The sequence below is a fragment of the Massilia sp. Root335 genome (assembly GCF_001425685.1).
In the GTDB taxonomy this organism is placed as follows: domain Bacteria; phylum Pseudomonadota; class Gammaproteobacteria; order Burkholderiales; family Burkholderiaceae_D; genus Telluria; species Telluria luteola.
This window is the reverse complement of record NZ_LMCY01000062.1, coordinates 93598-136366: the sequence shown is the minus strand read 5'-3', so window position 1 is coordinate 136366 and position 42769 is coordinate 93598. Positions and strand designations below refer to the sequence as shown.

Here is a 42769-nt window from a genome sequence, read left to right as displayed (position 1 = left end):
TTCTCCTAGTGGCGGCAGTGTCCTGCCAAATGACCGTTTACACAATATTATTTACACCCTCGATTCGGTGGGCTCGCCAATGCAGCACGTACGAAATCACCTAAGTTATTCAGTTCAGTTACTGTAGTGCGAAGCAGAACCTCGAACTGAAAGGCAACTGAATCTTTCAACAACGAACGGTTCTGTGAGAACCATTGCTCAGCGTCAGCTAGTCCAGTAAGCCTGTCGAAATTTAGGTAACCTTCGCGCAACTGTAATGCTACTTGGTCGATGACCATGTGTCTAAGCTGGTCCACGTGCTGTCTGAGTGAATCGTCAACGTTCATGTCATCTCCCAATGTGGATTTGCCGCTTTTTCCTTGGCGATCAGGTCGGCTGCGAGGTCGCAGGTACGGTATCGGACATCACACGCTCCAGGTGGTCGATCGCGTCGCGGACGACCCGATCCTTCCAGCCCTTGCCCCTGTACTCGGTGGCCCTCGCTCCCTCGCGCGGCTTGCCATAGCCAGTGCTGAATATCCGTCGCTCAAAGTCGACGGTCACGAAGCCGCCGCCAATTTCTCGTGGGCGCATGATGCAAACGCAGTGCCAGTCGGCCAGCCATTCGTGCTTCCAGCCCTCGCTCTGCTCGTGGTATTTCAATTCGTCAGCCATGCAGTTTTCCGGTCCAGTTCAATGGCGTCGGGTAAGCAGGAAGCCGTGGGCTACCATGGTGACGGCGGCTACCGCCGCGGGTCCCAGTACGAATGTCCAGATCCCTGCTTCCACCCAGGGCGGCAATAATAGATGTACCCCTGCCATGATGAGCAATGGTACGCCCAGGCCAACCACCGCGTGCGTGCGTTCGAAGAATCCGCCGAATCCTTCCAAGATGGCGAAGCAGTAGCCGAACGCCGCTTCCGTAAATTTCTCTAACATGACGCTTTCCTTACGCCGGCCTGGCACCGTGCCTAGCCCCTCAACGCTGCTGCCCGCTCGTGGCGGGCTTAAGTTGCTGCTGTGCTTTTCCTCGCTGACTTTCGCGCGCGAAAGTACGGTTTTTCCTTTAGTGCACGCGATGCAGCGTAAGCATCGGATTCGTCGCCGTGTTGCGGTCCACTAGCACGTATTTCATCGACGTTCCTTTCATCAGACCGTCTTTGTATGTGACCTCGACAGAGTCGCCTGCGGTCTTGTAATCGACGTGCTCGATGACGCCCATCGCCTCAGTCTCGCCAGGTCGGAAGGTGATCGTCATGGGCACGGGACCGTTGGCCGTCCAAGCGCCCTCAAGCGATCCAGGTGAGTCACTGCAACCTGCCAGCAACATTCCGATGGCGATCGATGCGACGAGATATTTCTTCATTGGTTGTCCTTTACCATATGCGCCAGAGGATCATGGCCAGCAACGTCACGATGATCCATGCGACCAGCTTCAGCCCTGCAATGCCGTACCGAAGATGAACCTCAATCTCCTGGATCGCGGCGATCGCAACAGCCGGATCACGTTTTTCAACTTCGAGCTGATGCGTCAGCTCATCAGGGTCGTTAAGCCGCACGATATTTCCGCTGCTTACTGGCGGGAGGCGCCGTGGAGACCTTTGAAATCCTCGGGGGTCAAAGGTTTCAGAATCAAGTGGTCGCGTACGCCGGCGGCCGCGCTCGTGTTCTTTTGCGGCGTCGCCTTGAAGTCTTGTGCTGTCAACGGTTTCAAAGTCTCGACAGCGCGAGGCTGCCGCAACTCGATAAACGTATTTGCGCGCCCTGCAGCCATGCACTCAGCACTTTTGAATCGTTGCTCCATGCTGAGGGCCTGGCAGCGCGCAAGCGCTGCATCGAGAGCAGCTCCGTCGAGCACAAGCTTCCGTATCGCCTCTGGATATTGCTGGAGATCGCTGGCCACGTTTGCTGCCCAGCACTCCAGTTGAGGGCCGGCGGAAGCAGCGGGCGCGGAAATCGGGCGCGTCTTGCATCGAGCGAGCGTTTCCTTGTACTGACTGTTTTGTACATATTTCGCCACTATTTCGGCATGAGGCATGTGGCGCGCTATGCCCGCTACGGCTGTTGTCGATAAAAAGAACGTCAATAAGATTGGGCTGTGCTTCACGTGTGTTTTCCTAGCGCTTGAGTAATCGAAAAAGGCTACCGCCCAAGGGCTCGAGAACGACACGCGGCGGACGGCCTTTGGGCCACTCGAGCAGCCCATGCTTGCCGAGCCAAATCTTGATGTATCCGTCAGGCCCATCCCTGAACTCTGGACAGTCCTTCCAAAAGCCAGGACTCAAGTTGAAATGGCAGAGTTGTCCGTCCATCTCGACGACAACTTGCTTCCACGACATGCTAAAGAAGCGTGTGCGATTGGCGGGACCTACTCGGATTCCCAGCTGCTTTTTACCTGTTCCTGCCCACACTGTAGCGTCCATGGTTTTCCTTGATCTTAATACGCTGCCGGGTCCAAATAACGGTGGGCCGCGCCATCGCTTGCTTGCGGCGCTAGGCATTTGATTGATCCGTGTCCTTGGTATCCGCGCTCAGCCGCTCGATGTCGAGAATATGGTGAAGCGCTCGATGGGCGCCAATTCGATGCAGCTTCAATTCCGTTACCTCGAGGTCGCCAGGCGAAATGAAGGACAGCCAGCTCCCATAATAAGTGACCAGCTGCCCCTCAACGAGAAGCACATTGTCGCGCTCGTCGAGTTTGAAATAGCGATAGCCATTCTCAGTTCTGATGACGACGATGTTGACACCGTGACTTTCATAGACACCAATGAATACCGCAATGTCCCATCTGCCCGTGCCGTATCGCTGCTCGAAATCGGCGCCGTCGTCTGCCCCTCTCCACTTCAAAATCAGATCGGCTTCGTCCTGCGTTCGAAGTCGTTCGGCTGTGAGCGTGACCACCTGCTCGCAGGTGCTATTCTGATACACGTGGGCCGTGCAAGGATGCTTCGGCCATGGTGGGCCGAGTTCGTCGAAGTAGACGCGACTACCAAACTGGTTCTGGTAGAAGAACACGGGGCTGCCGCAAACTGGACAATCCGCATTCGGCTGTACAAAGCGCGACGTTACGCCTTCGTGCGCGCGCGCCCGGCGAAGTTGCGCTTCGTCTTGTTGGGTGTGGAACGGGATATCCCATTCGCTGCGATCGACCATGTGACCTTCGACCCAGTGCACGTTACCGTGTACGCTCGAACGCCAAAAGCCCGCTCGCCAATATGTCGTCATTGTTGATCTGCCACCTATTGTGTGAAGGCTGAGGACAGCCTCATCCTTTCATAACACTTAGCCCCTGCGACATCGTCCATAGCAACTACGGCTCGGTCCAGCCTTCCTCTTCAAATCTTCCGTTGGGTTTCTCGAGCCCATCCGTCCGAGGTCAAGTGCTACTCAGTCCACTCATTACTAATTGCCATACTTTTCCTTGAACTTACGGCTCGTATCCAGAGGACGGTTCATTGTCGTCCGTGATTTTTTGAAATTCAGCAAGCGCATCGTCGTAAGATCCGAAGAAGTCGATCTCTTTGCCGTCCGGGTCGAGGATAGCGTAGCCAATGAGCACTTTTATCCCAGCCGCGTCCGTCTCCCAGACTTCGACCATAGTGAATCCGTTTTTTTCGAAGAGGGTTTTGCCGTAAGTTCGCATATCTTTTCCTCGGTGCGCCTACGCTGCGGGCGCCGTCGCAGTGAAGCCGTTACTTCCGCAGTCGATGGAGTAGCCCACCGACTTAATAAAGTCGTACGACATGCCCGTTTCCTGCGCGATGCCAGCCCAGGAATATACCTTCACTGGCTCCATTTGGTTCCTGAGCATTTCGTTGATCTTGCGTTCGAGTTCGGCTACGTCGCGGTTGTGGTCGGCGGCTTTTTGCATCTTGCGCGCGTCGCGACCACGGTACGTGTCTCGGGCAATACGGATGGGGTAAGAAACCATTTGTTTTCCTTAATCAAACGTGGCACACGCCGACATTCAACCCGTGGTTGCAAGCCTCTCGCAACATGAATTTCATATTTGCAATTTTATAATCGTGCTGTACGCAAGTCCATCGAAATTGGATAAAGATTGTCATAAAAACTGTAATGATAGCCATCGAGTTATGCTGCTCGTGTTTCGGATCCGTGCATTTAAAGAACCCCTGCGAACATCTCTTCGAGCCTTCTCGGCGACACCTGCAAATACGGACGGACATGATCTAGCTCGGCATGCCCGAGCAGCCGCTGGACTGTTTCCACGTCGGCGCCTTGCTGGATCAGCCTTGAGGCCATCGTGCGTCGGCCGCTATGCGACGAACCGCCCCGTATGCCCGCGTCCCGATACAGTTTTGTGACGTGAGACTGCAGGCTATCGCACGCCAGGTACTCGACGGGCTCGCCGGCCCAGCTCACGCGCCGCTTGGTGTTCAAGTGGAATTTCTAGCCCTTGTGCGTCAGGACCAGCTTGCTAGACGGTTCCAGGCCTCGATAGCGGCCGGGATCGTCGGTAGTGCGCAGCCGCCGCACTATCCGGCAGTCGAGGTATCGATCAAGCGCCTCAATGGCCTTAGCATGACTCAGGTAGATACAGCGCTGCCGGCATCCTTTCGTGATCGCTGCGCGCAGGCTGATTTCTTCGCGGAGGGCACCTGACGGGAACAGCACGTCCTGCACCTCGATCTGTGCGATTTCGGTCACGCGCATGCCAGCCGTCAGGCCCAGCAGCAGGACCAAGGAATCTCGCTCGGGATGTCTGCTGCTGGCCGACGTGACGCGGAGAAGGTGACGGATCTGCCCCGGCTGGAGTGACGTGGCTTGAGCCATATGAACCTCTGAATAGGATGGGTTGAGAACGGATTCAGAGGAAAATGCGCGACGGCGTCTTTTTTGAGTGTAACACGCTGCCCGGCTCGGTCCTCGGAAAAGTCCTAGCGCCCGATTTTTTCCGTTTTCTCTGTTCGCCCCTTCAGGCTCGCGGCCTTAAAACTGTCGTCCCCGCGCAGGCGGGGACCCAATTACTGCGTGCGCGACCAATTACCCCGGCAGCGACGTATTCGGCAGCGTGGCCGTGAACACGCTGCCCTTGCCCGGCACCGACCGGATCGCCAGCTTGCCGCCGTGGCGCAGCAGCACGTGCTTGACGATCGCCAGGCCGAGGCCCGTGCCCTGCGTCTCGCGCGAGCGGCTCTTGTCGACGCGGTAGAAGCGCTCGGTGAGGCGCGAGATGTGCTGCTCGTCGATGCCGATGCCGTTGTCGATCACTTCGAAGCGCAGGTCGTTCGGACCGCGCAGCCAGCGCAATTCGATCTTCCCGCCCTGCGGCGTGTAGCGCACCGCGTTGCTGGCCAGGTTGCCGAACGCGCTGCGCAGCTCTTCCGTGCTGCCCATCACGTCCGGGCCGTCGACGGCGAAGCCGATCTCGTGGCGGCCACCCGACAGCGCCCGCGCATCGACCGCCACCTGCTCGACCAGCGCCCTGACGTCGACCCGCTCGCGCTTCAACGGATAGTCGTCGGACTCCAGGCGCGACAGGGTCAGCATGTCTTCGATCAGGCGCTGCATGCGCTGGGCCTGTTCCGTCATCAGCGTCAAGTGCGCCGTGCGCGTCTTCTCGTCCAGGCCCGGGTCCGCGAGCGCGATCTCGAGGAAGCCGACGACCACCGTCAGCGGCGTGCGCAGCTCATGCGACGCGTTGGCGATGAAATCGCGGCGCATGGCTTCGATGCGCTCGGTCTCGGTGGCGTCGTGGGTGACGAGGATCTGGCGCCGGTTCTCGAACGGGATGATCTGCACGATCAGCTTGCGGCTGCGGATCGACAGCGTGAGCGGCTGTTCGTAGCGGCCGAGGATCAGGTAGTCGATGAATTCCGGGTGGCGGATCAGGTTCGTCACGCGCCGGCCCTTGTCGCGTTCCAGCGTGAGGCCGAGGTGGCGCTCGGCCGCCGGGTTGCACCATTCGAGGAACAGGACGTCGTCCATGATCGCCACGCCTTCCGGCAGCAGGTGCATGGCCTGGCGGAAGCGCGCGAGCCATTCCGTCAGCTCGTCGCGATTGCGTTCGTCGTCGCGGCGCAGGCGATACAAGCGCGCGAAGACGTCGGTCCAGGCGCCCCACCCGTCCGGCAGCTTCGTGCTTTGCGGGTCGTTCAGCCACTCCCCCAGCTTGTGCAGGTAGTTCAGCTGGGAGACCAGCAGGCCGAGGCTCATGAGCAGCGCGAGCGCCAGCCCGGAGACGGCCCCCAGCAGCCACCAGGCGATGCCGGCGACCGCCAGCATCAGGCCCAGGCGCAGCAGCGCCGGGACCCAGAACACGACTCGAGGATTCAAACGGACGACCTTTCCTTATTTTTCTTTTTCGGACAGCATGTAGCCGACGCTGCGCACGGTCTTGATCAGCTTTTCCGCTTCCTTCAGTGCCTTGCGCAGCCGCAGCACGTGGACGTCGACCGTGCGTTCCTCGACGGCGGCGGCATCGCCCCACACCTTGTCGAGCAGCTGGCTGCGCGAGAACACGCGCTCGCGGTGCGCCATCAGGAATTTCAGCAGCCGGTATTCGGCATTGCCCATGTCGAGCTGGCGGCCGTCCAGCGTGACGGTGCAGCTGGCCGGATCGAGCGTCACCGGGCCGGCGGTCAGCGGCGCCTCGGCCAGGTGCGGGCTCTTGCGGCGCAGCAGGGCTTTCGAGCGGGCCACCAGCTCGCGCGGGGAGAACGGCTTGGTGACGTAGTCGTCGGCGCCCGTGTTCAGGCCCGCGATCTTGTCCTCTTCCATGCTTTTCGCCGTCAGCATGATGACGGGGATGTCCTGGAAGTCGCGGTCGCCGCGCAGGCGCGACAACAGGCGCAGGCCGCTCTGGTCCGGCAGCATCCAGTCCAGCAGCAGCAGGTCGGGCCTGCCGTGCACGATCGAATCCCAGGCCGACGCCACGTTGGCGGCCGTGCGGATCTCCCAGCCCGTTTCGCGCAGGGAGTAACTCACCAGTTCGACGATCGCCGGTTCATCCTCGACGATCAGGACGCTCGTGTTGGCCGCCATCGATCACCCTTCGCCGTTGCCGGCGGCCGGCGCGCCGACGGGTTTGCTGTGGCGGATGTCGCGGCCCTCGACCACGTAGATCACGTATTCGGCGATGTTCTTGGCGTGGTCGCCGATGCGCTCGATGGCCTTGGCCACCCACAGCACGTCCAGCGCCGACGAGATCGTGCGCGGGTCTTCCATCATGAACGTGATGGTGCTGCGCAGGATGGTGCGGAACTCGTGGTCGATCACGTCGTCCTGGGCGATGATCTGCACGGCGGCGCGGCCGTCCAGGCGCGCGAACGCGTCGAGGGCGTCGTGCAGCATGTCGGCCGTGGCGCGCGAGATCGTGCGCACCGTCTCGTAGTGGTTGAAGCTGACCATGCCGCGCTCGTGCAGGCTCTTGGCCGTGCGCGCGATCTTGGTCGCCTCGTCGCCGATGCGCTCGAGGTCGGTGATCACCTTGATCGTCGCCATCACCGTGCGCAGGTCGTTGGCGGCCGGCTGGCGGCGCACGATCAGGTGGCTGGAGGCATCGTCCAGCTGCACTTCGAGCTGGTTGACGGCGTGGTCGTCCGCGATGACCTTGTCGGCCTGTTCCGTATTACCGACGCGAAAAGCATTCAGCGCCTCGTCGAACTGCGTTTCCACCATGCCGCCCATCAGCAGCACCTTGGAACGGATCGCCTCCAGCTCCTGGTCGTACTGCTTGGAAGAGTGCTCGCCTACCATATATATCTTTCCTATCGTCTATCGTTATCTTACTCTAGTAACGAACAGTGTTAGCGTATCGGGGGCTTTGCAACCGTAGCGAGCGGCGGCAGGGGTGGCCGAGAAGCGCAGCCGTACATCCGGTACGGCGAGCATCGCAGGCCGGCCCTGCAACGCGCAGTAGGTTGCCAAGCCCCCTATCCAAAGCGGCCGGTAATGTAGTCTTGCGTTTCCTTGCGTACGGGGTTCAGGAACAGCTGGTCGGTCTCGCCGAATTCCACCAGTTCGCCCAGGTACATATAGGCCGTGTAGTCCGAGCAGCGTGCGGCCTGCTGCATGTTGTGCGTGACGATGGCGATCGTGTAGTCGCCCTTGAGCTCGCTGATCAGCTCTTCGATCTTCGACGTCGAGATCGGGTCCAGGGCCGACGTCGGCTCGTCGAGCAGCAGCACGTCCGGCTTGACGGCGACGCCGCGCGCGATGCACAGGCGCTGCTGCTGGCCGCCGGACAGCGACAGGCCGCTCTTGTTCAGCTTGTCCTTCGCTTCCGTCCACAGCGCGGCCTTCTTGAGCGCCCATTCCACGCGCTCGTCCATCTCGCCCTTGGACAGGTTTTCGTACAGGCGCACGCCGAATGCGATGTTGTCGTAGATCGACATCGGGAACGGCGTCGGCTTCTGGAACACCATGCCGATCTTCGCGCGCAGCATGTTCACGTCGACGCCCGGCTCCAGGATATTGCGGCCGCGGTAAAGGATCGATCCCTCGGCCCGCTGGCCCGGGTACAGGTCGTACATGCGGTTCAGCGTGCGCAGCAGGGTCGACTTGCCGCAGCCCGACGGGCCGATGAACGCGGTGACCTGTTTGTCGTGCACGTCCAGGCTGACGTTCTTCAGGCTCTTCGTCTTGCCGTAATAAAAGTCCAGGCCGGAGATTTCGATCGTCTTGGTCTTGGGCTTGGACATGGTCGTCGTCGGAGTCGACAGGGTCTGGGTCATCATCGAAGTCATCATTGCGGGTTCTTTTGGCGGAACGCGGTCCGCGACAGGATATTCAGGAGCAGCACGCTGAAGGTCACCAGCAGCGCGGCGCCCCAGGCCAGGCTGCGCCAGTCTTCGTACGAGCTCATCGCGAACAGGTAGATCGCCACCGGCAGGTTGGCCATCGGCTGCTTCATGTCGAGGCTGAAGAACTGGTTGTTCAGCGCGGTGAACAGCAGCGGCGCCGTCTCGCCGGCGATGCGGGCCACGGCCAGCAGCACGCCCGTCACGACACCGGCCTTCACGGCGCGCAGGCGCACCGTCATCGACACCTTCCAGCGCGGCGCGCCCAGCGCGAACGCGGCTTCCAGCAGGCTGTTAGGCACGAGGTGCAGCATGTTGTCCGTCGTGCGCACGACGACGGGGATCGCGATCAGCGACAGCGCGATGGTGCCGGCATAGCCCGAGAAATGCTGGAAACGCGCCACGCACAGGGCGTACACGAACAGGCCGATCACGATCGACGGCGCCGACAGCATGATGTCCGTGACGAAGCGCGTGACGGCGGCGAATTTGTTGTTCTGGCCGTACTCGGCCAGGTAGATGCCGGCGAGGATGCCGATCGGGGTCGAGATCGCCGTGGACAGGCCCACCATCATCAGGCTGCCGACGATGGCGTTGCGCACACCGCCCGGGCTGCCGGGGGCCGGCGTGTCCATCGTGAACAGCGTGTGCGACAGTGCCCCGAAGCCATTGATCAGCAACGTGGACAGGATCCACAGCAAAAAGCCGAGGCCGATGGCCATCGCCAGCACGGACAGCGCGATGCCGATGCGGTGCCCCAGCAGGCGGCGGCGATAAACAGAATTCACGACGCCATCCATTACTTCACTCCTTCTTGGCGGGCCATACCCACGAGCATCAGTTTTGCGGCCGACAGCACGATGAACGTGATGGCGAACAGGATCAGGCCCAGCGCGAACAGCGAGGACACGTGCAGCGGCGAGCTGGCTTCGGCGAATTCATTGGCCAGCGTCGAGGAAATCGAGTTGCCCGGTGCGAACAGCGACAGTGCGATATCGTTCGCGTTGCCGATGACGAACGTGACGGCCATCGTCTCGCCGAGCGCGCGCCCCAGGCCCAGCATCACGCCGCCGACGACGCCGGCGCGGGTGTACGGCAGCACGATCTTGCGCACGACTTCCCATTTGGTGCAGCCGAGGCCGTATGCGGATTCCTTCAGCACGGCGGGGACGATCTCGAACACGTCGCGCATGACGGAGGCGATGAACGGGATGATCATGACGGCCAGGATCAGGCCGGCGGTCAGCAGGCCCAGGCCCATCGTCGGTCCCTGGAAAAACGGGCCGATGAACGGCAGCACGCCGAGCGTATGCTTGAGCAGCGGCTGGACGTAGTCGCCGAACAGGGGCGCGAACACGAACAGGCCCCACATGCCGTAGATGATCGACGGCACGCCGGCCAGCAGCTCGACGGCCATGCCCATCGGACGGCGCAGCCAGACCGGGCAGATCTCCGTCAGGAACAGGGCGATGCCGAAGCTGATCGGGAACGCGACGAGCAGCGCGATGACGGACGTGACCAGGGTGCCCGTGATGGCGATCAGCGCGCCGAACTTGTCGTTGACGGGATCCCACTCGTTCGTCACGAGGAAGGAGGCGCCGAAGGCGTGGAACGCGGGCGCCGCGCCGATCGCCAGGGAAACGATGATGCCCACCAGGACGACCAGTACGCTCAAGGCGAACAGCAAGGTCACCTTGTGGAAGATGAAGTCCTGGATGCGCTGCACGCGCATGGTATTGCGCAGTGCAACGTTGCGGGCGTCCTCCTGCAACGCGGCCTGGCCGGCCTCGTCGGCGGCGAGCGCGGGGTGTGCGTTCATGTTCTTGTCCAATTTATTACCCAAAAGCAATGCGCCGCTCCCACCCTTCCCGACCACTCGCCGGGAGGGTGGGAGCGACGCTACCCACGTTACGGGTTTTGCTCAATTACCAGATCGCCTTGCCCGAACCGTCTTTCAGGTTGGCCTTCCAGGCGGCTTCCACCAGCTTGGTGACGGAATCCGGCATCGGCACATAGTCCAGCTCGGTGGCGGCGGCGGCGCCGTTCTTGAAGGCATAGTTGAAGAAGCCCAGCACTTCCTTGCCCTTGGCGGCGTCGGCCTGCTGCTTGTGCACGAGGGCGTAGGTCACGCCGGTGATCGGCCATGCGGCCTTGCCCGGCTGGTCGGTCAGGACGACGCCGAAGCCCGGTGCCTTGACCCAGTCGGCGTTGGCGGCTGCGGCCTTGAAAGCGTCGTCGTCCGGCTGCAGGAAGTTGCCGTCGTGGTTCTTCAGCTGGGTGTGGGCCAGCTTGTTTTTCTTCGAGTACGCCCATTCGACGTAGCCGATCGAGCCCTTGATGCGCTGGACGTTGGCGGCGACGCCGTCATTGCCCTTGCCGCCCACGCCGACGACCCATTTCACGGCCGTGCCGGCGCCGATCCTGGACTTGAAGTCGGCGTTGGTCTGGGACAGGTAGTTGGTGAACAGGAACGAGGTGCCCGAACCGTCGGCGCGGTGCACGACGGTGATGTCTTCGTCCGGCAGCTTGACGCCCGGGTTCAGGGCGGCGATGGCCTTGTCGTTCCACTTGGCGATCTTGCCCAGGTAAATGTCGGCGAGGACCGGACCGGTCAGCTTCAGCTGGCCCGGGGCGACGCCTTGCAGGTTGACGATGGCGACGACGCCGCCCATGATCGTCGGGAACTGCATCAGGCCCGCTTCGTTCAGTTCTTCGACGGACAGAGGCATGTCCGACGCGCCGAAGTCGACGGTCCTGGCCTTGATCTGCTTGATGCCGGCGCCGGAGCCGATCGATTGATAGTTCAGGCCGTTGCCGCTGGTCTTCTTGTACATCTCCGCCCACTTCGAATAGATCGGGTAGGCGAAGGTCGAACCAGCACCGGTGATGTCGGCGGCCAGGGTCGCGGTGCTCGCGAACGCGGCGGTGGTGCCGATGATGATGGTTGCCAGCAGTTGCTTCATGCGCATATCAAGGTCCTTTTGTTGAGGTAGTGACACGGTTGATGCTACGCAGTGTAGAGAGCAAATATGACGGCTTTATGACATGGCCATTCTGACCATATGACATCCAGCGTGCATGATGTGACAGCCCGAAAATTCGTGTCACACGGTTGCCGGCGGCCTGTCATATTCGTGCCCGGACGGCAGAAAAAAAGCGCCTTGTAAATGCGTTGCCTTCTGCTACCTTGAAAGTGTTTACTGGTATGGAGGATTTGTCCTACAAACTCAAAACGGCAAGACAGTGCAGGTTCGGAGGGGGCGCTTAACGGCGTTTGGTGGTTATGTTATTCATTTCTGGAATGCTGACCGGCATCGTGGTCCTCGTGTTGTACGAGGTGATCTCGGAAGGCATCGGCAGTTCGCAAAAGTTGCACGATCGCTATCACGAATAGCATTGGAGACCGACGAGGCCTCATCAAAGAAAAAGCGGCGGGGATCGAGGCGCCCGCCGCTTTTCTTTCGCACGCCCGGCGTGTCAGCGCAGGAAGCGCGACAGCTGGCTCATCGAATTCAGGTCCAGGTGCATGAACTGGAGTCCGGCCTTGAATTCGCCATTGCTGAAAATACAATACATGACCTTAACGCGGGCATGCAGCGCGAACGGATGGCCGTCGACCAGCAGGTCGAAGCCGGCCTGCCCCGTCTGCCCCGTCTGGAGCGGGTGCGGGACCGTCATGCAGACGCCGTTGGTGCCGACGTCCGATGTGCGTCCCTGGACGGGCGCCTGGCCTTCCATCGCCAGTACCGCCCTCACCTTCAAGATCTTGCGTGCGGAAGTCCTCTGATCTGTAACCACGATAGCCTGTGATGCTTTTGAAAACGAGGTGGGATTATATGTGCAAACGGCAATCCGCGTATTGCCGTAGTCCAATTCCACCGCAGACACAGGTCAGTCCAGTTCACGCAACTTGCTGAAGGCTTCGTCGATGCGCTCGACGGCCACGATGTTCATCCCCTCGATCTTTTGCTTGGGCACATTGGCTTTCGGGATCACCGCGACCGAGAACCCGAGCTTCGCCGCCTCGCGCAGGCGTTCCTGGCCGCGCGGCGCGGGCCGGATCTCGCCGGCCAGGCCGACTTCACCGAACACGACGAGGCCGCGCGGCAGCGGCTTGTTGCGCATCGACGAGTTAATGGCAAGCAGCACGGCGAGGTCGGCCGCAGGCTCCGTGATCTTGACGCCGCCGACGGCATTGATGAACACGTCCTGGTCGAACGCGGCGATACCCGCATGGCGGTGCAGCACGGCCAGCAGCATCGCGAGGCGGTTCTGCTCCAGGCCGACGGACAGCCGGCGCGCGTTCGGCAAGTGGCTGGCGTCCACGAGGGCCTGCACCTCGACGAGCAGCGGCCGCGTGCCCTCCTGCGTCACCATCACGCAGGAGCCGGGCACCTGGTTGTCGTGTTGCGAAAGGAACAGCGCGGACGGATTCGACACGCCCTTGAGGCCTTTTTCCGTCATCGCGAACACGCCCAGCTCGTTGACGGCGCCGAAACGGTTCTTGATGGCGCGCACGAGGCGGAAGCTGGACTGCGTATCGCCCTCGAAATACAGCACCGTGTCGACGATGTGTTCCAGCACGCGCGGGCCCGCCAGCGCGCCCTCCTTCGTCACGTGGCCGACGAGGATGATGGTGACACCCGTCTGCTTGGCCACGCGCGTGAGCTGGGCCGCGCATTCGCGCACCTGCGAGACCGAACCGGGGGCGGACGTCAGCGCGTCCGAATACAAGGTCTGGATCGAGTCGATCACCGCGACGTCCGGCTTGAGGTCGGCGATCGTGCCGAGGATTTTTTCCAGCTGGATCTCGGCCTGCAGCTTGAGGTCCTTCGCTTCGACCTGCAGGCGGCGCGCGCGCAGGGCGATCTGGGCGCCGGATTCCTCGCCCGAGACGTACAGCGTGCTGCGCGCCTCCGCCAGGTTGGCCAGCGCCTGCAGCAGCAGGGTCGACTTGCCGATGCCGGGGTCGCCGCCGATCAGCACGACGCCGCCCGCGACGAGGCCGCCGCCCAGCACGCGGTCGAATTCGTCGATGCCGGTGCCGAAGCGCGGCACGTCGGTCGCGTCGATGTCCTTGAGCGACAGCACGGGCGCCGTCTGCGCCAGGCTCTTGTGGATGTGCGTCTGCGACATGCGGTTCAGGCCCTGGGACTCGACCTGTTCGGTCATCGTGTTCCAGGCCTTGCAGTCGGCGCACTGGCCGGTCCAGCGGCTGGCGACGCTGCCGCAGTCGCCGCAGACGAAACTGGTACGGGATTTAGCCATGATTCCTTGTTTTATAAGATGGGATCGCACCCGAGCGGCGCCTCGGCCACGCGCACGCGCGGCGCCAGGGCGCACATCAATTCATAGCCGATCGTGCCGGCGGCCTGGGCCACCTCGTCGATGGGCAGGCCGTCGCCCCAGAGCGTGACCTTGCTGCCCACGTGCGCGTTCGGGATGGGCGACAGGTCGACGGCCATCATGTCCATCGACACCCGGCCGACGAGCGTCGTGCGGATGCCGTCCACGAGCACGGGCGTGCCGTGCTCGGCGTGGCGCGGGTAGCCGTCCGCGTAGCCGCAGGCGACGACGCCCACCGGCAGCGCCCGGTCGGCCTGGAAACGGCTGCCGTAGCCCACGCTGTCGCCCGGTTCCAGGTGCTGGAGGCCGATGATCTCCGACTTCAGGGTCATCGTCGGGAGCAGGCCGTAATCCCGGGCCGACCGCCCGCCCGGCGTGCCGCCGTACAGCATGATGCCGGGCCGCACCCAGTCGCTCTGGAGTTCCTGGACGAGTTCCGCCGTATGCAGCACGCCGCCGGAATTCGACAGGCTGCGCTCGCCGGCGAGGCCGTCCGCGCCGAGGCGGAAGCGGCGCACCTGTTCGGCGATCGACAGGCGCGGATGCTCCAGTTCGTCCGCGTTCGCGAAATGCGTCATCAGCGTGATGTTGCGGATGCCGGGGACGACGCGCAGGCGCTGGTACGCCGCCGCGAACTCGTCCGGACGGAAGCCGAGGCGATTCATCCCCGTGTTCATCTTGAGGTGCACGTCGATCGGGCGATACAGCCGGGTGTATTCGAGCATCCGGACCTGCTCGATGCAATGCACCGTGCTGTCGATGGCGTGCTCGGCCAGCAGCGGGATGTCGGACGTGTCGAAGATTCCCTCTAATAAAAGAATCGGCTTCGTCCAGCCCAGCTCGCGCAGGCGCAGGGCGTTTTCGGTTTCGATCAGCGCCAGGCCGTCGGCCGCCGCGAAGCCGCGCCTGCCCCGTTCCAGGCCGTGCCCATAGGCGTTCGCCTTCACCACGGCCCAGATTTTCGCCTGCGGCGCGCAGGCGCGCGCACGGGCCAGATTATGCTGCATGGAGTCGAGGTGGATGGTGGCGTGCAGGGGGCGTGGCATGGCTTGCAGATGGGGGCGGTTGGCGGCGAACGAAAGGCATATTTTACCTGCGGCAGTGAAATGCCGTATTGTCGATTCCTTGGGCGAACGGTTCTTTCATGGTATAAAGCAACCCATCCAGTTTTTTGGCCTTTTCGAATGAATCGTGGTTTTTATACCATCATGGCGGCGCAGTTCTTCTCGTCGCTGGCAGACAACGCGCTGATATTTGTCGCGATCGGTCTGCTAACGGCGATGAAAGCCCCGGCGTCCCTGACTCCACTGCTGAAGCTGTCGTTCGTCCTGTTCTACGTCCTGCTGGCCGCTTTCGTCGGCGCGTTCGCCGATTCGATGCCCAAGGGACGGGTGATGTTCATCGCCAATTTAATCAAAGTTTTCGGCTGCTGCCTGATCTTCTTCGGCGTGCATCCCCTCATCGCCTGCGCGGTCGTCGGCTTCGGCGCCGCCGTCTATTCGCCCGCCAAATACGGCATCCTGACCGAACTCCTGCCGCCGGAACGGCTCGTCGCCGCGAACGGCTGGATCGAGGGCCTGACCGTCATGTCGATCATCCTCGGCACCGTCATGGGCGGCGCCCTCGTCAGCGCCCACGGCGGCGCCTGGTTGATGACGCTGGACGTGCCCTATATCGAAACCGGCATCAACACCCCGACCCGGGCCCAGCTCGCCGTGCTGATCTTCGTGTACGCGCTGGCGGCCGGCTTCAACCTGCGCATTCCGGACACCGGCGCGCGCTACGAACACCAGGAACGCAACCCGGCCAAGCTGATCGCCGACTTCGCCGACTGCTCCTCCACACTGTGGAAGGACAAGCTGGGGCAGATCTCGCTGGCCGTGACGACGCTGTTCTGGGGCGCCGGCGCGACCCTGCAATTCATCGTGCTGAAATGGGCCGAGCGCTCGCTGCACATGCCGCTCGACAAGGCGACGAGCCTGATCGGCGTCGTCGCGATCGGCGTCGCCGTCGGCGCGGCGCTGGCGGCCAAGCTGATCCCGCTGAAGAAATCGCTGACCGTCATCCCGCTGGGCATCCTCATGGGCCTCGTCGTGATGGGCATGACGCTCGTGCATTCCCTGGCCATCGCCGTGCCCCTGCTGCTGCTCGTCGGCCTGTTGTCGGGCTTTTTCGTCGTGCCGATGAACGCCCTGCTGCAGCACCGCGGCCACGTCCTGATGAGCGCCGGCCACTCGATCGCCGTGCAGAACTTCAACGAGAACCTCTCCATCCTCACCATGCTGGCGCTGTACGCCGTCATGATCACGCTGAACCTCGACCTGAACGTCATCATCGTCATGTTCGGCTTGTCGCTGGCCAGCATCATGTGGCTGATCGGCCGCCGCCATGCCGCCAACCAGCGCGAGCACGATTCGCTCGCGCTGATCGGCGAGCACAAACATTAAATCGTAAACCGGGGTCAGAGCCCGAATTTGGGCAACATCCTCGGAGCAATCACGGCAGTGACGCCTGGCCGTTCTCTTAAATAATTTCTTAAAACCGGGCTCTGACCCCGGTCTGATGCCGCTCAGGGACGCAGCCGGCTTCTGGCCCGTTCGCGCCAGTCGTCGGGGACGATGAATCCGCGTTCGAATTCGACGATCGCGTCCGCGCAGTTGCCCGATTGCTCGCGCACGAGCGCCACCAGCACGGGCGTGTCCGACACCATGAAATGATCTGCCAGTTCCGCGGCCAGCTGGGCCTTGTCCAGCATCCACGTGGCCGATTGCGCGCGGAACGGCGGCAGCCATTGCAGGCGCGGCAGGATCAGGAAGCGGTCGCCAGGCAAGGCGTCGAGTTCGGCCAGGGCGCACCAGAAGCCGCGGCAGTGGCCCGCCGTGATCCCCTGCATCGCCTGGTAGGTGCCGCGCGGGTAGAACAGCCAGCCCTTCACGAGCGCGCGCGCCGCGACGACGGGCCGCGGCAGCACGTTCTGCGCGGCCGGGTGGCTGCCCAGCAGCAGCTGGCGGTCGAACACCTTGCGCATCTTGCGGCCCAGGCTGTCGGCCAGGTTCGGGCCGACGAAGGTGTCGAAGCCCACCGCCGATTCGTCCTGCAGCAGGTAGAACTTGGTGGCGAACTCGATGTGTTCGACGCCTTCGCCCGCGTCCAGTAGAAAATCGAACTCGCCCACCGTATCGTTGCGGCTCGCACGCACCTGCAGGCCGTGCGCGACGAGGCGCCCCTGGTGCGCGAAATAAAAAGCCATCAGCTTTTCCGCATACAGGCCGAGGCGCGTGGTCATCTTCGCGCCGAGCGCGGCGTCGAGCGGTGCCGGATCGGCGTCGAGTTCGCGCAGCCAGCGTTCGGTGTCCGGCGTCATCAAGCCCAGCGTGGCGACGCGGCCTTCCCAGTGCGGGTCGTGGATGTCGAGCAGGTCGGGGGCGTCCAGCAGCCAGGCCAGCGCCCGCACCCGTGCGCGCCGCAGATGGCCCCAGCGGCGCTCGAAGCAGGCCTGGTAGGTGTCAGTCCGATCGTGCACGGGCGTGCCTTGCCCTGCACAGGTCGGCCCAGGCAAGGGCCTTGTCGGCGCCGCGCCGCAGCAGTTCGCCCGGATGCAGCGTGGCCACCAGGTCGACGGCACGCCCGCCCGCGTCCAGCGCGTGCACGTCGCCGCGCGCGCCCGCCAGCGGTTCCGGCAGCGGCCTGCCCAGCAGCGTGTTGGCGGCGATCTGGCCGAGCGTGAGCACGGTGCCGGCGCCCGTCAACGCCACCTCGCGTTCGAGGTAGGGACGGCACGCGGCCGCCTCCTGCGGGGTGGGCGCGCGTTCGCCGCCGTTCGGCGTCGTGGGACGGCACTTGATCAGATTCGTCACATAGACGTCGCGCTCGCGCCCCATGCCGACGGCGGCCAGCATGTTGTCGAGCAGCTTGCCCGGATCGCCGGCCAGCGGCACGCGCGCCTTGTCGTCGGCAGCCGTCGTGGCGCCGGCCGCGACGAGCCAGCGCGCCTGTTTCGCGCCCGTGCCCGGCACCGGCGCGCGGCCTTCGCGGCAGGCGCTGCAGCGGCGGCAGGCGGCGATGGCGATGGCCAGCTGGTCCCAGTCCATGACCGCGATTTCTTCCGGCGTCGCAGCGCTCGGCAAGGCCGCATCGTCCCAGGCCGAGTCGACGTCGACCGGCGCGAGCGCGGACACCGATTGCGCCACGGGCTGCAACGGCGACGGGCCGGGCGGGCGCGGCTGCGCCGGCCCGACTGGCCGTGCCGGCGGCGCGACGGGTGCGGGCGGCGCGGCGGGCGGCGCGGCGACGGGCGCCAGCGCGGACGCCGACTGCGCCACCGGCTGCAGCGGCGACGGTCCCCGCGCGGCGGCCGGCGGGGGCGCCGCGGCCTCCTCGACGGCAGCCGCCGTGCGCAGCTGCCACAACGGCGCGAGGCCCATCTCGTTCAGGAAGATGGCGTCGCGTTCACTGACACCGTTCATAACATATACCTCATCACGATCGCATCCTCGCGCCGGCCTTCGTGCGCGGGGTAATAGCCTTTGCGCCGGCCGATCTCGGCATAGCCGTAACGCCGGTACACCTGCAGCGCGCGCGCGTTCGACGGCCGCACCTCGAGCAGGATCGACTCCATGCGCTCGGCGCGCGCGCGGGCCGCGATGCGGTCCAGCAGGTAGCGCCCGACGCCGCGGCCGTGCAGCGGCGCCGCGACGGCCACGTCGAGCAGGTGCGCCTCGTCGACCGCATACATCAACAAAAAGTAACCGGCCAGCGCGCCTTCGGGCCCGCGCAGCACCCACGCGTCATAGCCGCTCGCCAGCGAATCCATGAAATTCGCGTGGCTCCACGGATGCGGAAAGACGCTGCATTCGAGGGCATGCACCGCGTCGACGTCGCCCACGACCATCGGACGCAGTTCCAGGCGCGCGGCGTCGTTCATCGCTTGTCCTGCTCCGCCCCGGCCTTGGCCGCGTTGATGGCCTGGCGTTCGGCGCTCGTGTACGCGACCTTGTTGCGCAGGTACAGCGGCTGCGCTTCGTCGGCCGGCACGGCGCGGCCCGCGGCCAGCGCGGCCACGCCCAGCAGCGCGAATTCGCGCGCGTGCGGCAGGATGTCCGCGTGGGCGCCGGCGGCGAAAGCCTGTCCCGCGAACGCGTCCGGATACGCGGCGAAGCCGTTGCCGCAGGCGGCGAGGCCAGGCGCGGCTTCGGGCGCGACGGCGCCCGGGGCGGACAGCGCGGGCGCGCGCACGACCTGCCATTCGCCCATCCAGCGGTACTGCGCCCAATAGACTTCGCCCATGCGCGCATCCAGCACGGCAAGCACCTCCGTCGCGCCCGTGCGGGCGCGGCAGGCCTCGGCCATCGCTTCCAGGGTCACGAGCGGCAGCACGGGTTTCTTCGCGCCGAACGCGAGGCCCTGCACCACGCCGCACGCCGTGCGCACGCCCGTGAACGAACCGGGACCCGCGCCGAACGCGATGGCGTCGCAGTCGGACAAGGCCACGCCCGCTTCGCGCAACAGGTCCTGCACCATCGGCAGGACGGATTGCGAGTGCGTGCGCACGCCGGACGATTCACGGGTCAGTACGGGAGCGTCCGCGCCGGCCGCGCTGTTCAACAAGGCGCAGGACGCCAGCTCGGACGAGGTTTCGATTGCGAGGATGATAGGCATGGCGTATTGTAACCCGGCGGCCCGGCCGGCCAAAAGCGCGGAACCGTTGTAAAATCCCGCCCATGTCCAGCCTCACCCTCGAGCCCGATACCCGCGACCAGGTCGCCGCCGCCGTCCATGGCGACGGCTGGATCGTCGCCTGCCTGTGCGCCGCGTGGTGCGGCACCTGCTCGTCCTACCGCACCGCGTTCGACGGCCTGGCCGCGCGTCATCCGGACAAGACCTTCGTGTGGATCGACGTGGAAGACAGGGCCGACGTCGTCGGCGACCTCGACGTCGACAACTTCCCGACCCTGCTCCTGCAGCGCGGCGACGCCGTCGCGTTCTTCGGCACGATGCTGCCGGATGCGGGCGTGGCCGACCGCCTGATCCAGGCGCAGGCCGGGCTCAGCGCCGATGAACTGGCGCGCCAGGCCAGGTCCACGCCGGAACGGCAGGCGTGGCAGCGCGAGTGCAATCTGCGCGCCCTGCTGGCGGGCGCCGCCGAATAGGAAACACGTAGGGTGGGCGCCCCGCGCCCACGCATGACGCCGACATGCCACAATCGCGTTACGCCAACCGCAGCGGCAAGCTCCGCAAGCGCTGCCCCGTCAACTTGAACACGGCATTCGCCACCGCCGGCGCGACGGGCGGCACGGCCGGTTCGCCCATGCCTTCCGGCGGCGCCGCGCTCGGCATGATGATCGTCTCGACCGCGGGCGCCTGCGCCATCCGCAGCACGGGATAATCGCCGAAATTCGATTGCTGCGGCTGTCCGCCCGCGAACGTGATCTCGCCCGCCAGCGCGGCCGACAGGCCGAACACGACGCTCGACTCCACCTGCTGCGCCACGATGTTCGGATTCACCGCAAGGCCGCAATCGACGGCGCACACGACGCGGTGCACGCGGATCTCCCGTCCCTCCACCGACACTTCCGCCACCTGCGCGACGACCGTGCCGAACGACTGGTGCACGGCGAGGCCGTGCGCGCGCCCCGCGGGCGGCGTGCCGGCGCGCGCGAGCGCGGCGTCCATGACCGCGAGATGGCGCGGGTGATCGCGCAGCAGCGCGCGCCGCCATGCGGCCGGGTCCTGGTCCGCCGCATGCGCCAGTTCGTCGGCGAAGCTCTCCTTGAAGAACGCGTTGTGCGAATGGCCGACCGAGCGCCAGTACCCGACCGGCACCGCACTGTCGACCGCGACGTGGCGGCAGCGCCGGTTGGCGATCGCATACTGCATGTCGTACTCGCCCTCGGCCGTCGTCTTGTCCGGACCGACGCCGGGCAGGCCGAGGTTGCGCGGAAAGTACTGATGGCCGATGGCGCCGCTGGCCAGCTTGCTGTCCCATGCGAGCACCTTGCCGTCCGTGCCCACGCGGGCCGTGTAGCGGGCCAGCGCGGCCGGCCGGTACACGTCGTGGCCGACGTCGTCCTCGCGCGTCCACACCAGTTGCACGGGGCGGCCGCGGGTCTGCATCGCCACGGCGACGGCCTGCGCGACCATATCCGTCTCCAGGCGCCGGCCGAAGCCGCCGCCCAGCATCGTCACCTCGATGGCCACGTCGTCACGGGCGACGCCGGCGACCTTCGCCGCGATGTCCACGGCGATGCTCGGCACCTGCGTGGGCGACCACAATTTCACCTTGCCGTTCAGGACCTGCGCCGTGCAGTTCTGCGGTTCCATCGTCGCATGCGCGAGGAACGGTGCGCGGTATTCGGCATGCACGGTGCGCGCGCCCGTCAGGTCCGGCCCGTCCTGGCTGCCGGATTCGAAATAGGCATGACCCGATTCGTCGTCGAGCGCCCGCGCGAACCCGGCGAACACCGACTCGCCGGACAGCGCCGCGTGCGGACTCGCGGTCCATTGCACGGGCAGCGCCTGTGCCGCCTGCTTCGCCTGCCACCACCCCTTGGCCACGACCGCGACCCCGGCGCCGGCGCCGGAAAACGGCGCCAGCACGGACGACACGTCGACGACGGTCACCACGCCCGGCAGCGCCGCGACCTTGCCGGCGTCGAAGCCGGCGACGCCCGCCCCCAGCACCGGCGCCATGCGCAGCGCCGCGTACAGCAGGCCTTCCGGGCGCACGTCGATGCCGAAGACGGCCTGGCCGTTCACTTTCGACGGCGTGTCGCGCCGCGGCAGCGGCTTGCCGATCAGGCGATATTGCGCGGGCGTCTTGAGCCGCACGTCGTCCGGCCCGATGTCGGCGCCCAGCGCGGCCGCCCGTTTCGCCAGCAGGCCGTAGGGCGCATGCCGTCCGTCCGGATGCACCACCATGCCGTCGCGCGTGGCCAGCGTGCTGGCCTGCGCGCCCCACTGCTCGGCGGCGGCGCGCACCAGCATCGCGCGAGCGACGGCGCCCGCCGTGCGCATCGTCGGCCATGCATCCCTCACGCTCGTCGAGCCGCCCGTGAACATGATGCCCAGCTCGCGCGCCACCTTGCCCGCGATCCAGCGCGCGCCCTGCGGCAGGGCGCCGGCATCGTCCGGGTGGAACGGCAGGGTGTCGCGCAGCACCGTGAGGTTGGCGAAGATCTTGTCGATGGGCGCCTGCACCACGCGCACGGAGGCCAGAGGCGCGTCCAGCTCCTCGGCCAGCAGCACGGGCAGCGCCGTATGGACGCCCTGCCCCATCTCGCTGCGCGGCACGACGACGTCGACCGTGCCGTCGGGCGCAATGGCGACCCAGCCGTTCAGGACGACGGTGCCGGCATCGTGCACGGCGGCGGCGGCCGTCGCGCGCAGGCGCTGGCGCGGCGGCGCGACGCCCCAGCCCACGACGAGCGCCGTGCCCGCGGCCAGGCCGCCGAGCAGGAAGCGCCGGCGCGCCTTGCGTACGCCGCGTACGCGCCCACCGTCTTCCTTATCCGAACCTGGTGCGCCCGTGTCCCGCATCGTCTGTCCTCCATGTATCCAGCAATTCATCCGCCGCCATCGGCCGGCCGTACAGATAGCCCTGCGCGCGCCGGCAGCCCTGGCGCAACAGGAACGCGGCCTGTTCGACGGTCTCCACGCCTTCCGCGATCACGGCCAGGTCCATGCTTTTCCCCAGCTGGACGATGGCGATGGCGATCGCCTCGTCGTCCCCGCAGCCATCCTTGCCCGCGGCGATGTCCTGGATGAAGCTGCGGTCGATCTTCAACGTCTGCACCGGCAGCTGCTTGAGGTAGGCGAGCGACGAATAGCCGGTGCCGAAATCGTCGATCGCCAGCTCCACGCCGAGCGCATGCAGGTCGTTGATGTACTCGAGGGCGTCGCCCGTATTCATGATCACGGATTCCGTCACCTCGAGCTGCAGCCGCTGCGGCGCGAGGCCGGTGTCGGCCAGCGCGCGCGCGACCTGCGGCGCCACGCTGCCGCGGTCGAACTGGCGTCCCGACAGGTTCACCGCGATCTTGGGCACGTACAGTCCGGCCGTTTCCCACGCCACCACCTGGCGGCAGGCCTCTTCCAGCACCCAGGCGCCCAGCTGGCCGATGAAGCCGATGTCCTCCGCGAGCGGAATGAAGCGCACGGGCGGCACGTGGCCGAGTTCGGCGCTGTGCCAGCGCACCAGCGCTTCGGCACCGATCAGGCGGCCCGTGTCGATCTCGACCTGCGGCTGGTAATGCAGGCAGATCTCGCCGCGCTCGATCGCGCGCCGCAGCAGGCCCTCCATGCGCAGGCGCTCGGCGCCGTCGCCGTCCATCGACGGCGCGTACAACTGGTAGCCGTTGCGCCCGCGCGCCTTGGCCTGGTACATCGCCACGTCGGCATTCCTGATCAACACGTTCATGTCGACGGCGTCGTGCGGGAACAGGCTGATGCCCACGCTGCCCGTGACGAACAGCTCGTAGCCCGACACGAGCACGGGCCGTTCGAACAGCTGCATCAGCTTTTCCGCGACCTGGCGCGCGCCGTGCGCGCCGTCGATGTCCTCGAGCAGCACGATGAATTCGTCGCCGCCCAGGCGCGCCAGCGTGTCGCCGTCGCGCAGGCAGCCGGCCAGCAGGCCCGCGACCTGCTTCAGGAGTTCGTCGCCGACGTGGTGGCCGAGCGTGTCGTTGACGGTCTTGAAGCGATCGAGGTCGATGAACATCACGGCGAGCTGGCGGTTGGCGCGCGCCGTGCGCACCATCGCGTGCTGCAGGCGGTCGTGGAACAGCAGGCGGTTCGGCAGGCCCGTGAGAGGGTCGTGGTGCGCCAGGTGGTCCAGCTTGTCCTGCGATTCCTTGGCCTTGGTGATGTCGGAAAACACGCAGACGTAGTGCGTGACGGCGTCGTGGTCGCCGCGCACGGCCGACACGGTCAGCCACTCCAGGTAGGCTTCGCCGTTCTTGCGCAGGTTGCGGATTTCGCCGCGCCAGAACCCCGTCTCCGCCAGGTCGGCCCACAGCGCTTCGTGGAACCCGGCGTCCGCGCCGGTCATGCGCGTGAGGTTCGAATACGTGCCGACGGCTTCGCTCTCCGTAAAGCCGGTGATCTGGGTGAAGGCGGGATTCGTGGCGGCGATCCGGCCGTGCACGTCGATCACCATCACGCCGTCGGCGATGTGTTCCAGCACGGTGGCCGACAGGCGCAGCTTTTCCTCGGCCTGGCGCCGCTCCGTGATGTCGGCATAGACCCAGATGCTGCCTTCGTCCGGCCGCTCCGGATCGAGCGCGCGGCCGCTCACGGCGCACCAGAACAGGCTGCCGTCGCGGCGCCGGAACTGGCGGTCGGCGCTGAAGTCGCCGCCGCGCGCGAGGACCGGATTGGCCGCGCCGAGGCCCTGCTCGTAGTCCTCGACGGTGGGGAACAGCACCGCGATCGGATCGCCCACCAGTTCGCCCTCGGCATAGCCGAACAATTCGTCGAAACGGCTGTTGGTCGACACGACCCGCCGCTCGCGCACGTACAGGATGCCGAACATGACGTTGTCCAGCACCGCGCCCTGCTCGGCCAGCAGCGCCTCGATGCGCATCTCGTTGTATTTGCGCTCGCTGATGTCGGAGATGATTCCGTCGATCCAGAACGCGGCGTTGCCGTCGAATCCGACCGGCTGGCCGCTTTCCAGCACCCAGCGTTCGATGCCGGCGGCGTCGATGATGCGGTACTCGATCTCGTACGACCGCACGGCCACCACGGCCTCCTTGACCAGGTGCCGCTGCATCTTGCGGTCTTCCGGGCAGATCACGTCGGCCCAGCGGTCGGTGTGGGCGCCGATGAACTGGCTCGCCGGGTGGCCGGAAATGTCTTCGATGGCGTCGCTGACGAAGTCGATCAGACCGCCCGGACGGGCACGGAACACGGCGCCCGGCACCTGCGTGACGATGGTGCGGAAGCGCTCCTCGCGCCGGCCGATGTCCTGGAACAGGTCGCCGATCGCGATGCGCATGCGCTCCAGCTGGGCGCCGAGCCGGCCCAGCTCGTCGTTCGTGGACAACTCCAGCGGCGCATCGAATTTGCCGCGCGACAGGCGGTCGGAAAAACTCATCAGCGTGCCCAGCGGGGCCAGCAGGCGCCGGCGCAGCAGGATCAGGATCAACAGCAGCGACACGACCAGCTGGACGGCCAGCACGAGCGCATAGCGCACCTGCTTGGCGCGCAGGGATTCCTGGCTGCGGCTGTCATCCATCTCGACGGCCACGTGGCCGATCGCCTGGCCGTGCACGACGACATCGCGCTCGGCACGCAATACGTTGCCGCCGGGCGCGGCGGCGGCGCGGCGGTCGATGAAATCGCCCTCGGCCTGGGCGCTCACGTGCACGCGCACGACGGCCGGGTCGCGCATCAGCGAATCGACGAGCGAGCGGGCCGCGTCCACATTCATGTTCCACAGCGATTCCTGCATGCCGAGCGCGAGGATATCGGCATTGCGCTGCAGGGTGTCGTCCAGCTCGCGGCGGGCGGCCTGCCGCTCCTGCACGCCGATCAGCAGGTAGCCGCCCACGACGGCCGGCACCGCGAGGCCGCCGAACACCATCACGAGCAGTGCGGCGTACAGCGAACGACCGTACAGCCGGGCGAGGCGCGACGGCAGCGCGGACAGGGCGACTCGGGGAAGGAAGGCCATGGCGGTGGGAGCGTTGCCGCCCGGTTTGTGGCCGGCACGGCAACTATTGTGGCAAATCAATAAGGTAATCTTTTTTTTGATTATGCACGGAACAATTGCCGCACGTCACGATTTTTTGGCGTCCGCCGCGGGTGATAGCGGTAACCGTTACCAACCCGCCACGCCGGGATTTCGGGGGGCGGCCAGCGGCTTCGATGCAGGCTTGCTATCATCGGATTCTTTCTTCATGAAGGAGTCGACGATGACCATTTCCCTGTACACGGCCTCGGTGCCCGTATTCCGCCAGATCCTGGGCAGCCTGGCGGCCATCCTGACGAAGGCCGAGGCGCACGTGGACGCGAAAAAACTGGACCCGGACGCCCTGCTGCAGGCGCGCCTGTTCCCGGACATGTTCCCGCTCCTGCGCCAGGTGCAGCTGACGACGGATTTCGCCAAGGGTGCGGCGGCGCGCCTGGCGGGCGTCGAGGTGCCGCGCTACGACGACGTCGAGCACGATTTCGCGGGCCTGCAGGCGCGCCTGGAAAAGACGCTGGCATTCCTCGACACGGTGGCGCGCGAGGCGGTGGACGCGGGCGGCGACCGCGACGTGACGATCGGCACGGGCGCCAATCAGCGCCAGTTCAAGGGCGAGGTCTATTTATTGCACTACGCGCTGCCCAACTTCTATTTCCACGCCGCGACGGCGTACGACATCCTGCGCCATAGCGGGCTGGACATCGGCAAGCGGGATTTCGTCGGGTCGTTCTAATATCGGGCGCGTAGGGCGGGCACCCCGTGCCCGCGCATGACCCATCCGTTGTGTCGGCATTGCGCGTGACGTGCGCGGTACGGCGGCATTGCGCGTGGGCACAGGGTGCCCACCCTACCAGAGAAGGGTCAGGTGTTGCGGCGCGGATAGCCCTGGGCGAGGATGCGCTGCCACACGGCTTCCTTCTGCTCCGCCGTCATCGAAACCCAGTGGGCCACCTCGACGACGGTGCGGCCGCAGCCGCGGCAGACGTCGTCGAACGTGGTCGAGCAGACGGCGACGCAGGGCGTGTCCGGACGCGGCGGGAGCGGTGCCCCCGGGACATCAACGGACGGGGCCGACATCGAGCTTGTCCCAGCCTTCATTGCCGAGCTTTTCCATGGTGTCGATATTCTTCTCGAAGATCTCGGACGCGTCCGGAATCGCTTCCACCGCGCGGTCGATGCTGTCTTCGCGCAGCAGTTGCAGGACCGGGTACGGCGAGCGGTTCGTAAAGTTCTCGATGTCGTTCGGGTCCGTGTCCGCGAACTGGTAGTCCGGATGGAAGCTGGCGATCTGCAGCTCGCCGTCCAGGCTCAGGTCTTCGACGGCGGCATCGGCCACGTCGAGGAATTCGTTGAAATCGAGGAAATCCTGGAGGACGTACGGGTGGATCAGCAGGGTCGTGTCGACCTGCTCCGGGTCCGCGTCGGCCAGCTGCTGCAACTCGTCCATCAGCGCATCCAGCAGGGACTCGGGCGTGCGCGCATGCGACACGACGTAGCGGACCTGGTCCTTGACTTGCACCGCCTTGGCGAACGGGCACAGGTTCAGGCCGATGACGGCGCGGTCGACCCAGCGCCGGGTGGCGGCGACGATCGCGTCGTCATCCACGTTCTCGTTGGCAATGCTCATGTGAAGCTTTCAAAAAATACAAACCGCATGATGCGGAGACGGCAATTGTACGCGGACTTTGCGTCCTCTCATAGAACGCCCGGCACGTCGGGCTACCTTGGCAGGCAGGGCCGGCGCAGGTGGTATTACCCGCCGGTTGGTTTAGTCCAGGTACAAATTTGACAATATGCGCCCGCCGGACGCGCGGGTCCGGCCGGCGCCATTTCACCATACCCCAGGGGGTATAGGCAAAATCACTTGATATCCGTCAGTCAAACTCTACTCAGCCGGAACCATACTCCCGCAAAATCCGTCTCAGCGAAGGCCGGAATTAGCAAAAAGAATAGACAAGGTTTTTTGTAACCGCGCCGACATATTTCTTGACTGACTCGGTAACTGGTCCGTACACTTCGCCTTCATTCGTCAGTCCTGCCGTTCCTGGACGCAACACTGGAAAGCTATGAACGAAACGACTCGCTCCACTTACGCCCTGACCGTCGCGCTCCTGCTGGGACCCGCGCTCGGTCACGCCGCCGACAGCGCCCCGAGCCCGATCGCCCAGAGCAGCAGCGGCAGCGCCGCCGCGATGGCCAAGGCCGTCACGCCGCAAGCGCCGACCCTGTCCAAGTCCGACGACTACAAGGACCCCGACCTGTGGGCCCGCATCCGCAGCGGCTATGCGATTCCCGACATCGACAACGCCCTCGTCGCCAAGCACATCCAGTGGTACGCCAGCCGTCCCGACTACCTGACCCGCACCTCCAGCCGCGCCTCGCTATACCTGTACCACGTCGTGCAGGAACTGGAAAAGCGCGGCATGCCGACGGAACTGGCCCTGCTGCCCGTGATCGAATCCGCGTTCAATCCGCAAGCGCTGTCGAACGCCGACGCGGCCGGCATCTGGCAATTCGTGCCGGGCACGGGCCGCGACTTCAATCTGAAGCAGAACATGTTCAAGGACGAGCGCCGCGGCGTGCTCGCATCCACGGACGCCGCCCTCACCTATCTGCAGCGCCTGTACACGATGTTCGGCGACTGGCAACTGGCCCTGGCCGCATATAACTGGGGCGAAGGCAATGTGCAGAAGGCGATCCAGAAGAACCGCGCGCTGGGCAAGCCGACCGACTTCGAGAGCCTGTCCGAACTGATGCCGGCGGAAACGCGCAACTACGTGCCGAAGCTGCAGGCCGTCAAGAACATCATCGCCAATCCGGCCCAGTACGGCGTCGTGCTGCCGACGATCGACAACACGCCGTATTTCGTGGCCGTCGACAAGACGTCCGACATCGACCTGGCCGTGGCCGCCCAACTGGCCGAGATGTCGGTCGACGAATTCAAGGCCCTGAATCCACAGTTCAAGAAGCCCGTGATCACGGGCGAATCGACCAAGATCCTGCTGCCCAAGGAAAACGCCGAGAAGTTCAACCTGAACCTGGCGCAATGGGGCCGCGCGCTGTCGACCTGGACCACGCACAAGATCACGTCGGCCCGCGAAAGCATCGCCTCGCTGGCGGCCAAGCTGGGCACGACGCCGGAAGTGATCCGCCAGGCCAACAACATCCCGCCGCAGATGCGTCTCAAGGCCGGCTCGACCATCCTCGTGCCCAAGACGAGCGCCACGGCCGGCAACGACATCGCCGAGAGCATCGTCGAGAACGCCTCGATGGTGCTGGAAGCCGACCGCGGCGAATCGCGCCGCAGCGGCCACAGGCTGAGCGGCGCGCAACGCATCCGGGCCAGCGCCGCGCACGCGGTGGCCGAGATCAAGAGCCGCGTGTCGCGCGGTTCCAGGCCGGCCGTCAACGCCAACGGCCGCAAGCGCCGCTGATGCGCCGCGGCCGGCGCGCCGGCCAGTCGTATCATTTCGACCACGCGACGGGTCCACGACCCGTCTTCCCGCGCACATCTCGACGCGTGCCGTGCACGCTCTTCAAAAGTACGGTATAGTGTCGTTTGTGCGCTGCAATAACCGCGTTTGCGATAGTCGCCGCGGCAGTTCACCGAAGTCGTCAAGTAGTAAAACCGCAGCATCGCAAGCCCAGGCATCCACGACGGATGTCCTTTCATAAAGCCCTCCCGCCCTGCGTGCCGAAACAGGCACCATCCCGGCGCAAAGCTTTTGTGCCGAAATTTCTTTCGTTTCAGAGTCATTTCGTATTGTTGGCTCGCGTTGCTATTTCGCGTTCCGCTCGAATAGCGTGGACGCTCACTGATCCATACCGAAAGTAAAGTACACATGAGTTTTGAAGCACTAGGCTTACACGCGTCCATCGTCAAAGCAGTTGCACAGGCCGGCTACGAAAAGCCGACCCCGGTGCAGGAGCAGGCAGTGCCGGCAGCTATCGCGGGCCGCGATCTGCTGGTCTCGTCGCAAACCGGTTCGGGCAAGACGGCGGCATTCATGCTGCCCGCCCTGAACAAGTTCGCCAACATCGAACCCGCTCCCGCAGCCCGCACGCCGGCGCAGGAAGCGCAATCGACGCGCGCCCGTGGCGAACGCGTCCGTTTTAAGGCGGCCCAGCCGAAAATGCTGGTCCTGACCCCGACCCGCGAACTGGCCCTGCAGGTGACCAACGCGACCGAGCAGTACACCGCACACATGCGCCGCATCCGCGCCGTGTCGATCCTGGGCGGCATGCCGTATCCGAAGCAGATGCAACTGCTGGCCAAGAATCCGGAAATCCTCGTCGCGACCCCGGGCCGCCTGATCGACCACATGGAGTCGGGCAAGATCGATTTCTCGCAGCTCGAGATCCTCGTCCTGGACGAAGCCGACCGCATGCTGGACATGGGCTTCATCGAAGACATCGAGAAGATCGTCGCCGCGACGCCGGATTCGCGCCAGACCATGCTGTTTTCGGCCACGCTGGATGGCGTCGTCGGCAACATGGCGCGCCGCATCACGAAGAACCCGCAAGTGATCCAGATCATGAGCGCGACCAATCGCCACGAGAACATCGTGCAGAAGGTCCACTTTGTCGACGACCTGTCGCACAAGAACCGCCTGCTCGACCACCTGCTGCGCGACGAAACCATGGACCAGGCCGTCGTGTTCACCGCCACCAAGCGCGACGCCGACATGATCGCCGACCGCCTGAACATCGCCGGCTTCGCCGCCGCCGCGCTGCACGGCGACATGCACCAGGGTGCCCGCAACCGCACGCTGGACAGCATGCGCCGCGGCCAGGTGCGCGTGCTCGTCGCGACCGACGTCGCCGCGCGCGGCATCGACGTGCCGTCGATCACCCACGTGGTGAACTACGACCTGCCGAAGTTCCCGGAAGACTACGTGCACCGCATCGGCCGCACGGGCCGCGCCGGCCGCAACGGCACCGCAGTCTCGCTCGTGAACCACGCGGAAAGCATGAACGTGCGCCGCATCGAACGCTTCACCAAGCAGACCATCCCGGTCGACGTGGTCGAAGGTTTCGAGCCGAAGCGTTCGGCGGCACCGCGTTCGGGCGCACGTCCGGGCTGGAAGCCGGGCGACGGCCGCAACGCCGGCAAGCCGGGCCAGCGCAGCTTCCACAAGCCGGGCGGCGAGCAGCCGGGCGGCCAGCGTGAAGGCGGCTACCGCGGCGACGCACCGCGCGCCGGTTATCGTGCCGACGCGCCGCGTCGTGAAGGCGGCTACGAAGGCCAGCGCCGCGAAGGCGCGCCGCGCCAGGGCGGTTTCGCTGCCGACGGCCAGCGTCGCGAAGGCGGCGGCGGTTTCCGCAGCGAAGGCGCCCCGCGCCGCGAACGCAGCGGCTTCGGCGCGCACCCGCGCTCGGCCGACTCGGCCCGCCGCACGTTCGGCGATCGCTGATCGCTGATCGCACGACACTGTAAGTAGTCCCTCGTCGTCCCCGCGCAGGCGGGGATCCAATGTTGCCAGCGTTTCGTTAACGCGCGCAGTACTTGGGTCCCCGCCTTCGCGGGGACGACGTTTTTGTGCGCAGCGTTATAACGCACAGCTGCGGAATCCGGCAACGATGTCGTCCGACTCCAGCACGCCTTCCCCGTCTACACCGCCTATACCGTCGTCCCCGCGCAGGCGGGGATCCAATGTTGCCAGCGTTCCGTTAACGCGCGCAGTACTTGGGTCCCCGCCTTCGCGGGGACGACGTTTTTGTGTCCGCACTTTTGCGGGCAGCCTTATAACGCGCAACTGCGGAATCCGGCAAAGATGTCGTCCCGCTCCGGCGTGTAGAAATTCCGGAAATGCGGCGAGCGCAGCCGCGCCGGCGTGGCGAACGATGCGCCGCGCAGGGTCTGGCGCGTGCCGAACCACGGCGCCGAGTAATCGCGGTAACGGTCGGCCTCGAAGCCGGCGAACGGCAGGAAGACGGATGCCGTCCATTCCCACAACTGTCCCCACGCGAAGCCCGGCTGGCGAGCCGCCGCCGCGTATTCCCACTCGTCTTCCGTCGGCAGGCGACGGCCGGCCCAGGCGCACCAGGCCTGCGCTTCGTACAGGTTCACGTGGCGCACGGGTTCCGCGAGGTCCAGCGCCACCGGACGGCCGAAGCGCACCGTATGCCAGTCCTCGCCCTCGCGCGCCCAGTAGCGCGGCGCGGAACGCTCCTGCGTCATGAGCCAGGCGCGGCCGGCGTCGGTCCAGTACTGCGACCGCTCGTAGCCGCCGTCGTGCACGAAATCGAGGAACGCGGCCGTGCTGACGAGCGAGGCGTCGATGGCGAACGGCGCCACCTTGACCAGCGCGGCGTTTTTCTCGTTGTCGAACACGAAGCCGGACGACTGGTCGCCGCCACGCATGAAACTGCCGCCGGCGAACGCGATCTCGCCCGCGCCGCCCGCCACGACCGACTGCACCCGCGGCGCCAGCGGCCCGTTTGGCGCGGGTGCGCCGCGCGACTGCAGCGTCTGCAAGGAATACATGAACGCCTCCCCATGCATGTCTTCGTGCGCCAGCGCGAGGCGGTACGGGTACAGGGCAAGATCGTCGTCGGCCTCGTGCGCGAGGCGGTCGAGGATGCGGTCGAGGACTTCGTGGCAATACGTTTTGACGGCGCCCGGCGGCGGCAGGTCGAGGGTCCAGCGCGCGGCGTGCGGGACCGTGCCGGAATCGAACCAGTCGTCCCCGCGCGCCAGCAGCGAGTGCCCGTCGGCCGCGCCCGGCCGGCTGTCCAGCGCGCCGCGCAGCACGAACCATTCGGCGAACCAGGCCGTATGGCCCAGTTCCCACAGCGGCGGATTCACGATCGGCAGGCGCGGCACACGTGCGGCGTCATCGTAGCCGGCGACGGCGAGGGCTTCGAACAGCGCGAGCGTATAATGCCGCGCATCCTGCAGCGCGACGGCCAGCTCCCTGGGTCCCGCGTGGCGGAACGATGCTTGATTGACGGTCATGCATCATTGTACGACCAATCCCGCTTCCCGCTTCCGACCCCAATTCGACTCCGATTCCGCCCCGATGGCCCGTGCCCGCATCCACATCGTCAGCCCCGCGTCCGCGCGCGACAACAACGGCAACTGGCAGACCGCCAGCCGCTGGCGGCGCCACCTGGCGCGCGACTATCGCGTCACGATCGGCCCGGGGTGGCAACCGCCGGACGACGTCCCGGACCTGCTGATCGCCCTGCACGCGCGCCGCTCCGCCGCCGCGCTGGCGGCATTCACGGACGCCCATCCGGACCGCCCGGCGCTGCTCGTCATGACGGGGACGGACCTCTACCGCGACATCCACGTCGATGCCGCCGCGCGCGCGTCGCTCGACCGCGCGCGCGCCGTCGTCGTGCTGCAGCCGCGCGGCCTGGACGAGCTGCCGCAAGCCTTGCGTCCCAAGGCCCACGTGATCTACCAGTCGGCCCCGCGCCTGGCTCCCGCCCGGCCGCACATGCCGTTCGACGTCGCGATGATCGGCCACCTGCGCGCCGAAAAAGACCCGCGGACGTTCATGGACGCTGCGCGCCTGGTCCGCACGCCCGGCGTGCGCCTGCTGCACATCGGCGCCGCGCTCGATCCGGAACTGGGCCGGCGCGCGCGGGAGACGGAACAGGCCACGCCGGCCTACCGCTGGCTCGGCGCCCTGCCCCACATGGCGACGCGGCGCCGGCTGCGCCGCTGCCACGCGATGGTGATCGCCTCGCGCATGGAGGGCGGCGCGAACGTGATCATCGAAGCGGTGACGAGCGGCGTGCCCGTGCTGGCATCAAGCATCTCCGGCAACGTCGGCATGCTGGGCGAGGATTACGCGGGCCTGTTCGCGCCCGGCGACGCGCCCGCGCTGGCGGCGCTCATCGAACGCAGCGTGGCCGATGCGCGCTTCGTCGAGCGCCTGCGTCGCCAGTGCGCGGCGCGCGCGGCGCTGTTCGCCCCCGCGGCGGAGCGAGCGCGCCTGCTCGACTTGGTGGATAATCTGCTCTCCGACGAACGCAAGCACCCATCAGCACAACCATGAGCACAGGTATGAACACTTCCGCCGACCAACCCATCAAACTGACCTCGTTCTCCCATGGCGGCGGCTGCGGCTGCAAGATCGCGCCGGGCGTGCTGTCCGAGATCCTCAAGAAGTCGAGCGGCTTCCCGGTACCGAAAGAGCTCATGGTCGGCATCGAGACCGCCGACGACGCGGCCGTCTACAAGCTGAACGACGAACAGGCGCTGATCGCGACGACCGACTTCTTCATGCCCATCGTCGACGATCCGTTCGACTTCGGCCGCATCGCCGCCACCAACGCGATCTCGGACGTGTACGCGATGGGCGGCACGCCGATCATGGCCCTGGCCCTCGTCGGCATGCCGATCAATAAACTGCCGCTGGAGACCATCGGCAAGATCATCCAGGGCGGCGAATCGATCTGCGCGGAAGCGGGCATCCCCATCGCGGGCGGCCACACCATCGATTCCGTCGAGCCGATCTACGGCCTCGTCGTGCTGGGCCTCGTGCACCCGTCGAAGGTCAAGCGCAATGCCGATGCGCGCGCGGGCGACGTGCTCGTCCTCGGCAAGCCGCTGGGCGTCGGCGTGCTGTCGGCGGCACTCAAGAAGGACCAGCTGGACGCGGACGGCTATGCCGCCATGGTCGCGAACACGACGAAGCTGAACAAGCCGGGCAAGGCCTTGTCGGAACTGGCGGGCGTGCACGCGCTGACGGACGTGACGGGCTTCGGCCTCCTGGGCCACCTGCTCGAACTGGCGCGCGGCGCGAAACTGACGGCGAAGCTCGACATGGCGAACATTCCGCTGCTGCCGGGCGTCGAGGCGCTGGCCCACGCGGGTTATTTCACCGGCGCGTCCGGCCGCAACTGGGATGCGTACGGCCACGACGTGCTGCTCGGCGGCGCGATCACCGACACGCAGCGCGTGCTGCTGACCGACCCGCAGACGTCGGGCGGCCTGCTCGTCGCGTGCGATCCGGGCAGCGTCGACGAGGTGCTGGCCTTGTTCCGCCGCGAAGGCTTCGGCGCCGCCGCCGTCATCGGGTCGATGGAAGCGGGCGCGCCGCGGGTGGTCGTCGGCTAAACCGTGAACAAGCCGCCGTCGCGGTCGGGATGCGTGGCGTCCGGATCGACGTCGAGCACGATCCCGTCCGCGCCGAGTATGCGCGCGGGCAGCAGCTGGATGATGTCGTAGCGCTTCTGTTCCGCGTACTGGCGCGAGCCGGCGAACGCGGTCGACTGCGACAGCCAGGACAGGCTCGCCGCCCCGCCCTCGACCAGCGTGCCGCAGCACAGGCCCGAGCCGTACACGCCCACCCGGTACGACGGCTGGCCTTCCGCCGCCACGTACAGCGCGGCATGCACGCCCGTGAAATAGTTACCGATTGCGCCATCGAGGTCGGCCTGCGTGGGATCGTAGTCGACCGCGAAATAGATCGCGGAGCCGAACGGCTGGCCAATGACGTCGCGCGCCATCCGGAACGCCGCCGCGCCGTCGGCGAGACCCTGGGCGCGGGAAAAGTAGCCGGCGCGGGTGCCGCTCGTTTCCCACACGGCGCCGATGGCAAGTCCGGCCTGCGACAGCGCCCGCGCCTCCCCGAGCGACAGGTTCTTGGCCGCGTTCCAGCTGTAATAGCGCAGCGCGAAGTCGTAGCCCTGCGCCTTGAGCGCCGCCGCGTGGCGCGTCAGTTCCATCGTCGTGTCCAGACCTTTCAGTGCCGGCATAGGGCCTCCGTGGCGACAAGAAGGGCGTACTGTGCCACTCGACTGTCCTAGAGCAATTGATTGTTCGCAAAAACCGCTTGTCGCAAAACGGGCGCAACCGTGGTAGCCAAACGACAACACAGGAAACGCTTGACACGCCAAACAAAATTCACTTAGAGTGGAGAAATGTTCTCCCCTCTGCCTCTGTCGACTTCCCTATCGCTTGCCGGCGCGCTAACGCTGGCAGCCCTGCTACTACGCGCGTAAATCGCCGTTGTCCCGCCCGGCCAAGCTTGCCGGATTCGTAGCCCAAGGAAAGTTGTACCGATGTTTGCCACTATCCCATTCACGCTGTCTGCCCTTTTCGCCGGAGCCTTCCTGTCGTCTGCCGGCGCGCGTGTGCTGTTTCCTTCGCTGCTGAAACTACCGATCGGTTGCCGGGCCCAGCGTCCCGTGGCCCGTCCGGCAGCCTCCCGCCACAACGATAGAAACGACACATTCACCAGCATTTGAAATCAGGAGCCACCGCCATGTTGACCAATCCCGCCGCCAAATACCGCCCCTTCCCCGCCGTCCCGTTGGACAACCGCCAATGGCCGAACCGCATCATCGACAAGCCGCCGGTCTGGATGAGCACCGACCTGCGCGACGGCAACCAGGCGCTGATCGAGCCGATGAGCCCGGAAAAGAAACTGCGCTTCTTCGAAAAGCTCGTGCAGATCGGCGTGAAGGAAATCGAGGTGGGTTTCCCGTCCGCGTCGCAGACCGACTTCGACTTCGTGCGCATGCTGGTCGAGGAAAAGCGCATTCCGGACGACGTCACCATCATCGTCCTGACGCAGGCCCGCGATGAGCTGATCCGCCGCACCGTCGAATCGTGCGTCGGCGCGAAGCAGGCCATCGTCCACGTCTACAATTCCGTCGCGCCCGTGTTCCGCCGCGTCGTGTTCGGCATGAACCAGGACGAGATCCTGCAGATCGCCGTGAACGGCACGAAGCTGGTCAAGGAACTGGTCGCGCAGCATCCGGACACGAAATGGGGCCTCGAGTATTCGCCGGAATCGTTCTCGACGACGGAACTCGATTTCTCCAAGCGCATCGTCGACGCCGTCGTCGACGTGTGGCAGCCGAGCGCCGACAACAAGGTGATCGTCAACCTGCCGTCGACCGTGGAAGCGGCGACGCCGAACGTCTACGCCGACCAGATCGAGTGGATGTGCCGTAACCTGAACCAGCGCGAGCACCTCGTGATCAGCGTGCACCCGCACAATGACCGCGGCACGGCCGTCGCCGCCGCCGAACTGGCCGTGATGGCCGGCGCCGACCGCGTCGAAGGCTGCCTGTTCGGCAACGGCGAGCGCACCGGCAACGTCGACCTGGTCACCCTGGCATTGAACCTCTACACGCAGGGCGTGCACCCGGGCCTGGACTTCTCGGACATCGACAGCGTCCGCCAGCTGGTCGAGGAATGCAACCAGATCCCCGTGCACCCGCGCCACCCGTACGTCGGCGACCTCGTGTTCACCGCATTCTCCGGTTCGCACCAGGACGCGATCAAGAAGGGCTTCGCCAAGCAGCAGGCCGACGCCATCTGGGAAGTGCCGTATCTGCCGATCGACCCGGCCGACCTGGGCCGCAGCTACGATGCCGTGATCCGCGTGAACAGCCAGTCCGGCAAGGGCGGCATGGCCTACCTGCTCGAACAGGAATACGGCCTCGAATTGCCGCGCCGCCTGCAGATCGAGTTCTCGCGCGTCGTGCAGAAGCATGCCGACGCCACCGGCCGCGAAGTGGCCGCCGCCGACATCCACGCGCTGTTCGACCGCGAGTACTTCAACCAGGACAACGCCGCCTACCGCTACGTCTCGCACCGCCTGGTCGAGAACAGCGAGGGCGAGGAGCGCGTGCAGATCGACACGACCGTGCAGCACAACCGCGTGACGGAACCGCACCAGGGCAGCGGCAACGGTCCGATCGACGCCTTCGTCAACGCGCTCGGCCTGGACATCCGCCTGATGGACTACCACGAGCACTCGATCGGCTCCGGCGCCGACGCGCGCGCCGCCTGCTACGTCGAGCTGCGCCTCGCGAACGGCCCGACCCTGTTCGGCGCCGCCATCGACAGCAATATCGTCACCGCGTCGTTCAAGGCCGTGCTGTCCGCCGTGAACCGCCAGCTGGCGCTCAGCGCGGAACAGGGCGAACAGCGCGCGGCCTGATTACCGCGCCGTTCTTGCCGTTTGGTGGGCACCCCGTGCCCACCCGTTTTTACAGCAGCCCTTCCAGCACTTCGGCGACCGCCTCCGCCTGGCGGTCCGCGTCAAAGCCGGCGTGGCGCAGCGCGAACGCGCGCGCCGCGACGCGCTGATCCTCGTCGTCCAGCATGCGGCGCACGATGCCGTCCCAGTCGAGCGGCCGCGCCATCTCGTTGATGTTGATGCCGACGCCCAGTTGGCGTGCACGGCGCGCCGTCAGGAACGCTTCGGCCGTCCGCGGCAGCGTCAAGACGGGCACGCCCGCCAGCAATGCCTGCGACACGGTCGACTCCCCCGCGTGGCAGATCGCGAACGCGGATGCGGGCAACGCGGCGCCCAGCGCCACCGGTGTGCCGGCCCACGCCACGAGCGGATGCGTGAACGGCGGCGCGACGCCGGCCGCGACCTCGGGCAGGTAGCACAGCGTGCGGCAGCCCGCGCGCGCCAGCGCGGCCAGCATCGCGCCATGTTCCGGATGCGGGCCGCGCAGGTAGGCGAACACGCGCGGCCCCGCGCCGTCCGGCCACGCCGGCGGATGCGTGCCGGGGCCGGCGATCGTCGGACCGAACCAGCGCGCGTCGCTCTCGCCGCGTCCCCACGGATCGAGTTCGGGCCACGTGCACAGCAGGGGCAGGTCGCCGCGCAGCAGGTCGGCCGCGCAGGCGTAGGGCGCGGCGCCGTGGCGCGCGAGCACGGCGTTGGCCGTGGCCAGCAGGCGCGCCTCGGTGGCCGCCATGCGTGCCTGCGGCACCGCTTCCCAGTCGCGCAGCGGCGGCAGCGGGCGGTCGGCCGGCGGAATCTGGAAACCGGGACCGACGGCGGCGCACGGGATGCCCAGGCTCCGCGCGGCCAGCAGCGCGGCCGGCGCGTAGTCGCCCACGACGAGGTGGGCGCCGAGCGCGCGCAGCAGATGGCGCCAGCCGTCGACGAGGCCGGCCATCGCGTCCGCATCGAGCCAGCCGCACGCGAGCAGCAGGTCGGCCAGGCTGGCCTCGCCGGGGGGCAGGCCGTCCACGCGGTGCAGCCACAGGGGCGCCTGGTAGACCGGAACGTCGACGTCGGCCAGCAGGCGGCGCGTGTGCACGAGGTCGCGCAGCACGAAGGCGATCGCGTGCCCGCGCGCGCGCAGCGGCTGCGCGAGGGCTTTCAGGCGGCCGGCGTGGCCCAGGGCGGCGCCGAGCTCCCAGCAGAATACGATATTGGCCATTACGGCGCCGTGCGCAACGGCTGCGGCGCGGCGCCCTGCCCCTTCTGCCCGACGCGCTCGTACTCGGCGATCACCTGGGCGCCGAACAGCAGCAGGCTGGCCGCGATCTCGAGGCTGAACATGACGACGATCGCGGTGCTCATCGAGCCGTACACGACGTTCACCTTGGACAGCGTGGTGAAGTACCACACGAGCACGTGGCGCGCGATTTCCCACAGCAGCGCCGCCGTCACGCCGCCGACCAGCGCATGCGACAGCGACAGCCGCCCCACCGGCATCACGAGGTAGATCGACGTGAGCACGAGGATCTCGCCCGCGAGCCCGAGCAGGTACAGCAGCGCGCCCGACACGCCGTGCAGCGACCACGTGTGGCCGAACAGTTCCACGCTCTCCGAGCCGATCACCTGCAGGGTCCCGGCGACGAGCGTCACGATCATCACGCCGAAGCCGAGGGCGAGGATGTAGCAGTACGGGAGCACGGCCGACACGAGGAAGTGGCGGCGGCGCACGGCCACGCGGTGCACGAAGATCACGCTCATCGCGTTTTCCAGCACGGTGAACGCGAGGGAGCTGAAGAACAGCATCGTGAAGCCGAGCACCCACGTGATCAGGTCGCGCGTGTCGAGGAAGTGCGCGACCTCTTCCACCATCGGGCCGGATTGCCCGGGCACGATCAATTCGAGGTAGCGGCGCAGGGTGAGCAGCAGGTCGACCTGGTCGATGAAGTGCGACAGCACGACGACCACCAGCATCAGGAACGGCACGATCGACAGCAGCGCGTAATAGGCGACGGCGCCCGCCAGCAGCAGGCCCTGGTTGGCGCGGAATGCGCGCATGCACTGCAGGACGAAATCGAGCGGATGCGCGACGATCCACGCATTGGCGCGCCGGTTCAGCACGCGCAGGCGCAGACCGTGCGCGGGCTTCATCGCGCGAGCCTGATGCCGCTGAACTGCCAGCGCGCGCCGGCCGGGAAGAAATTGCGGTAGCTGGCGCGCGCATGGCCGTGCGGCGTCGCGCACGACGCGCCGCGCAGCACGTACTGGTTCACCATGAACTTGCCGTTGTACTCGCCGATCGCGCCCGCGGCCGGGGTGAAGCCGGGATACGGCGCGTAGCTGCTGGCCGTCCACTGCCAGCATTCGCCGAACATCTGCGCGAGGCCCGGACTGCCGGCCGCGCGCGGATGCAGGTCGCCGCAGGTCAGCGCCGCGTCGCGCGCCGCGAATTCCCATTCCGCTTCGGTGGGCAGGCGCGCGCCGCGCCAGCGCGCGTACGCGTCGGCCTCGTACAGCGACACGTGCGTGACGGGCCGCGCCGGGTCCAGCGGTTGCAGGCCGTGCAGCGTGAATTCGCGCGGGCGCCCGTCGTCGTTCAACCAGTACAGCGGCGCGGCGATCGTCCCGTTCGCGACCTGGTCCCAGCCGTCCGACAGCCACAGCGACGGATCGCGGTAGCCGCCCGCCTCGACGAATTCGAGGTATTCGCCGTTCGTCACGAGGCGCGACGCCAGCGCGAACGGCGCCAGGTACTGGCGGTGGCGCGGGCTTTCGTTGTCGAAGGCGAAGCCCGGTCCGGCGTGGCCGATCTCGGCCAGGCCGCCGTCGAAGTCGATCCAGGCCAGCGGCTCGACGGGGCCGGATGCGGGCAGCGGCGAATCGACATAGGGCGGGTACAAGGGGTTCGTCGACAGCAGGTGCTTGACGTCCGTGAGGATCAGTTCCTGGTGCTGCTGCTCGTGCTGCAGGCCCAGTTCCACCAGCGCCGCGAGCGCGCCGTCGCCGCGCGCGGACGCCAGCAGGCGCTGCATGCGCGCGTCGACGGCGCTGCGGTAGGCCAGCACCTCGGCCAGCGCCGGCCGCGTCAGCAGGCCGCGCTGCGCCCGCGGGTGCTTCGCGCCGACGCCGTTGTAGTACGAATTGAACAGCACGCGGAAGGCCGGGTCGTGCGCGCGGAATCCGGGTTCGCGCGGCTCCAGGATGAAGGTCTCGAAGAACCACGTCGTGTGCGCGAGGTGCCATTTGACGGGGCTGGCGTCCGGCATCGATTGCGCACAGCAGTCCTCGGGCGTCAGCGGTTCGGCCAGGTGCAGCGAGCGTTGCCGCACATGGGCGAACGTGGTGGACAGGTCGTGTTCGGAGGCACCCATGTCCGCTCCTTCAGTGCGGCAGGGCGCGCGCGTAGATCACGGCGAACCACTGGCGCGGGTCGGTCCAGACGCGCGTGGCCGCGAAGCCGGCCTGGCCGAGCATGCCGACGGCGTCGCTCTGGCGGTATTTGTAGCTGTTCTCGGTGTGGATCGACTCGCCCGCCGCGAACCGGCGGCTGCCGCCGCGCCACGTCACCTGCTGCGCGCTGCGCGCTTCCAGGTGCATCTCGACGCGGCCCTGGGCCGGGTTGTAGAAGCCGCGGTGGCGCCACTGGCGGATGTCGAAGTCGGCGTCCAGCAGGCGGTTCACGTGGCGCAGCACGTTGAGGTTGAACGCGGCCGTCACGCCCAGCGCGTCGTCGTAGGCGGCGTCCAGCACGGCGTGGTCCTTGGCGAGGTCGACGCCGATCAGCAGGCCGCCGTCGCGCCCGCACTGCGCGTGCACGCGCTGCAGGAAATCGTGGGCCTCCTCCGGCGTGAAATTGCCGATCGACGAACCGGGATAGAAGAACAGGCGGCGTTCCTCGCGCACGACGTCGGGCAGTTCCAGGCTGGCGGAGAAATCCATGCCGAGCGGCCGCATCTCGATGTGGCGGAAGCGCTGGTGCAGGCGCTCCACGGCGTCGTGCAGGAATTCAGCGGAGATGTCGACGGGGACGTACTGCCGCGGCTGCAGCAGCGGAAACAGGCCCGCGGCCTTGGCGCAATTGCCGGCGCCGAGGTCGATCAGGGTGGCGCCCGTGCCGACCGTGCGCGCGATCTCGGCGCCGTGCAGGTCGAAGATGCCGGCTTCCGTCCGCGTGGGATAGTACTCGGGCAGTTCGCAGATCGCCTCGAACAGTTTCGAGCCGAGCGGATCGTACAGGAATTTGGGCGAGATCCAGGCCTGGCGGGCGCGCAAGCTCTCGTCCAGTTCGGCGGGTACATGCAATCCATCGTTTGCTGCGGGCACTGCGGGCGATGTGGCGTTCAGCATCGGGGCGTCCTCGGTGGTGCGGCCGCACCGCGCGGCCGGCTGGAATGTTGCCGTTCCGGCCATGATACGCGATTCCGGGATTCCGCACGCGCATGCGTGACGACTGAACGGGCCGCCGCCCGCGCGTGCTAGAGTAGCGGTTTTGCCAACACGGCGATCCATGCTCGAACTCGTCAACCTCAGCAAATCCTATGGCGGCCGCACCGTGCTGGCGGCCCTCTCGCACCGCTTCGAACCGGGCGAGTTCGTCGCGATCATGGGCGAATCGGGGGTGGGCAAGTCCACGCTGCTGAACCTGATCGCCGGGCTCGACACGCCGGACGGCGGCGAGGTCCGCGTCGACGGCACGCCCATGACCGCGCTGGACGACGACGCCGCCACGCGGCTGCGGCGCACGCGCATGGGGTTCATTTTCCAGGCCTTCCACGTGCTGCCGCACCTGACGCTCGCACAGAACGTCGCGCTGCCGCTGCTGTTGAACGGCAGTCCGGACCCGGCGCGCGCCATGCAGATGCTGGACGCGGTCGGCCTGGCCGGGCGCGGCGCCGACTTCCCGCGCCAGTTGTCGGGCGGCGAGCTGCAGCGGGTGGCCATCGCGCGCGCCCTCGTGCACCGCCCCGCACTGCTGCTGGCGGACGAGCCGACCGGCAACCTCGACCCCGAAACGGCCGACGGCATCCTGCGCCTGCTGCGCGCCGAGATCAAGGCCAGCG

General features: G+C 66.2%; 44 protein-coding genes (1 of these 44 cut by a window edge). 9 read left to right on the top strand and 35 right to left on the bottom strand.

The features are described from left to right. Nucleotides 1–47: 47 nt before the first annotated feature. From ASC93_RS31210 to alr, 21 genes are all read right to left on the bottom strand, one after another. Nucleotides 48–326: a hypothetical protein gene (locus tag ASC93_RS31210; RefSeq protein ID WP_157202152.1), complete on the bottom strand. Its 279-nt coding sequence runs from the start codon at nt 324–326 to the stop codon at nt 48–50. A gap of 40 nt (nt 327–366) precedes the next feature. Further along, the gene (locus ASC93_RS27840) at nt 367–654 is read right to left on the bottom strand and encodes a hypothetical protein (protein ID WP_056450384.1); all 288 of its coding nucleotides are present in this window, start codon (nt 652–654) and stop codon (nt 367–369) included. A gap of 18 nt (nt 655–672) precedes the next feature. Then, complete coding sequence (locus tag ASC93_RS27835) at nt 673–918, bottom strand: hypothetical protein (protein ID WP_056450382.1); 246 nt, start codon at nt 916–918, stop codon at nt 673–675. Nucleotides 919–1045: 127 nt separating this feature from the next. Then, complete coding sequence (locus tag ASC93_RS27830) at nt 1046–1345, bottom strand: hypothetical protein (protein WP_200958416.1); 300 nt, start codon at nt 1343–1345, stop codon at nt 1046–1048. 10 nt (nt 1346–1355) lie between these two features. Beyond that, nucleotides 1356–1538: a hypothetical protein gene (locus ASC93_RS27825; RefSeq protein ID WP_056450379.1), complete on the bottom strand. Its 183-nt coding sequence runs from the start codon at nt 1536–1538 to the stop codon at nt 1356–1358. A gap of 14 nt (nt 1539–1552) precedes the next feature. Next, a complete protein-coding gene (locus ASC93_RS31205) occupies nt 1553–2086 on the bottom strand; it encodes a hypothetical protein (protein WP_157202151.1) in 534 nt (177 codons plus the stop codon). Nucleotides 2087–2472: 386 nt separating this feature from the next. Beyond that, nucleotides 2473–3132, bottom strand: coding sequence for a hypothetical protein (locus ASC93_RS27815; protein ID WP_056450375.1), 660 nt, complete (start codon nt 3130–3132; stop codon nt 2473–2475). Between the two features lie 274 nt (nt 3133–3406). Further along, on the bottom strand, nt 3407–3622 hold the full coding sequence (locus tag ASC93_RS27810; RefSeq protein ID WP_056450373.1) for a hypothetical protein: 216 nt from the start codon (nt 3620–3622) through the stop codon (nt 3407–3409). Between the two features lie 18 nt (nt 3623–3640). Then, nucleotides 3641–3910, bottom strand: coding sequence for a hypothetical protein (locus ASC93_RS27805; protein WP_056450371.1), 270 nt, complete (start codon nt 3908–3910; stop codon nt 3641–3643). A gap of 191 nt (nt 3911–4101) precedes the next feature. Beyond that, nucleotides 4102–4380 carry a tyrosine-type recombinase/integrase gene (locus ASC93_RS32650; protein ID WP_307189036.1) on the bottom strand — a complete coding sequence of 93 codons (279 nt, stop codon included), beginning with the start codon at nt 4378–4380 and terminating at the stop codon, nt 4102–4104. A gap of 9 nt (nt 4381–4389) precedes the next feature. Further along, the gene (locus ASC93_RS32645; RefSeq protein WP_307189035.1) at nt 4390–4773 is read right to left on the bottom strand and encodes a site-specific integrase; all 384 of its coding nucleotides are present in this window, start codon (nt 4771–4773) and stop codon (nt 4390–4392) included. A gap of 210 nt (nt 4774–4983) precedes the next feature. Then, nucleotides 4984–6276, bottom strand: coding sequence for a phosphate regulon sensor histidine kinase PhoR (gene phoR, locus ASC93_RS27795; protein ID WP_056450369.1), 1293 nt, complete (start codon nt 6274–6276; stop codon nt 4984–4986). A 15-nt stretch (nt 6277–6291) separates the two neighbouring features. Next, entirely contained in the window at nt 6292–6984 is a 693-nt protein-coding gene (locus ASC93_RS27790) for a response regulator (protein ID WP_056450367.1), read from the bottom strand. 3 nt (nt 6985–6987) lie between these two features. Beyond that, nucleotides 6988–7698 carry a phosphate signaling complex protein PhoU gene (phoU, locus tag ASC93_RS27785; RefSeq protein WP_056450365.1) on the bottom strand — a complete coding sequence of 237 codons (711 nt, stop codon included), beginning with the start codon at nt 7696–7698 and terminating at the stop codon, nt 6988–6990. 176 nt (nt 7699–7874) lie between these two features. Continuing rightward, a complete protein-coding gene (gene pstB, locus ASC93_RS27780) occupies nt 7875–8678 on the bottom strand; it encodes a phosphate ABC transporter ATP-binding protein PstB (protein WP_200958417.1) in 804 nt (267 codons plus the stop codon). A gap of 8 nt (nt 8679–8686) precedes the next feature. Further along, nucleotides 8687–9541: a phosphate ABC transporter permease PstA gene (gene pstA, locus ASC93_RS27775; RefSeq protein WP_056450364.1), complete on the bottom strand. Its 855-nt coding sequence runs from the start codon at nt 9539–9541 to the stop codon at nt 8687–8689. Then, entirely contained in the window at nt 9541–10560 is a 1020-nt protein-coding gene (pstC, locus tag ASC93_RS27770; RefSeq protein WP_056450400.1) for a phosphate ABC transporter permease subunit PstC, read from the bottom strand. Before pstC ends, pstA begins: the two co-directional genes overlap by 1 nt. A 106-nt stretch (nt 10561–10666) precedes the next feature. After that, nucleotides 10667–11710 (bottom strand): phosphate ABC transporter substrate-binding protein PstS, encoded by a 1044-nt coding sequence (pstS, locus tag ASC93_RS27765; RefSeq protein WP_056450362.1) that lies wholly within the window; start codon nt 11708–11710, stop codon nt 10667–10669. 508 nt (nt 11711–12218) lie between these two features. Beyond that, on the bottom strand, nt 12219–12539 hold the full coding sequence (locus tag ASC93_RS27760) for a PilZ domain-containing protein (protein ID WP_082548392.1): 321 nt from the start codon (nt 12537–12539) through the stop codon (nt 12219–12221). 93 nt (nt 12540–12632) lie between these two features. After that, nucleotides 12633–14009, bottom strand: a complete 1377-nt coding sequence (gene radA, locus ASC93_RS27755; protein WP_056450359.1) for a DNA repair protein RadA — start codon at nt 14007–14009, stop codon at nt 12633–12635. A gap of 11 nt (nt 14010–14020) precedes the next feature. Then, on the bottom strand, nt 14021–15133 hold the full coding sequence (gene alr, locus ASC93_RS27750) for an alanine racemase (RefSeq protein ID WP_056450357.1): 1113 nt from the start codon (nt 15131–15133) through the stop codon (nt 14021–14023). Nucleotides 15134–15271: 138 nt separating this feature from the next. Here alr and lplT point away from each other — a divergent pair, with 138 nt between their 5' ends. Next, nucleotides 15272–16534 (top strand): lysophospholipid transporter LplT, encoded by a 1263-nt coding sequence (lplT, locus tag ASC93_RS27745; protein WP_056450355.1) that lies wholly within the window; start codon nt 15272–15274, stop codon nt 16532–16534. A 122-nt stretch (nt 16535–16656) separates the two neighbouring features. Here lplT and ASC93_RS27740 read toward each other — a convergent pair whose 3' ends face one another. From ASC93_RS27740 to tsaB, 4 genes are read right to left on the bottom strand one after another with little or no spacing between them, the layout of a single operon-like run. Next, a complete protein-coding gene (locus ASC93_RS27740; RefSeq protein WP_056450353.1) occupies nt 16657–17610 on the bottom strand; it encodes a DUF1853 family protein in 954 nt (317 codons plus the stop codon). After that, nucleotides 17594–18553, bottom strand: coding sequence for a uracil-DNA glycosylase family protein (locus tag ASC93_RS27735; protein WP_056450352.1), 960 nt, complete (start codon nt 18551–18553; stop codon nt 17594–17596). Before ASC93_RS27735 ends, ASC93_RS27740 begins: the two co-directional genes overlap by 17 nt. Then, a complete protein-coding gene (rimI, locus tag ASC93_RS27730; protein ID WP_056450351.1) occupies nt 18550–19011 on the bottom strand; it encodes a ribosomal protein S18-alanine N-acetyltransferase in 462 nt (153 codons plus the stop codon). The genes ASC93_RS27735 and rimI overlap by 4 nt, the downstream gene beginning before the upstream one ends. Next, nucleotides 19008–19745: a tRNA (adenosine(37)-N6)-threonylcarbamoyltransferase complex dimerization subunit type 1 TsaB gene (gene tsaB / locus ASC93_RS27725; protein ID WP_056450350.1), complete on the bottom strand. Its 738-nt coding sequence runs from the start codon at nt 19743–19745 to the stop codon at nt 19008–19010. The genes rimI and tsaB overlap by 4 nt, the downstream gene beginning before the upstream one ends. A gap of 62 nt (nt 19746–19807) precedes the next feature. Between tsaB and ASC93_RS27720 the strand changes: the two genes are divergently transcribed. Beyond that, complete coding sequence (locus ASC93_RS27720; protein ID WP_056450348.1) at nt 19808–20236, top strand: thioredoxin family protein; 429 nt, start codon at nt 19808–19810, stop codon at nt 20234–20236. Between the two features lie 58 nt (nt 20237–20294). Here ASC93_RS27720 and ASC93_RS27715 read toward each other — a convergent pair whose 3' ends face one another. Next, nucleotides 20295–22622: a molybdopterin cofactor-binding domain-containing protein gene (locus tag ASC93_RS27715; protein ID WP_082548391.1), complete on the bottom strand. Its 2328-nt coding sequence runs from the start codon at nt 22620–22622 to the stop codon at nt 20295–20297. Beyond that, entirely contained in the window at nt 22591–25761 is a 3171-nt protein-coding gene (locus tag ASC93_RS27710; RefSeq protein ID WP_056450346.1) for an EAL domain-containing protein, read from the bottom strand. Before ASC93_RS27710 ends, ASC93_RS27715 begins: the two co-directional genes overlap by 32 nt. 241 nt (nt 25762–26002) lie before the next feature. Here ASC93_RS27710 and ASC93_RS27705 point away from each other — a divergent pair, with 241 nt between their 5' ends. Then, the gene (locus ASC93_RS27705; protein WP_056450343.1) at nt 26003–26509 is read left to right on the top strand and encodes a DUF1993 family protein; all 507 of its coding nucleotides are present in this window, start codon (nt 26003–26005) and stop codon (nt 26507–26509) included. A 128-nt stretch (nt 26510–26637) separates the two neighbouring features. On the opposite strand, the gene ASC93_RS27700 is transcribed toward ASC93_RS27705, so the two are convergent. Together ASC93_RS27700 and ASC93_RS27695 are read right to left on the bottom strand one after the other, a co-directional pair. Continuing rightward, complete coding sequence (locus ASC93_RS27700) at nt 26638–26853, bottom strand: DUF1289 domain-containing protein (protein ID WP_056450341.1); 216 nt, start codon at nt 26851–26853, stop codon at nt 26638–26640. After that, complete coding sequence (locus ASC93_RS27695; protein ID WP_056450339.1) at nt 26834–27403, bottom strand: DUF1415 domain-containing protein; 570 nt, start codon at nt 27401–27403, stop codon at nt 26834–26836. Before ASC93_RS27695 ends, ASC93_RS27700 begins: the two co-directional genes overlap by 20 nt. A gap of 439 nt (nt 27404–27842) precedes the next feature. On the opposite strand from ASC93_RS27695, the gene ASC93_RS27690 reads away from it, so the two are divergent. Both ASC93_RS27690 and ASC93_RS27685 read left to right on the top strand, forming a co-directional pair. Then, nucleotides 27843–29210 carry a transglycosylase SLT domain-containing protein gene (locus ASC93_RS27690; RefSeq protein ID WP_056450336.1) on the top strand — a complete coding sequence of 456 codons (1368 nt, stop codon included), beginning with the start codon at nt 27843–27845 and terminating at the stop codon, nt 29208–29210. A 408-nt stretch (nt 29211–29618) separates the two neighbouring features. Continuing rightward, nucleotides 29619–31190, top strand: coding sequence for a DEAD/DEAH box helicase (locus ASC93_RS27685; protein WP_056450334.1), 1572 nt, complete (start codon nt 29619–29621; stop codon nt 31188–31190). A gap of 329 nt (nt 31191–31519) precedes the next feature. Here the strand turns inward: ASC93_RS27685 and senA are convergent, their stop codons facing one another. Next, complete coding sequence (senA, locus tag ASC93_RS27680; RefSeq protein WP_200958415.1) at nt 31520–32734, bottom strand: selenoneine synthase SenA; 1215 nt, start codon at nt 32732–32734, stop codon at nt 31520–31522. 64 nt (nt 32735–32798) lie between these two features. Between senA and senB the strand changes: the two genes are divergently transcribed. Both senB and selD read left to right on the top strand, forming a co-directional pair. Next, a complete protein-coding gene (gene senB / locus ASC93_RS27675) occupies nt 32799–33785 on the top strand; it encodes a selenoneine biosynthesis selenosugar synthase SenB (protein WP_056450331.1) in 987 nt (328 codons plus the stop codon). An 8-nt stretch (nt 33786–33793) separates the two neighbouring features. Next, the gene (gene selD / locus ASC93_RS27670; protein WP_056450329.1) at nt 33794–34849 is read left to right on the top strand and encodes a selenide, water dikinase SelD; all 1056 of its coding nucleotides are present in this window, start codon (nt 33794–33796) and stop codon (nt 34847–34849) included. On the opposite strand, the gene ASC93_RS27665 is transcribed toward selD, so the two are convergent. After that, on the bottom strand, nt 34846–35490 hold the full coding sequence (locus ASC93_RS27665; protein ID WP_056450327.1) for a DUF1906 domain-containing protein: 645 nt from the start codon (nt 35488–35490) through the stop codon (nt 34846–34848). The two genes, selD and ASC93_RS27665, sit on opposite strands and share 4 nt — an antisense overlap. A gap of 509 nt (nt 35491–35999) precedes the next feature. Between ASC93_RS27665 and leuA the strand changes: the two genes are divergently transcribed. After that, nucleotides 36000–37688 (top strand): 2-isopropylmalate synthase, encoded by a 1689-nt coding sequence (gene leuA / locus ASC93_RS27660; protein ID WP_056450324.1) that lies wholly within the window; start codon nt 36000–36002, stop codon nt 37686–37688. 49 nt (nt 37689–37737) lie between these two features. On the opposite strand, the gene ASC93_RS27655 is transcribed toward leuA, so the two are convergent. The 4 genes from ASC93_RS27655 to egtD are packed head-to-tail and all read right to left on the bottom strand — an operon-like array spanning nt 37738 to nt 42056. After that, nucleotides 37738–38931, bottom strand: coding sequence for a hypothetical protein (locus ASC93_RS27655; protein WP_056450321.1), 1194 nt, complete (start codon nt 38929–38931; stop codon nt 37738–37740). Beyond that, on the bottom strand, nt 38931–39860 hold the full coding sequence (locus tag ASC93_RS27650) for a YihY/virulence factor BrkB family protein (protein ID WP_056450319.1): 930 nt from the start codon (nt 39858–39860) through the stop codon (nt 38931–38933). The genes ASC93_RS27655 and ASC93_RS27650 overlap by 1 nt, the downstream gene beginning before the upstream one ends. Beyond that, the gene (gene egtB / locus ASC93_RS27645; protein WP_056450316.1) at nt 39857–41080 is read right to left on the bottom strand and encodes an ergothioneine biosynthesis protein EgtB; all 1224 of its coding nucleotides are present in this window, start codon (nt 41078–41080) and stop codon (nt 39857–39859) included. The genes ASC93_RS27650 and egtB overlap by 4 nt, the downstream gene beginning before the upstream one ends. Before the next feature lie 10 nt (nt 41081–41090). Then, nucleotides 41091–42056 (bottom strand): L-histidine N(alpha)-methyltransferase, encoded by a 966-nt coding sequence (egtD, locus tag ASC93_RS27640; RefSeq protein WP_056450314.1) that lies wholly within the window; start codon nt 42054–42056, stop codon nt 41091–41093. 160 nt (nt 42057–42216) lie between these two features. On the opposite strand from egtD, the gene ASC93_RS27635 reads away from it, so the two are divergent. Next, on the top strand, nt 42217–42769 hold the 5' portion of the coding sequence (locus ASC93_RS27635; RefSeq protein WP_056450312.1) for an ABC transporter ATP-binding protein. 89 nt of this gene lie beyond the right edge of the window; 553 of the gene's 642 nt are visible here — the first part of the coding sequence; the start codon lies at nt 42217–42219; its stop codon lies beyond the right edge, outside the window.

What these genes read in the sequence shown, in the direction of transcription:
- ASC93_RS31210 (WP_157202152.1), bottom strand. Translation starts at nt 326, where the DNA reads ATGAACGTTGACGATTCACTCAGACAGCACGTGGACCAGCTTAGACAC.
- ASC93_RS27840 (WP_056450384.1), bottom strand. Translation starts at nt 654, where the DNA reads ATGGCTGACGAATTGAAATACCACGAGCAGAGCGAGGGCTGGAAGCAC.
- ASC93_RS27835 (WP_056450382.1), bottom strand. Translation starts at nt 918, where the DNA reads ATGTTAGAGAAATTTACGGAAGCGGCGTTCGGCTACTGCTTCGCCATC.
- ASC93_RS27830 (WP_200958416.1), bottom strand. Translation starts at nt 1,345, where the DNA reads ATGAAGAAATATCTCGTCGCATCGATCGCCATCGGAATGTTGCTGGCA.
- ASC93_RS27815 (WP_056450375.1), bottom strand. Translation starts at nt 3,132, where the DNA reads ATGGTCGATCGCAGCGAATGGGATATCCCGTTCCACACCCAACAAGAC.
- ASC93_RS27810 (WP_056450373.1), bottom strand. Translation starts at nt 3,622, where the DNA reads ATGCGAACTTACGGCAAAACCCTCTTCGAAAAAAACGGATTCACTATG.
- ASC93_RS27805 (WP_056450371.1), bottom strand. Translation starts at nt 3,910, where the DNA reads ATGGTTTCTTACCCCATCCGTATTGCCCGAGACACGTACCGTGGTCGC.
- ASC93_RS32645 (WP_307189035.1), bottom strand. Translation starts at nt 4,773, where the DNA reads ATGGCTCAAGCCACGTCACTCCAGCCGGGGCAGATCCGTCACCTTCTC.
- ASC93_RS27790 (WP_056450367.1), bottom strand. Translation starts at nt 6,984, where the DNA reads ATGGCGGCCAACACGAGCGTCCTGATCGTCGAGGATGAACCGGCGATC.
- phoU (WP_056450365.1), bottom strand. Translation starts at nt 7,698, where the DNA reads ATGGTAGGCGAGCACTCTTCCAAGCAGTACGACCAGGAGCTGGAGGCG.
- pstB (WP_200958417.1), bottom strand. Translation starts at nt 8,678, where the DNA reads ATGATGACCCAGACCCTGTCGACTCCGACGACGACCATGTCCAAGCCC.
- pstA (WP_056450364.1), bottom strand. Translation starts at nt 9,541, where the DNA reads ATGGATGGCGTCGTGAATTCTGTTTATCGCCGCCGCCTGCTGGGGCAC.
- pstC (WP_056450400.1), bottom strand. Translation starts at nt 10,560, where the DNA reads ATGAACGCACACCCCGCGCTCGCCGCCGACGAGGCCGGCCAGGCCGCG.
- pstS (WP_056450362.1), bottom strand. Translation starts at nt 11,710, where the DNA reads ATGCGCATGAAGCAACTGCTGGCAACCATCATCATCGGCACCACCGCC.
- radA (WP_056450359.1), bottom strand. Translation starts at nt 14,009, where the DNA reads ATGGCTAAATCCCGTACCAGTTTCGTCTGCGGCGACTGCGGCAGCGTC.
- alr (WP_056450357.1), bottom strand. Translation starts at nt 15,133, where the DNA reads ATGCCACGCCCCCTGCACGCCACCATCCACCTCGACTCCATGCAGCAT.
- lplT (WP_056450355.1), top strand. Translation starts at nt 15,272, where the DNA reads ATGAATCGTGGTTTTTATACCATCATGGCGGCGCAGTTCTTCTCGTCG.
- ASC93_RS27735 (WP_056450352.1), bottom strand. Translation starts at nt 18,553, where the DNA reads ATGAACGGTGTCAGTGAACGCGACGCCATCTTCCTGAACGAGATGGGC.
- rimI (WP_056450351.1), bottom strand. Translation starts at nt 19,011, where the DNA reads ATGAACGACGCCGCGCGCCTGGAACTGCGTCCGATGGTCGTGGGCGAC.
- tsaB (WP_056450350.1), bottom strand. Translation starts at nt 19,745, where the DNA reads ATGCCTATCATCCTCGCAATCGAAACCTCGTCCGAGCTGGCGTCCTGC.
- ASC93_RS27720 (WP_056450348.1), top strand. Translation starts at nt 19,808, where the DNA reads ATGTCCAGCCTCACCCTCGAGCCCGATACCCGCGACCAGGTCGCCGCC.
- ASC93_RS27715 (WP_082548391.1), bottom strand. Translation starts at nt 22,622, where the DNA reads ATGCGGGACACGGGCGCACCAGGTTCGGATAAGGAAGACGGTGGGCGC.
- ASC93_RS27710 (WP_056450346.1), bottom strand. Translation starts at nt 25,761, where the DNA reads ATGGCCTTCCTTCCCCGAGTCGCCCTGTCCGCGCTGCCGTCGCGCCTC.
- ASC93_RS27705 (WP_056450343.1), top strand. Translation starts at nt 26,003, where the DNA reads ATGACCATTTCCCTGTACACGGCCTCGGTGCCCGTATTCCGCCAGATC.
- ASC93_RS27700 (WP_056450341.1), bottom strand. Translation starts at nt 26,853, where the DNA reads ATGTCGGCCCCGTCCGTTGATGTCCCGGGGGCACCGCTCCCGCCGCGT.
- ASC93_RS27695 (WP_056450339.1), bottom strand. Translation starts at nt 27,403, where the DNA reads ATGAGCATTGCCAACGAGAACGTGGATGACGACGCGATCGTCGCCGCC.
- ASC93_RS27690 (WP_056450336.1), top strand. Translation starts at nt 27,843, where the DNA reads ATGAACGAAACGACTCGCTCCACTTACGCCCTGACCGTCGCGCTCCTG.
- ASC93_RS27685 (WP_056450334.1), top strand. Translation starts at nt 29,619, where the DNA reads ATGAGTTTTGAAGCACTAGGCTTACACGCGTCCATCGTCAAAGCAGTT.
- senA (WP_200958415.1), bottom strand. Translation starts at nt 32,734, where the DNA reads ATGACCGTCAATCAAGCATCGTTCCGCCACGCGGGACCCAGGGAGCTG.
- senB (WP_056450331.1), top strand. Translation starts at nt 32,799, where the DNA reads ATGGCCCGTGCCCGCATCCACATCGTCAGCCCCGCGTCCGCGCGCGAC.
- selD (WP_056450329.1), top strand. Translation starts at nt 33,794, where the DNA reads ATGAACACTTCCGCCGACCAACCCATCAAACTGACCTCGTTCTCCCAT.
- ASC93_RS27665 (WP_056450327.1), bottom strand. Translation starts at nt 35,490, where the DNA reads ATGCCGGCACTGAAAGGTCTGGACACGACGATGGAACTGACGCGCCAC.
- leuA (WP_056450324.1), top strand. Translation starts at nt 36,000, where the DNA reads ATGTTGACCAATCCCGCCGCCAAATACCGCCCCTTCCCCGCCGTCCCG.
- ASC93_RS27655 (WP_056450321.1), bottom strand. Translation starts at nt 38,931, where the DNA reads ATGGCCAATATCGTATTCTGCTGGGAGCTCGGCGCCGCCCTGGGCCAC.
- ASC93_RS27650 (WP_056450319.1), bottom strand. Translation starts at nt 39,860, where the DNA reads ATGAAGCCCGCGCACGGTCTGCGCCTGCGCGTGCTGAACCGGCGCGCC.
- egtB (WP_056450316.1), bottom strand. Translation starts at nt 41,080, where the DNA reads ATGGGTGCCTCCGAACACGACCTGTCCACCACGTTCGCCCATGTGCGG.
- egtD (WP_056450314.1), bottom strand. Translation starts at nt 42,056, where the DNA reads ATGCTGAACGCCACATCGCCCGCAGTGCCCGCAGCAAACGATGGATTG.